This is a genomic window from Psychrobacter pacificensis, assembly GCF_900101915.1.
Lineage (GTDB): Bacteria > Pseudomonadota > Gammaproteobacteria > Pseudomonadales > Moraxellaceae > Psychrobacter > Psychrobacter pacificensis.
The window spans coordinates 1-57,671 of sequence record NZ_FNAL01000018.1; the positions used below are offsets into that span (position 1 = coordinate 1).

At 44.5% G+C, this 57,671-nt stretch carries 50 protein-coding genes and 1 pseudogene (1 of these 51 running past the window's edge); 23 read left to right on the plus strand and 28 right to left on the minus strand.

The genetic code is table 11. From position 1 onward, the window contains the following. The coding region (locus BLR43_RS10210; protein WP_057694202.1) for an IS30 family transposase at positions 1-315 on the plus strand (315 nt) is incomplete at its 5' end. A gap of 378 nt (positions 316-693) precedes the next feature. Here BLR43_RS10210 and BLR43_RS10215 read toward each other — a convergent pair. The 3 genes from BLR43_RS10215 to lipB form a co-directional block, all read right to left on the minus strand. Beyond that, positions 694-1,161: a hypothetical protein gene (locus tag BLR43_RS10215; RefSeq protein WP_071001370.1), complete on the minus strand. Its 468-nt coding sequence runs from the start codon at positions 1,159-1,161 to the stop codon at positions 694-696. 178 nt (positions 1,162-1,339) lie between these two features. Continuing rightward, a complete protein-coding gene (locus BLR43_RS10220) occupies positions 1,340-1,870 on the minus strand; it encodes an inorganic diphosphatase (protein WP_058024967.1) in 531 nt (176 codons plus the stop codon). A gap of 193 nt (positions 1,871-2,063) precedes the next feature. Continuing rightward, entirely contained in the window at positions 2,064-2,921 is an 858-nt protein-coding gene (gene lipB / locus BLR43_RS10225) for a lipoyl(octanoyl) transferase LipB (RefSeq protein WP_071001371.1), read from the minus strand. 395 nt (positions 2,922-3,316) lie between these two features. Here lipB and BLR43_RS10230 point away from each other — a divergent pair, with 395 nt between their 5' ends. The 5 genes from BLR43_RS10230 (at position 3,317) to pncB (ending at position 11,614) form a co-directional block, all read left to right on the plus strand. After that, positions 3,317-4,801: a coniferyl aldehyde dehydrogenase gene (locus BLR43_RS10230; protein WP_071001372.1), complete on the plus strand. Its 1,485-nt coding sequence runs from the start codon at positions 3,317-3,319 to the stop codon at positions 4,799-4,801. A gap of 345 nt (positions 4,802-5,146) precedes the next feature. Continuing rightward, a complete protein-coding gene (locus tag BLR43_RS10235; protein ID WP_083328793.1) occupies positions 5,147-7,075 on the plus strand; it encodes a glycine betaine ABC transporter substrate-binding protein in 1,929 nt (642 codons plus the stop codon). 63 nt (positions 7,076-7,138) lie between these two features. Continuing rightward, positions 7,139-8,032, plus strand: coding sequence for an ATP-binding cassette domain-containing protein (locus tag BLR43_RS10240; RefSeq protein ID WP_071001373.1), 894 nt, complete (start codon positions 7,139-7,141; stop codon positions 8,030-8,032). Positions 8,033-8,346: 314 nt separating this feature from the next. Continuing rightward, the gene (gene msrAB / locus BLR43_RS10245) at positions 8,347-10,092 is read left to right on the plus strand and encodes a bifunctional peptide-methionine (S)-S-oxide reductase MsrA/peptide-methionine (R)-S-oxide reductase MsrB (protein WP_379542890.1); all 1,746 of its coding nucleotides are present in this window, start codon (positions 8,347-8,349) and stop codon (positions 10,090-10,092) included. A gap of 295 nt (positions 10,093-10,387) precedes the next feature. Next, complete coding sequence (gene pncB / locus BLR43_RS10250) at positions 10,388-11,614, plus strand: nicotinate phosphoribosyltransferase (protein WP_071001375.1); 1,227 nt, start codon at positions 10,388-10,390, stop codon at positions 11,612-11,614. 1 nt (position 11,615) lies between these two features. Here the strand turns inward: pncB and xseB are convergent, their stop codons facing one another. Together xseB and xseA are read right to left on the minus strand one after the other, a co-directional pair. Beyond that, positions 11,616-11,861, minus strand: coding sequence for an exodeoxyribonuclease VII small subunit (gene xseB, locus BLR43_RS10255; RefSeq protein ID WP_071001376.1), 246 nt, complete (start codon positions 11,859-11,861; stop codon positions 11,616-11,618). A 58-nt stretch (positions 11,862-11,919) separates the two neighbouring features. Further along, entirely contained in the window at positions 11,920-13,452 is a 1,533-nt protein-coding gene (gene xseA / locus BLR43_RS10260) for an exodeoxyribonuclease VII large subunit (protein ID WP_071003576.1), read from the minus strand. Positions 13,453-13,496: 44 nt separating this feature from the next. Here xseA and BLR43_RS13635 point away from each other — a divergent pair, with 44 nt between their 5' ends. After that, positions 13,497-13,661 carry a hypothetical protein gene (locus BLR43_RS13635; RefSeq protein WP_156770944.1) on the plus strand — a complete coding sequence of 55 codons (165 nt, stop codon included), beginning with the start codon at positions 13,497-13,499 and terminating at the stop codon, positions 13,659-13,661. An 18-nt stretch (positions 13,662-13,679) separates the two neighbouring features. On the opposite strand, the gene BLR43_RS10265 is transcribed toward BLR43_RS13635, so the two are convergent. After that, positions 13,680-14,048, minus strand: a complete 369-nt coding sequence (locus BLR43_RS10265) for a hypothetical protein (protein WP_071001377.1) — start codon at positions 14,046-14,048, stop codon at positions 13,680-13,682. A gap of 290 nt (positions 14,049-14,338) precedes the next feature. Here BLR43_RS10265 and BLR43_RS10270 point away from each other — a divergent pair, with 290 nt between their 5' ends. The 11 genes from BLR43_RS10270 (at position 14,339) to purF (ending at position 25,203) form a co-directional block, all read left to right on the plus strand. Then, complete coding sequence (locus tag BLR43_RS10270) at positions 14,339-14,989, plus strand: alpha/beta hydrolase (RefSeq protein ID WP_071001378.1); 651 nt, start codon at positions 14,339-14,341, stop codon at positions 14,987-14,989. Positions 14,990-15,079: 90 nt separating this feature from the next. Further along, positions 15,080-16,180 carry a cell division protein ZapE gene (gene zapE, locus BLR43_RS10275; RefSeq protein ID WP_071001379.1) on the plus strand — a complete coding sequence of 367 codons (1,101 nt, stop codon included), beginning with the start codon at positions 15,080-15,082 and terminating at the stop codon, positions 16,178-16,180. Positions 16,181-16,314: 134 nt separating this feature from the next. Beyond that, positions 16,315-16,974, plus strand: a complete 660-nt coding sequence (locus BLR43_RS10280; protein ID WP_071001380.1) for a nitroreductase family protein — start codon at positions 16,315-16,317, stop codon at positions 16,972-16,974. Between the two features lie 122 nt (positions 16,975-17,096). Beyond that, positions 17,097-18,413 (plus strand): NAD(P)H-dependent glycerol-3-phosphate dehydrogenase, encoded by a 1,317-nt coding sequence (locus BLR43_RS10285; RefSeq protein WP_071001381.1) that lies wholly within the window; start codon positions 17,097-17,099, stop codon positions 18,411-18,413. 60 nt (positions 18,414-18,473) lie between these two features. Continuing rightward, positions 18,474-18,932, plus strand: a complete 459-nt coding sequence (locus tag BLR43_RS10290) for a SixA phosphatase family protein (RefSeq protein WP_058024979.1) — start codon at positions 18,474-18,476, stop codon at positions 18,930-18,932. Positions 18,933-19,092: 160 nt separating this feature from the next. Further along, on the plus strand, positions 19,093-20,388 hold the full coding sequence (gene gspL / locus BLR43_RS10295) for a type II secretion system protein GspL (RefSeq protein ID WP_071001382.1): 1,296 nt from the start codon (positions 19,093-19,095) through the stop codon (positions 20,386-20,388). A 33-nt stretch (positions 20,389-20,421) separates the two neighbouring features. Beyond that, positions 20,422-20,991, plus strand: coding sequence for a type II secretion system protein GspM (gene gspM / locus BLR43_RS10300; RefSeq protein WP_071001383.1), 570 nt, complete (start codon positions 20,422-20,424; stop codon positions 20,989-20,991). A 281-nt stretch (positions 20,992-21,272) separates the two neighbouring features. Further along, positions 21,273-21,674: a DUF4870 family protein gene (locus BLR43_RS10305; protein ID WP_093070974.1), complete on the plus strand. Its 402-nt coding sequence runs from the start codon at positions 21,273-21,275 to the stop codon at positions 21,672-21,674. 224 nt (positions 21,675-21,898) lie between these two features. After that, a complete protein-coding gene (locus tag BLR43_RS10310; RefSeq protein WP_058024983.1) occupies positions 21,899-22,933 on the plus strand; it encodes a quinone-dependent dihydroorotate dehydrogenase in 1,035 nt (344 codons plus the stop codon). A 30-nt stretch (positions 22,934-22,963) separates the two neighbouring features. Further along, positions 22,964-23,461, plus strand: a complete 498-nt coding sequence (locus BLR43_RS10315; protein WP_093070934.1) for a CvpA family protein — start codon at positions 22,964-22,966, stop codon at positions 23,459-23,461. A gap of 206 nt (positions 23,462-23,667) precedes the next feature. After that, positions 23,668-25,203: an amidophosphoribosyltransferase gene (gene purF, locus BLR43_RS10320; RefSeq protein WP_093070936.1), complete on the plus strand. Its 1,536-nt coding sequence runs from the start codon at positions 23,668-23,670 to the stop codon at positions 25,201-25,203. Positions 25,204-25,325: 122 nt separating this feature from the next. Here purF and BLR43_RS10325 read toward each other — a convergent pair whose 3' ends face one another. The 6 genes from BLR43_RS10325 to yajC form a co-directional block, all read right to left on the minus strand. Then, positions 25,326-25,685: an AzlD domain-containing protein gene (locus BLR43_RS10325; RefSeq protein ID WP_093070939.1), complete on the minus strand. Its 360-nt coding sequence runs from the start codon at positions 25,683-25,685 to the stop codon at positions 25,326-25,328. Next, on the minus strand, positions 25,675-26,406 hold the full coding sequence (locus BLR43_RS10330) for an AzlC family ABC transporter permease (RefSeq protein ID WP_093070941.1): 732 nt from the start codon (positions 26,404-26,406) through the stop codon (positions 25,675-25,677). The genes BLR43_RS10325 and BLR43_RS10330 overlap by 11 nt, the downstream gene beginning before the upstream one ends. A gap of 111 nt (positions 26,407-26,517) precedes the next feature. After that, positions 26,518-27,927 carry an MATE family efflux transporter gene (locus BLR43_RS10335; protein WP_093070944.1) on the minus strand — a complete coding sequence of 470 codons (1,410 nt, stop codon included), beginning with the start codon at positions 27,925-27,927 and terminating at the stop codon, positions 26,518-26,520. Between the two features lie 234 nt (positions 27,928-28,161). Continuing rightward, positions 28,162-29,424 carry a protein translocase subunit SecF gene (gene secF / locus BLR43_RS10340; RefSeq protein ID WP_071001388.1) on the minus strand — a complete coding sequence of 421 codons (1,263 nt, stop codon included), beginning with the start codon at positions 29,422-29,424 and terminating at the stop codon, positions 28,162-28,164. A gap of 9 nt (positions 29,425-29,433) precedes the next feature. Continuing rightward, a complete protein-coding gene (gene secD, locus BLR43_RS10345) occupies positions 29,434-31,311 on the minus strand; it encodes a protein translocase subunit SecD (RefSeq protein WP_093070946.1) in 1,878 nt (625 codons plus the stop codon). 407 nt (positions 31,312-31,718) lie between these two features. Beyond that, positions 31,719-32,048: a preprotein translocase subunit YajC gene (yajC, locus tag BLR43_RS10350; RefSeq protein ID WP_071001390.1), complete on the minus strand. Its 330-nt coding sequence runs from the start codon at positions 32,046-32,048 to the stop codon at positions 31,719-31,721. Positions 32,049-32,547: 499 nt separating this feature from the next. Here yajC and BLR43_RS10355 point away from each other — a divergent pair, with 499 nt between their 5' ends. The 3 genes from BLR43_RS10355 (at position 32,548) to BLR43_RS10365 (ending at position 37,802) form a co-directional block, all read left to right on the plus strand. Continuing rightward, positions 32,548-33,843: a CNNM domain-containing protein gene (locus BLR43_RS10355; protein ID WP_083328794.1), complete on the plus strand. Its 1,296-nt coding sequence runs from the start codon at positions 32,548-32,550 to the stop codon at positions 33,841-33,843. Between the two features lie 274 nt (positions 33,844-34,117). Further along, positions 34,118-34,612 (plus strand): nuclear transport factor 2 family protein, encoded by a 495-nt coding sequence (locus BLR43_RS10360; protein WP_071001391.1) that lies wholly within the window; start codon positions 34,118-34,120, stop codon positions 34,610-34,612. 145 nt (positions 34,613-34,757) lie between these two features. Further along, the gene (locus BLR43_RS10365; RefSeq protein WP_071001392.1) at positions 34,758-37,802 is read left to right on the plus strand and encodes a LysM peptidoglycan-binding domain-containing protein; all 3,045 of its coding nucleotides are present in this window, start codon (positions 34,758-34,760) and stop codon (positions 37,800-37,802) included. Here the strand turns inward: BLR43_RS10365 and BLR43_RS10370 are convergent, their stop codons facing one another. Both BLR43_RS10370 and BLR43_RS10375 read right to left on the minus strand, forming a co-directional pair. Further along, the gene (locus BLR43_RS10370) at positions 37,803-39,008 is read right to left on the minus strand and encodes a transglycosylase SLT domain-containing protein (protein ID WP_093070949.1); all 1,206 of its coding nucleotides are present in this window, start codon (positions 39,006-39,008) and stop codon (positions 37,803-37,805) included. A gap of 1,008 nt (positions 39,009-40,016) precedes the next feature. Next, positions 40,017-40,853, minus strand: coding sequence for a Nif3-like dinuclear metal center hexameric protein (locus BLR43_RS10375; RefSeq protein WP_093070951.1), 837 nt, complete (start codon positions 40,851-40,853; stop codon positions 40,017-40,019). A 368-nt stretch (positions 40,854-41,221) separates the two neighbouring features. Here BLR43_RS10375 and BLR43_RS10380 point away from each other — a divergent pair, with 368 nt between their 5' ends. Further along, positions 41,222-42,553, plus strand: a complete 1,332-nt coding sequence (locus BLR43_RS10380) for a S1C family serine protease (RefSeq protein WP_093070954.1) — start codon at positions 41,222-41,224, stop codon at positions 42,551-42,553. Between the two features lie 126 nt (positions 42,554-42,679). On the opposite strand, the gene yfaE is transcribed toward BLR43_RS10380, so the two are convergent. From yfaE to BLR43_RS10430, 11 genes are all read right to left on the minus strand, one after another. Next, complete coding sequence (gene yfaE / locus BLR43_RS10385; protein WP_071001396.1) at positions 42,680-42,949, minus strand: class I ribonucleotide reductase maintenance protein YfaE; 270 nt, start codon at positions 42,947-42,949, stop codon at positions 42,680-42,682. Positions 42,950-43,085: 136 nt separating this feature from the next. Next, the gene (gene nrdB / locus BLR43_RS10390) at positions 43,086-44,219 is read right to left on the minus strand and encodes a class Ia ribonucleoside-diphosphate reductase subunit beta (RefSeq protein ID WP_071001397.1); all 1,134 of its coding nucleotides are present in this window, start codon (positions 44,217-44,219) and stop codon (positions 43,086-43,088) included. Positions 44,220-44,305: 86 nt separating this feature from the next. Next, positions 44,306-44,677, minus strand: a complete 372-nt coding sequence (locus tag BLR43_RS10395; protein ID WP_071001398.1) for a hypothetical protein — start codon at positions 44,675-44,677, stop codon at positions 44,306-44,308. Between the two features lie 36 nt (positions 44,678-44,713). Further along, the gene (locus BLR43_RS10400; protein ID WP_071001399.1) at positions 44,714-45,001 is read right to left on the minus strand and encodes a type II toxin-antitoxin system RelE family toxin; all 288 of its coding nucleotides are present in this window, start codon (positions 44,999-45,001) and stop codon (positions 44,714-44,716) included. Further along, on the minus strand, positions 44,991-45,242 hold the full coding sequence (locus tag BLR43_RS10405) for a type II toxin-antitoxin system Phd/YefM family antitoxin (RefSeq protein ID WP_071001400.1): 252 nt from the start codon (positions 45,240-45,242) through the stop codon (positions 44,991-44,993). Before BLR43_RS10405 ends, BLR43_RS10400 begins: the two co-directional genes overlap by 11 nt. Before the next feature lie 84 nt (positions 45,243-45,326). Further along, a complete protein-coding gene (locus BLR43_RS13925) occupies positions 45,327-45,452 on the minus strand; it encodes a hypothetical protein (protein ID WP_265088263.1) in 126 nt (41 codons plus the stop codon). A gap of 191 nt (positions 45,453-45,643) precedes the next feature. Beyond that, entirely contained in the window at positions 45,644-46,531 is an 888-nt protein-coding gene (locus BLR43_RS10410) for a hypothetical protein (RefSeq protein ID WP_093070956.1), read from the minus strand. 528 nt (positions 46,532-47,059) lie between these two features. Further along, a complete protein-coding gene (locus BLR43_RS13640) occupies positions 47,060-47,236 on the minus strand; it encodes a hypothetical protein (protein WP_167669410.1) in 177 nt (58 codons plus the stop codon). Positions 47,237-47,368: 132 nt separating this feature from the next. Then, complete coding sequence (gene nrdA / locus BLR43_RS10420; protein ID WP_071001402.1) at positions 47,369-49,645, minus strand: class 1a ribonucleoside-diphosphate reductase subunit alpha; 2,277 nt, start codon at positions 49,643-49,645, stop codon at positions 47,369-47,371. Between the two features lie 499 nt (positions 49,646-50,144). Further along, the gene (locus BLR43_RS10425; protein ID WP_058024867.1) at positions 50,145-50,435 is read right to left on the minus strand and encodes a YbeD family protein; all 291 of its coding nucleotides are present in this window, start codon (positions 50,433-50,435) and stop codon (positions 50,145-50,147) included. Positions 50,436-50,711: 276 nt separating this feature from the next. Further along, the gene (locus BLR43_RS10430) at positions 50,712-51,638 is read right to left on the minus strand and encodes a bestrophin family protein (protein ID WP_093070964.1); all 927 of its coding nucleotides are present in this window, start codon (positions 51,636-51,638) and stop codon (positions 50,712-50,714) included. A gap of 175 nt (positions 51,639-51,813) precedes the next feature. Between BLR43_RS10430 and BLR43_RS10435 the strand changes: the two are divergent. After that, positions 51,814-52,065 (plus strand): annotated as a pseudogene (locus BLR43_RS10435) (STAS domain-containing protein); the annotation flags it as partial. A 68-nt stretch (positions 52,066-52,133) separates the two neighbouring features. On the opposite strand, the gene rpoD reads toward BLR43_RS10435, so the two are convergent. The 3 genes from rpoD to BLR43_RS10450 all read right to left on the minus strand — a co-directional run. After that, positions 52,134-54,059 carry an RNA polymerase sigma factor RpoD gene (rpoD, locus tag BLR43_RS10440; RefSeq protein WP_071001404.1) on the minus strand — a complete coding sequence of 642 codons (1,926 nt, stop codon included), beginning with the start codon at positions 54,057-54,059 and terminating at the stop codon, positions 52,134-52,136. Positions 54,060-54,588: 529 nt separating this feature from the next. Then, a complete protein-coding gene (locus BLR43_RS10445; RefSeq protein ID WP_093070968.1) occupies positions 54,589-56,814 on the minus strand; it encodes a DNA primase in 2,226 nt (741 codons plus the stop codon). A gap of 139 nt (positions 56,815-56,953) precedes the next feature. Further along, positions 56,954-57,671, minus strand: the 3' portion of a protein-coding gene (locus BLR43_RS10450; protein ID WP_093070971.1) for an outer membrane protein assembly factor BamD. The gene runs 464 nt beyond the window's last position; the window shows 718 of its 1,182 coding nt (coding positions 465-1,182); its start codon lies beyond the right edge, outside the window; it ends in the stop codon at positions 56,954-56,956.

Sequence of the window (57,671 nt, forward strand, 5' to 3'; positions counted from 1 at the left end):
ATGATAGAACTCTTAGCGCCAGTGAGGTTGCAGGTTAAGACCATTACCTCTGACAATGGTAAAGAGTTTGCTCAGCATAAGAAGGTGAAACAAAAGCTCTTTAGCCCTTTCTTCTTTGCCGATGCTTATGCGTCATGGCAGCGAGGAACCAACGAGAATACCAATGGCCTTATCAGAGAGTACTTGCCTAAGGGTTGTGACTTTAGACAAGTCTCTGATAATGAAATACAGGACATTGAGAACAAACTAAACAACAGACCAAGAAAACGATTAGGGTTTAAAACGCCTATGCAGGCGTTCTATAATATTAATTAGCGTTGCACTTGGTGTGTTAATCTAAGAGTGAAAAAAACTGCAAAAAACCCATAAAAATAAGCATAATTAAATGGCGATAAATCGTTTAATAGATTAACCATAGTTTTATGAGAAATATAATGATGCTCTTCTGTCATTTTTTATGTTCACCTTAATTTTTTTAGGCTATACCCCAACGGAACCAACTATCTCACCCTTCAAACCTATTAATAGACTACTTAAAACAGACTGGTATAATGGAACCACTTATAACAGACTAGCGAAACCAGCAGGCCTTGTTAGGCTTTTCTATTGTCCAGCCCGTGAGTAATAATACTCGCAGGCTACAGTATCAGCGATAAACGGTTCTATAAAAAGTATCGCGATCCAGTACGTTACTTAACCAAACACTCGCCACAATATCCAAAATATACCTATCATCAAGACAGCGATAACGAGTAATCGTTTTAGCCAATAAGGGAGTAAAGGTTTTTTATAACCCAAGTCATTGAGTTGACTGTCGACACCCGCTTGTAAGCTTTTAAACCCTTGCCCTGGCTGAGTAGATTTAACACGGTTTTTTACTAATGGACCAGGCTCATCTTCGATCTCTTGCTCTCTATCGAAACTAATGGCCTGATTGGGGATACCTTGTTTGCTGGCGATGGTATTGAGCTTTTGCTGTTGTTTTACTTTGAGTGCAGTCTCATAGGCATCAATCCTAGTTTTGGCTTCATCCATACTGATGTTTTCGTCTGCCGCCAACGTTTTGATGGCCATTACCAAGTTGTTTTTTTCGACCATCATGATGACGTCTTTTGGCAACTTGGTATTGACCGGCTTTTTGCTAGGGTCGGGGTTAAACATGGCTGTCCTTATTACGGCGTATGCGTGTGAATGAGTAGTCGCGTTTATTATAACCATTTTACATACAGAGTATTCAAGTTACACACAGAGTATTCAAACAAAAAAATACCGCGATCACATTGCGATCGCGGTATTTTGGTATTTATCTATGATTAGCATTTATGCCAATTTTAATAAATTATAGGTCTTTCCAGCGTTGGATAGATTCTTTGATGACTTCTTTGGCTTCGCTCACATCACCCCAAGACTCAACCACAGTAGTGCCCGCTTTTTTCAGGTCTTTATAGTGGCTGAAATGGAACTCTAGTTGGTTGATTAACTGCTTTGGCAGATCTTCTAGGCTGTTGTAAGCATTACCTGTGTCACGGTCGTCAGCAGGTACGACAACGATTTTGTCATCGACTTCGCCATCATCAACAAACTTCATGACACCGATGACTTTTGCTTTTAGGAAAATGCCAGTCGGTAGCGGCTGCTCAGTCAAAATCAATGCATCTAGCTCATCACCATCTTCGTCAAGCGTTTGTGGGATGAAACCATAGTTACATGGCTTAGCAAAAATCTGTGGGTCAATACGATCAAGCTCAAATACTGCCAATTCGCGATTCCACTCAATTTTATGACTGCTACCAGTTGGGATCTCTACTACTACGTTGATGATACCGCCGTCTACGTCGCCTGCGTCCAAAATTTTATTAAAATCTGCCATGAAATACTCCAATTTGCTTTTGTTTTAGAGGTTTGAATGATTGATTTAGCTAGGGATACTGCAAAATTTTTACCGCACCCGATTTGTACTGGGTGCGATTATAACAAGTTTGGTCCAAATTTTCTCTTAATGCTTAAGTCTAAGCGTGCAAGATATTATGCAAAAAAAGATTATGCAAAAATGGACTCAAAACTCACTTTGGCGCTATTGCTCGTAGTTCAATCAGTCCAGCATGACGCTTGGCGATATTGTCGATAAGTTTTTGAGTAACTATCTTGTAGTTTAATGTGTCGCTGATTTGTTGAGTCGTTTGTGTTTCTGACTCTTTTTGCTCTGAATCTGTCTGCATGGCCACAAAATCAGACAAGCGCAACATCTGCATCCCCGCATAACCGCAAGGATTGATAGCATTAAATGCTGACAAATCACAGTCTAAGTTAATTGCGATACCATGATAGCTAAAACCATGCTTAATCTTAAAGCCCAATGACGCTATTTTCCCAAGCATAATCTTGTCATCCAAAGAGTCGCTACTGGCTGGCATGCCATCTGCATCATCCGCCATATTCGTTACAGGTGACTCCGCATACAGATATACACCAGGCGCATCACGGCGAGCATGGGCGCTGATATGCTCACTGCTAGCAGATGGTGAGTGACGCAGACAATCATTTACCACATCCTCTATCGCCTGCTCAGCATGGGAGACCAGATGGCGTACACTCCAGCCCAAACTGTTTAAGTCAAACAACCAGTAAAGTACCAGCTGTCCGTGACCATGCCAAGTTACCTGACCACCGCGGTCGGTCTTGATGATAGGCGTGTCGGTGCGCTGCAAGATGTGTTCTTCTTTGCCTGCTTGTCCAAGCGTATAAACATCGTTGTGATCAACGATCCATAACTCATCAGGCGTGCGCAGTCCTTGCTGTTTTTTTAGATCGATACGTTCGAGAGTACGTGACAGCATGGCATCGAGAGTGGGAACATAATCGGCTGCTGACAGAGATTTACTGATCAGCATGTCATTGAGCGGTTGTGTGTCGTTTTGCATGAGCGTGTCTGTCTTATGATTGTCCAGTGTAAAGGCGGAGGATGCCGATGGCTAGTGTAGCAGTTTTGGCAGGTATCGCTCAAAGATTATATGCTATCACGCAGTCTAAAAGACAGTTAAATAATAAGGGTGAAAAGTCATGAAGGATTCATAAAAATATTTATATATCATTGAGTTAGCTGATAGGTAGACAACACTAGTACAGACGCACTAGTCAACCAAAGAAGCTGTTCATTGCGCAGTCAATGCGCTACATTAAAGTTTGATAAGCAAAACCGAATAAAATGTACGGTCAGGGCATATAACGGATGCGCGCGTCTGACTAACAAAGTAACACCATAATTCAATAAACATAGTGAGCATGTGACATCATATGAGCACGACAAGGAAGATAAATGACAGATAGCAACCAACACGCCCATGAGCAGGCACCAACCGATGCAGGTTTTTCGCTGCAGCGTATGCCTGAAGCACTGAGTACCGCAAAAACCATCGATGAGATGAAAGCGCAATTTGCGCGCTTACAAATGCTAAGCCGTAAGCAGCCGATCAATGATTGGGGTACTCGTGAGACCCAGCTAGATAATTTAGAAGTGATGCTGAGCGACAATCAAGAAAGCTTTGCAAAAGCAATCAGCGCAGACTTTGGGTATCGTAGCCAATCAGAGACTCAGTTTGCCGAGCTGTTCCCGAGCTTCACAGGTATCAGTCATGCCAAAAAACACGGCAAAAAGTGGATGAAAACGTATCGTGCGCCTATTTCACCCCTATATATGCCCGCTCACAATGAGATTCAGCCGCAGCCATTGGGGGTGGTCGGTATCATGGTGCCTTGGAATTATCCGCTGTTTTTGGCGATTGGTCCGATGATTGATGCGCTTGTCGCAGGCAACCGGGTCATGGTCAAAATGAGCGAAGCTGCGCCGCAGTTTGCTCAGACATTTGCTGATGCCATTTCTCGTTATTTTTCGCCCGATATGATTTGTGTGGTGCTGGGTGAGGTGGATATTGCGGCCGCCTTTAGCGAATTACCATTTGACCATCTACTCTATACTGGGTCTACTGCGGTCGGCAAAAAAGTCATGGCGGCTGCGGCACCTAACTTGACCCCAGTGACGCTTGAGCTTGGTGGTAAGTCACCAGTGATTGTATTGGATGATGCCAATCTAGAGTCGGTGGTCAACCGTGTCATGATGGGTAAAACACTAAATGCAGGTCAGACGTGTATTGCCCCAGATTATGTATTGATTCAGCGTCAATATCATGACCAGTTTATCCATTTAGCAAAAGAGTGGATGGCCAAGCACTATCCCAATATCGAAAACAATCCAGACTATTCACGCATTATCAATGGTGAGCAGTTTAAACGGGTCAAGGGTTACCTAGACGCGCTAACAGGTGTTGAGATACACGCACTTACTGCAGTTGAGCCCAATATCGAAACGCGCTTGATGCCACCTGTGATTGTGAGCGAGCCTGCGCCTGATAGCGATCTGATGCAAAATGAGATTTTTGCTCCGATTTTGCCGCTGATGCATTATGAGACATTGGATGATGCGATTTCTTTCGTCAACGCGCGTCCACGTCCATTAGCGCTATATGTCTTTAGTGACAACTATAGCAGCATCGAAAACGTGCGTAACAATACCGTCTCTGGGGGTCTATGTATCAATGAAGTGATCATGCATGTCGCCCAGCATGACTTGCCATTTGGTGGGGTTGGTGATTCTGGTACAGGTGCTTACCATGGCAAAGCAGGTTTTGAGCGTTTGAGCCATATGAAACCAGTTTTTGTACAAACTAAGCTTAATGGTCTCAATTTCTTATTGCCGCCTTATGGTGGACTGTTTAAAAAGGCGATGGCATTGTTTTTGAAATAATTGCTCTATGGGAGTTATTCAAAAATTGATTTTGAACTCTCTTCATTCGATACCTATATCTATAGCATCTATCAAAATAGGTGCTATTTTTTTGTCAAAAAATCAAAGGTTAGCATTGGGAAAAGGTTTATTAATGATAGTGTTATATCTGCATGGCATAAGGTTTAACCATCTCAGCAATCGAAAAATAAGCATTTGTTATTACTCCTATAAGTCGCTACACTTTGTAGTAAGTCTAAACAACAGTGAATGATTCATAGATGTTGTGAGTCAATATGGCATCGTGATGCTCTGTGGTTGTGATACTTCTTTCATGTCAGTACAAAACAATAAATAGGACAGAACATGCGCCAATGGATTGCATTAAGTTTACTGTGTATGAGCGCGTTGTTGCTGCCTTTATCAGCATCCGCAGCTTGTGAGTCACCGATCAAGTTTGGCGCACTGACGTGGGAGAGCGGACAGTTTACTTCTGGGGTGCTTAAATATATTGCTGAAGAGGGTTACGGTTGTACGGTAGAAGAAATGCCAGGAGCAGGACCTGCGCTTGAGACCGCATTGTCTCAAAACGATATTCAGATCATCGGTGAGCAGTGGATTGGACGCTCACCAATCATGGAAAATGCCATCGAGCAGAACAAAGTGGCTGTCATTGGCGATACACTCAAAGGTGGCGCAACCCAAGGGTGGTATGTCCCAAAATATGTATTAGAAGAAAACCCAGGGCTACGTCGTTATCAAGACTTGCCCAAATATGCTGATCTATTCAAAGACCCTGAAGATCCGAGCAAATCTCGCTTTATGAATTGTCCTTCTGGATGGACCTGTGAGATTTTTAATACGCGCCTTCTAAAAAATACGGGGCTTGATAGTATTTTTAATAATGCTCATCCCGGTACGGGCGCTGCGCTCGATGCTGAAATCGCCTCTGCTTTTGAGCAGCATAAGCCACTATTGTTTTACTACTGGCAGCCTACGGGCCTAATGGCAAAGTATGACTTTGCTGCTTTAGAGTTCCCAGATCACAAAGATGCCTGCTGGCAAGACCTATTACTCGCTGACGGCACGTCTGATTGCGTATCAGGCTTTCCCGTATCGCCTCTTGGTATTGCAGCATCGACCCCATTTATCGACACCAATCCTGAGCTGGCAGAGGTCTTCAAAAAGATACAGTTTACGCCTGATGAGCTGAACGGCGCTATCTTGGAGATGAGTGAGAGTAAGCGTAGTGGCGATGAGCAGGCGTTGGTGTTTTTGCGTGATAACCCAGACGTTTGGCGCGGTTGGTTGTCTGAGGAAGCTGCTACCAATCTTGCGACTAAGCTAGGTGTCAGTTTGGACGGTACCACCTCGATTGATGATACTGCTTCTACTATGGATCAGTCGGTATTATCATCCAGTTTTCCATCATGGTCACTTGAGACCCCGCTCAACAATGCCTTATCAAGCGTCGTCCAAAACTACGGAGACGTATTTCGCACTATTAGCACGGTGACACTTACGTACTTGCTCTTACCTATTGAGCGATTATTAACGATTATTCCGCCTTGGCTGATTATCGCCTTAGTGGCTGTATTGGCGTGGTTTGGTGTACGCAAGATTTGGTTTGCGTTGGCATGCGGCGCGGGGCTATTTTTGATTGGTGCTTTTGGGTTATGGGGCGCGCTGATTGATACCTTAGCGTTACTCATCGTGTCAGTATTGGTCACGGTGGTGATTGGTATTCCTATCGGTATTGCCATGTCGGGTAGCAAGCTGCTGCGCAAGATTGTGACGCCAGTACTCGATGTGATGCAGACGATGCCAAGCTTTGTGTATCTCATACCGGTACTGATGCTGTTTGGTATTGGTAAAGTGCCTGCACTTTTTGCAACGGTTATTTACGCGCTGCCACCACTGATTCGCCTGACAACGTTGGGTGTTACCCAAGTGAATCATGAAATGGTCGAGGCAGGACGCTCTTTTGGTAGTACGCATTTGCAGCTACTCATTTGGATCAAGCTGCCACAAGCACTGCCCAGTATTATGGCAGGTATTAATCAGGCGGTCATGATGTCACTTGCGATGGTGGTGCTGGCGTCGATGATTGGTGCCCCAGGCCTTGGTGAAGATGTATTGCAATCTATCCAAACGCTTAATATCGGGCAAGGCTTACAAGCGGGTATGGCGATCGTTATCGTTGCCATTATCATTGACCGCATTACTCAAGCCTTTGGTCAAGGAAAGCGTGCTCGTCAAAAAACGATCAAAGCAGGCAGGCGTCCGATTGGGTAGAAACTTGTCCAATAGTCAATGAGTAAAGCCAGCATAAAAATCAAGCAAATAGCGAGAGTCACGATGAATCATATCCAGCTAAAAAATATCAGTAAAATCTATAATGCCAATAGCACGCAAGCCCAGTCTGCAATGGCGTTACTGGCTGAGGGTATGGATAGCGTTGCAGTTAAAGAACAAACTGGCTACTCGGTGGGGCTCTACGATATCAACTTGAATATCAAGGCAGGCGAGCTACATTGCATCATGGGGTTGTCAGGCTCTGGCAAGTCGACCTTGATACGTCATCTCAATCGATTGATTGATCCAACCAGCGGGGAGATATGGGTTAACACGACGGTCAATACCAAAACGCATGCCAAGGATAATACTCAGGCAAACACTGCGCCAGTAGACGAAAGCTCATCTAACGCTATCAATATTTTAGAACTTAATGATAAACAATTGCAGCACTACCGCCAGCAAACGGTCAGCATGGTTTTTCAGCATTTCGGCTTAGTTCCGCACATGACTGTGATTCAAAACGTCGCTTATGGTCTGCGTGTCCGTAAAATGAGTGTGAGCGAGCGTCATGAGATCGCGCGTTATTGGCTCAATGAAGTAGGGCTGACCAACCTAGAGCACAGCTACCCTGATGAGTTATCTGGCGGTATGCAGCAGCGAGTTGGGCTGGCTCGTGCGCTAGCAACGGACAATCCCATCTTATTGATGGATGAGGCATTCTCTGCGCTTGATCCGCTTATTCGCGCGCAGTTGCAAGATCAATTATTAGAACTACAAGAGCGCCTGAACAAAACCATCGTTTTTATCACCCATGATATCGATGAGGCTATTAAAGTTGGTCAGCGCATCAGTATTTTAAATGGCGGACGCTTAGTACAGACAGGAACACCAAGCGACTTAAGACACAATCCTGCTGATGATTATGTCGAGCAGTTTATGCGTGCCAAAGCTTAATTGGGATTGATGAGGGTGTCAGATACTTCTCTATCAGCACTCTTACTATCCTGTTAAATAAGTGTAGCTATCAACAGCTTACTATTAAAGTAGGCTCCAGTAGCGTTGTATACTATTAAGATGAACTAATGCGTCTCAACCATCAGAATCACTGTCTCTCCACCATTTTTCAAAGTCTTATCTCTTTAACTTGAGTTCCCTCATAATAGAATTTTGAGCTATTTATCGCTCATGGTTGCCAAAACTCGCACCATTCGTAACAAGGACATGTCATGTCATATAAAAACAATCAAAAAAATAGTAATCATGAAGAAATTAAGAAACCTCGCTCACCAAGCTGGCTAAAAAATGTTAGCGCCTTTAGCATGACAACAGTGCTAAGTGCAGGCATATTAGTCGCCTGTGGCCAGATGAGTAATGCAGAAAGCAGCGCAAGCAGTAGTACCAAATCAGGTAGTCAAAATACTGGTGTCACAAGCTCTCGTGACATGTTGCCTTCCGACATGCTCAAACAAATGCAAGCATTGCCGCAGCTAACGAGCGGCTTAGGCGACACAGGTGCGGCAGTGATTGATCCTAATAAGCCAACCTTGGTAAAATTTTGGGCGAGTTGGTGCCCGTTATGCTTGGGAACGTTAAAGGAGACTGAGACATGGCGCACTGATCCTAAATTTTCAGGGCTGAATGTCATGACTGTCGCCAGTCCTGGTCACCTGAATGAAAAAGCGGATGGTGAGTTTAGTACTTGGTATGCAGGCGTACAAGCGGACCACCCAAACTTGCCTGTCTTGACTGACCCTTCAGGTGAACTTATCAATAAGCTTGGTGTACAAGTTTATCCAAGCTGGGCTATCCTTGATAAAAATGGCAATCTAGTACACTTGGTAAAAGGTAATATATCAGTAGAGCAAGCCTACGCACTTGCCGAAAATGCAGATAATGGCTTCGCTGAGCTCAAAGCAGGTAACGCTAAACCTGCCAATGCACAAGCATCAGATAACAATAAAATCGAAACCATCAAGCAAAAAGATGGCGTGTACTACAATGAGACCGGCAAACCAATCAACACCCGCTCAATCTACCTTGCAGGGGGCTGTTTTTGGGGTGTTGAAGCTTATATGGAGCGCGTTGATGGCGTCATCGATGCCGTATCAGGTTACGCCAATGGCGATACAGCCAATCCAAGCTATGAGCAAGTCATTCGTGGCTCAGGTCATGCAGAAACCGTAAAAGTTACCTATGATGCCGACAAAACAGACCTCGATACCATCTTAAAATACTATTTCCGAGTGGTTGATCCAACGAGTCTGAACAAGCAAGGCAATGATCGCGGTGTGCAGTATCGCTCAGGTGTGTATTACACTGACAAAGAAGACAAAGCGGTGATTGATGCTGCGCTCAAGCGTGTACAAAGCAAATATGAGCAAAAAGTCGTGGTCGAAAATGAACCCTTAGATAATTTTTATTTGGCTGAGATGTATCATCAGGATTATCTGGCAAAAAATCCAAATGGCTATTGTCATATTGATTTGAGTCTTGCTGATGATAAGCCTGAAGGGGCAGCTCGCACCAAGCTTGCGCCAGTTGAGACTATTGCTGAGACGTTAGATCCCAAGCGCTATGCTAAATTTGACAAAGATGCGCTAAAGAATACCTTGACCAAAGCGCAATACAATATCACGCAAGAGGCTGGGACGGAGCGTGCTTTTAGTCATGAATATGACGATTTATTTGCACCAGGGATTTATGTCGACGTGGTGAGCGGTGAGCCGCTGTTTTTGTCGACTGATAAATACCAGTCAGGGTGCGGCTGGCCCAGCTTTACCAAGCCTATTGATATGCAAGTGATTACTCAGCATCAAGATACGGCATTCAATATGGTACGTACTGAGGTGCGCTCGCGCGTAGCAGATTCACATTTAGGTCATGTATTTTCTGATGGTCCAAAAGACCGTGGCGGGCTGCGTTATTGTATCAATGGCGGGGCGCTACAGTTCATCCCAGTCGATGTGATGCCGCAATCGGGCTATGCACCATTGGTAAAACTGGTGAAATCATAGTCGTTTTATTGCCACCTTTGAATAAATAAAAAAGACGTTAAGTTCACTCTTAGCGTCTTTTTTGTACCATGTACTGTTAGATATTCGATGATCATTTTCGCTAGTTGTACGAATTTTGCTGCAATCTCATGCGAACTCTGACATCAATACCAAACTTCGTTATACTGGATGGTTTATGGATGACGCATACTTTATGGGCGTCTATTATCCAGATGTTATTTATTATTCAGACATAAGGTCGCTTGGTTGATTCGGTGACACTTGTTTCTCATTTCTGCACTTTTAAGGCCATAGCATGACTGCTACTTATTCACCTATTATTACCTCACTGCTTGATAATGATTTGTACAAATTTACGATGTTGCAAGCCATGTTGCATCAATTTCCGCAGACGCATGGGGTCTACCGTTTTCGCTGCCGCAATCATAAAGACACCGCTTATCCACTCGCCAATATCAAAAAAGATCTAGAGCAGCAACTAGACAGTCTGTGTGAACTGCGCTTTTTGCCAGATGAGCTGGACTACCTACGTGGTTTGCGCTTTATGCGCTCAGACTTTGTTGATTATCTAGAATTATTTAAGTTAAAACGCCGGTTTATTACCGTCAGTATCGATGAAAAAGGTCGTTTGTCTATCGACATCGAAGGGCCGATGATTCAGGCAATGTTCTTTGAAGTATTTGTGCTGGCTATCGTCAATGAGCTTTATTTTAATGCGTTATCTGACGATAGTGTGATTGTAGAAGGACAGCGCCGCCTTGATGAAAAAGTGGCATTGCTGCATCAATATGCGGCAGAGCAGAAAAAAGAAGATCGTAATACGCCGCCGTTTATCGTCGCTGATTTTGGAACGCGTCGACGCTTTAGCAAACGCTGGCAGGCGCATGTGGTAGAGACACTATACAAGGCTGCGCCAAAAATCGTAGGCGGTACTTCTAATGTATATCTGGCAAAGCAGCTTGGCATGACGCCGATAGGCACGATGGCACATGAGTTTATGCAGGCATTTCAGGCATTGGATGTACGTCTGCGCGATTCACAAAAGGCAGCGCTTGAAGCATGGGTGCATGAATATCGCGGTGATTTGGGTATTGCATTGACAGACGTGGTTGGTATGGATGCGTTCTTGCGCGACTTTGATTTGTATTTTGCCAAGCTCTTTGATGGGCTGCGTCACGATAGTGGCGACCCTTACATCTGGGGTGATAAGGCAGTGGCACATTATGAAAAATTAAAAATAGATCCAAAGACAAAGATTTTGACTTTCAGTGATGGGCTGGATTTAGAAAAGGCTTGGGAGCTGCATCAATACTTCAAAGATCGTATTAGAACCAGCTTTGGCATTGGCACCAATTTGACCAATGACATGGGCATCACACCGATTAATATCGTGCTCAAATTAGTAGAGTGCAATGGTCAGCCAGTGGCCAAGCTGTCTGATAGCCCAGGCAAGACCATGATCAATAATGACACGTATCTTGCCTATCTACGCCAAGTCTTTGAAGTTGATGAGCCTGAATAAACTAACTGTCCGTGCTGCTAGTAGATTTTTCTTCGGCGAAGGCCGCATCCAATGCTTGCTGTACCGCGTTAATACGGGTTTCGCAAACGCGATAAGCCGCAATAGACTCTTCAACCGTGGTCATCAGATTATCAATATCAGGCTCGTCTTGTTGCTGTAATTCGGCCGCATTGGTTTTTAAAATATCGTAAGCCGCCTTAAAGGTTTTTGGGGCGGCTTTTTTGCGTCTGCGAGTAGGGGTGGTCATAAAATTTCCTAATTGTTAAAGGTAAGTAGATAAGTAGTTGTTAGATATTATTATATGATTAAATGGGCATGTCTGAGGTTTCAGTCGCTTTCTTGTCGATATTGACATCGATAATCTGCGCTTTTGCATTGCCATCTTTTAAAATGATATTGACGGTTTGCTCAGGAGACAGTTGGGTGCTGGTCGTGAGCGTTTGGTTGTTTTTGGCATCCGTGAGCATGGCATAGCCTTGTTTGAGCACGCGAGACGGGCGATGTAATAGCACAATATCACGTAGATGTTCGCTATCACGCTGTGATTGTATGACTTGCTGCTGCACGTTTTGCATAATCGATTCTTGATGAGTTTTGCTATTGGTCGCGGCTTTCGTCAGTTGTTGACGTGCCGAGGTTTGCGTTTGTGTATATCGCTCAGCCGTCAGTCTAGCGGCTTGCTTTACTTGACGCTGTGCGCTTTGTTGAATGCTGCGCCACGCATAATCATTGTCTTTTCGCAGAGCGGTGAGTTGCCCAATAGTTTGCGACTGTATTTGGCTCAACTGGCGTGTGCTTTGTTGTTCCGCCGTATTGAGTTGGCGCTGAGCGGCTTGTTTGATTTGCGCTTGATATTGTAGCGTCTGAGTGACGAGCTGGGCTAAATGACTATGGATAGCGGCAATCACTTTTGAGGGCGTATCAAAGCTGGTGTGCGCCACTTCATCTAAGATGACTTTGTCACGCTCATGACCGATACCCACCCAGACAGGCACAGGCTGCTCAGCCACCAACGCTGCCAGCTCATAATCATTAAGATAAGCCAAATCACCAACCGCACCGCCGCCGCGAATAATCACCAATAAATCAGGCAAACGCTGATAAATTTCATAAAACTGCTGCTGAGCACTAACGATGGCTTGGCGTATCTCAGCGGGTGCATGATTGCCTTGAAAAGTCGCATTATGGTAGTGGAAATGACAAGCACCTGTACTGGCTAAGCGATCCGCATCTGCTTGAAAGTCACCCAATCCAGCCGCCTTTTCAGGCGCGATGACCAGCACATGCTCGATATCAAAAGGGGTAGGCAGCTGCTGATTGAGGTGTAATAGCCCTTCGCCTGTTAAGCGATCAACCATTTCTGCATACTGCCGTGCCAAGTCGCCTAGGGTATAGCTGGGATCGATATCCTCAATCGTGATTGAAAAACCGTACTGGGGATGGAATCCTGCCGATACTTTAAGGAGTACGGTCAAGTCACGCTCAAGCGGCATACCCGTTGCGCGCTCAAACTTGGCTAATACACGAGCCGCTTTAAAGCGCCAAAGGTTGCCGCGGCAGCTGGCGACCACTTTGCCATCATCGTCTTTTTCTGCCAATTCAAAATAATAGTGACCACCCTTGCTCGACAGATTACGGATTTCAGCTTTGACCCATACCCGGTGGTCAAAGGTCTGTTTGATGACCATTTCAACCGCGGATAAGTAATCACTCAGGCGTAGGACCGTATCCTCTAAATGGTCTTCTTGCTCAGCGAGCTCGGCCTCTAGAGTGGCCAAATCTTTGGCAGGTGCGAGTACTTTGGCCTGTTTGATATTTGAAAGGTTAGGTTTGCGCATGATATAAGACCAAAGATAATGAAAATATAAAGACTGATGAAGATATGCTGAATACGATAGCGGATAGTTTAACCCAAAAGGGCGCGCACAAAAAGCAAAGCCAACAAGCTTTGATTGATATATCATCCATATCGCGGCTTGTTGGCTATTCCATCAATCACAGTATGTCAGGTGATGCTAGAGAAACGCAAATGGCGTCGCTCATTTAGAGAGTTGCTGATAGAGAGTTACTGGCAACGAAAATTGATCTTGTATTCATAATCATCATTGCGTGACAAATCTGGCGTGCCCGTGCCAAAGATTGAGCCGACCACGGAACCCACTTGCCCAACCATACGGCCAGTACGTTCATTTAAGATACCATTATATTTGACATTGTCATCAACAATAATGACTTGTTTGCTTCGACAGGTTTTTTGCGCACTATCAATTGCATTTTGCTGCGCTTTGACTTTGGTATCAGCGATTCCTGTGGTTTCATAAATAGAGTTGGCACGTTGAATCACTGGTGATGATGGCGTGCTTTGACAAGCGCTTAAAACGAGCGCACTGGCCAATATTGCACCTAAACTGGCAGTTTTGTTAAAGGTATTCATAAATAATTCCTAATGTATATAAACAGAACGTCTTAGCGATAGGCAAAGCTTCATGAATGTAGCGCATCTAGATATTACCTGTCTAGACGCTTATTGTGTGCGGTATTACAGCAGTATTACCTATCCAATTTATGACAAAAAAAGCGTGCTTAAATAAATCATATACTCAGCTGCTGGGCATCAACTTTGGCCTAACATAAAACAAGTCGCACCCGTACACAGCAAATCACTTGAAATAAAAATCATATCTAGGATAATTGAGCCATTCATTTTTATTAATAAGTAATACTATGCAATTGATTCCTGCTCCTGCTGGTGTGCTCGAGGTCGACGCACTATGGCAAAATGACAATCCTAACGACCCAAATACAGATACCGTTGCGCTGCTGTGTCATCCCAATCCGTTGTTCGATGGGACAATGAACAATAAAGTGGTCACGACTATGTACCGCTTTGCCCGTGACAATGGTATGCATGTGGTGCGCTTTAATTTTCGCGGTGTTGGCCAATCGACAGGCGAGCATGATTATGCGGAAGGTGAAGTGGTCGATGCAATGACCGTGCTACAATGGATTGCTGAACAAACCAATGCCCGAAAGCTATGGCTGGGCGGTTTTTCTTTTGGTGGTTATGTCACTGCCCGCGTGGCTGAGCAAGTACTTGAAGCCGCGCATATATGGGGATTGGGTGATTTTGACGTGTCAAAAATCGCGCTTATCGCACCCTCAGTTGAAAAAAATGACAGTACTGATATCAATTTACCCGCTGATAAAACCTTTGAGATTTATGGCAATGCGGATGAAGTAATCGCGCCTGAAAATATGCAGGCATTTGCAGATCGTTTAGGAATTGCAGTAAGCGTTGTCGATGGTGCTGGTCACTTTTTTCACGGTCGATTATCAGAGCTCAAAAAGTTATTAGAAACGCATAGTAATACGTAGTTTTAACCTTAACCGCTAATTTATGTTTTAGGGTAGCACTTAGCCACTCCAATATTTTGATATTTATTTAATCCAACGATGAGTCGTATTATGAGTTTATCTCCATTGCAACGTTACGAGAAAGCCGTCAGTACCGATGAGTTTACTCGGGATGAGCAGCAATTTCAGGCCATGAGCTATCTTGATGAGATCTACCATCAGCTCATCAATAGCGCACCGCAAAAGAAAGGGTTCTTTGGGTTTTTAAAATCTAAGCCTGCCGCGCCAACTGGATTATATATGTGGGGCGGTGTCGGTCGCGGCAAGACGTGGATGATGGATATGTTTTATGATTCATTGACCATTGAGCGCAAAATGCGTCTGCATTTCCATCATTTTATGCAGCGTGTTCATCAGGAGTTGAATAAGCTTCAAGGCGAAAGTGATCCACTCGAAAAAGTCGCCGATATTATTTATAAAGAAGCGGTCGTTATCTGTTTTGATGAGTTTTTTGTGTCTAACGTCTCTGATGCGATGATTTTGGGTGATTTGTTTACGATGCTGTTTAATCGCGGTATCACTTTGGTGGCTACCTCAAACATCGAGCCTTCTGGTTTATACAAAGATGGTTTGCACCGCGACCGTTTTCTACCCGCCATTGCAGAGGTTGAGAGCCATACGACTGTGATGAATATCGACTCCGGTGTTGATTATCGTCTGCGCGTGCTTCAGCAAGCAGAGTTGTACGAATCACCAATGACCAAAGCCAACCATCACTGGCTCGCCAACCGCTTTGCCAGCTTGTCTAATAATCAAAAAATCAGCAATGACCCGATTATTATCAATGGCCGCGAGATCCCAATCAACGCGCGTACCGAAGATATCTTGTTTTGCGATTTTCGACATCTGTGCATGGCACCGCGCTCGGCATCTGATTTTATTGAACTTGCAAAACAATTCAGCACGGTATTAGTTGATTCAGTACCCGCTTTAGATGATGATTTGCGTGATCCAACGCGCCGTTTTATTTATCTGGTCGATGAGTTTTATGATCGCCGTGTAAAACTGTTGGTACGCGCAGAGCAATCGATTTTGGACTTGTATCAAGGGGAAAAGCTAGCGTTTGAGATTGAGCGTACCCGCTCACGCTTGCTTGAGATGCAATCAGAAGATTATCTACGCATGGATCACCGCGTCGAAGATGCTGCGTAGTGGATGTTTTTTAAAACAGCATTGCTACAGCTTAAATATTTTTTCGCATTCGGTGCTTAGTATTTTCAATGACAAGTATCAGATTTAAAAGTAGTTCGTAAAAAGAAATAAATAATAATAAGTAAGGACAGGCAATGACGACAACAGATGAAAATAACCAAGCGCCACAGGACAATAAACTGCCCGTTAAAAATGTAGCCACAAATGATGTCTCAGCTAGCAGTGAAGAGCTGATTGGTTGGATTAATTCAAGACGCAGCATGGGCAATTTGGATACACCAGCGCCAACACGGGATCAAATCGAGTCTGCTATTGGGTGTGCAGCGACAGCGCCCGATCACAAAAAACTGCGTCCATGGCGCTTTATTGTGACCCAAGGAGAGGCACGTCACGAGTTAGGTAATGCTTTGGTAGCCGCAGCAAAAGAAAAAGCGCTCAAAGATGGCGAAGAGCTGTCTGAGAAAACCATCAAAAAAACCCATACCATGCCGCTCCGAGCACCTGTTATCATAACGGTCGTGACGCAAATGCAAGAGCATAAAAAAGTGCCACCTTTTGAGCAAATGCTCAGTGCAGGTGCTGCTGTGCAAAATTTGATACTGGCACTCAAAGCTCAGGGATTTAGTACAGTTTGGCGTACTGGGTTGTTATGTAATGAGCCTGCGGTAAAAGCTTATTTTGATGTGGGTCCAGATGATTATGTGACCGCTTTTGTTTATACTGGCACTAGTCCAAAAGATGAATCCAAACGCAAACCTATTGATATCGAGCCGTTAGTACGCTTCGAGTCGTAATTTGACTCGGTGTTGTCTCTTGGTAAAATTATTACCTCAAAAAGACCGCGAGCCCGAGTATCGGAGATATCTGGGAACAGTAGCTCCTATGAGAATAAGTCAGTCAACATGGATAAAAGAACATGACAAGTCCTAACGATAGCAATAAAAATAACAACAGCGCTAACAATGAGGCGGGCAACAATACGTCTGAAAAACAAAATGGTATGTTGGCAAGTATCTTAGAGCGTGCAAGTAAGTCAGGCATCGGTCGTAAAAAATCAACGCGCAGTCCAGTTGAGTCAGCAGTCGCAAAAGACATGGCAGATATTCACAGCAACCCTACCAAGCTGCGTTTGGCGTTTTTAGGTGGTGGTAGCTTTGGTACGGCAATGGCAAACTTGGCTGCGCGTAATGGCTGCGATGCTACGCTGTGGGTACGTAATAAACGTACGGTAAAAGCGATGGCAAAAACTCAAACCAATAAAAAATATCTGCCTGGCTACAAGCTTGATGACCGTTTGAAATACAGTCATGATTTGGCGGCTACCGTCAAAGACAAAGATATTATCTTTATCGCCGTGCCGGGATTGGCTTTTCGCGAAACGGTAAAAAACATTGCGCCTTTGATCAGTGGGCAGTCTATCGTATCGTTGACCAAAGGAATGGAGAAAGATACCTTTGCCATGATGAGCGACATTATTAAAGAAGTGTTGCCTGAAGTGAATTTCGGTGTTATGTCAGGGCCAAACCTTGCCATAGAAATCATGAAAAACATGCCGTCTGCCACGGTGATTGCAAGTGAGTCTGAGCCATTGCGTCATGCGGTACAAGCAGCTTTGCACAGTGCTTTTTTTAGGGTGTTTGCAAGTGACGATGTACGCGGTGTCGAGCTTGGCGGCGCGCTCAAAAACATCTATGCCATCGCCATGGGTATGGCAGCTGCTTATGAAGTGGGTGAAAATACCAAAGCAATGATCCTTACTCGTGCCTTGGCAGAAATGAGTCGTTTCGGTGTTGAAGAGGGGGCCAATCCGCTAACCTTTTTAGGTTTGTCAGGAGTGGGGGATTTATATGCCACTTGTAGCTCAGAGTTAAGCCGCAACTATCGTATTGGTAATATGCTCGGTCGCGGCATGAGTATTGATGCTGCCGTCAAAAAACTGGGTCAAACTGCTGAAGGGGTCAATACGATTCAGCAAGTCCACGAAAAAGCCACTAAAGCGGGCATCTATATGCCTATCACCCATGCGCTCTATGCGGTCATTTATGAAGATAAAGCAGCATTAGGCGTGGCACTACATTTGATGGAAGCGGGATTCCGTAGTGATGTTGAGTTTGTGATGGCGCATGATCATAGCAATGCTGCGCTTACCGCTCATATGAAAAACTCAAGTAACAGCGCTAAAGACAATACCAAAGACGACGCCAAAAGTAAAAATAGCGATGCTGATAAGTAAGATATTTTATTAAAAGGTACTATTGAGAGACAGTGCTAACTCCGCGCACCAAGGAAGGTTATGAAAATTATATTAGTACGTCATGGTCAAGCCGAAGATGAGACGCGTCCGGATAGTGCGCGTCAGCTGACTGACTTTGGTCAACAGCAAGCGGCACAGACGGCAGAGTATGTGACCACACACTATCATCCAGATTGTTTTATCGTCAGTCCTTATGATAGGGCGCAGCAGACGCTGGCTGCATTCCAGTCACGAATGCCCAACGTACTTTCAACAGTACAAGATAATATCACGCCCTCTGATGATGCCCGTGAGGCTTTAATTGATATTGCGAATATTGATGCAGAATGTCTGGTCGTTGTTTGTCATATGTCAATCGTTGCTTATATCGCAGGCTTGTTGACTGGTGATTATCCTGAGTCATTCTCTTTGGCAGAAGCCAGAGTGTTTGAAATGGAGTTTGTTATGACTGGGATGGCCACTGAAGTGGATCGTTTTGTACCTGACCAACCATACTAGGCTGACTTAGCCATTTCTTAGATAGGGTGAATTCAGAGTGAGGCAATCATGCCAATTAAGCGACTGGCTCAGCAGATAAAATGACTCAATCCTTTCTAAATAGTAGCACTGCTTCATCACAGTACTTTTATAACCGCAGCAATAATCGAGGACACGTTTAGTGTTACATGTTTGGTTACGAGCGCAGCATAGTCCGCTAGCTGTCTGGCGCGAAGATGTACATCAATGGCAGACGGTTGATGGTTGGCAACAGTTACAAACTATCTATGGTCATCATAAATCGAATGGCCAAAAGGCAATTTGTTTATATTTCCCCTCAAGTCATGTATTGCAAGTAGAAACAGCGCTTAATAATGCTCAGCTCAAGCAGCTGGGTAATAGTGGTAAGCAGTATTTGTTTGAAGAAACCTCCCTAACGCCAGTTGAGCAATTGGTTATTCGTCAGTTGAGCCATACTGATACGACGCAGCTGTACGCATTGGCACAAAGCGATATTGAGGCATGGCAGCAAAGTGCTCAACTCGTGGGTATGAATATAGTGGCACTACTGCCAGATTTCCTATTACTGCTGCCGCCAGAAGAAGGTGCAGGTCAGCAAGTGACATTATATCAAGACGAGCAGACTCTGCTATTGCGCCAATCATTGCGCCAAGGTATGGCTGTCAGCTATTTGCCGTTGATCTTTGAGCGCTTTCCGCATTTAAGCGAAGTGATGTTGCTGACTTCTATTGAAGCCAATAGCCTTGCTACCAGTGATTCAGCCACTAATGAAATGGATAGTATGGGTATCAATGATATCCCAGCAACATCAGCGACTACCAGTTCTATGGCGCAAACTAAAGCGCTGATCGCTGATCACCAGCTGTTATTAACGAGCTTGCCCACGACACCAGCGCCCATTGACAACCCAGAACGTCATGCGCTGAACTTCTTTATCAAATCAACCGACTCACAGTTATCACCGTATTTACGGGTAGCAATGATGGTTGCGTTATCGGCCTTAGTGCTACAGATGGCAACCGATGGGGTGCAGTGGTACCAGTATAATGAGGCAACAGCTGCCACCAAGACTGAAATAGCAGCGCAATATCAATCTTGGTTCACTGATGAGCCCCTCAGCACTCGAACCAAGCTCCAAGTACAATTACAGCCAAAACTGCTTAGCGACAGCCAGGCACCTGCATCACACATGGCAGCGCTGTCAAAGATATCACCCTTAATCAAACAATCTTCACTGCGTGCGCAGACGCTAGTGATGCAGCCATCTGCACTCAGTTTTACGCTCATTGCACCTGATCGTGGCAGTTTGGATCAATTCACGAGCACGCTAATAGCGCAAGGTTTGAATGCCAAGCTTGCGCAAGTGAGTAGTAATGATCAAGGTCAATTTAGTGCTCAGGTCACTGTGGATGTGGTGGAAAACAGCGATACGGCGAACACTCCGGCAGCATCATAATTCATCAGTGTATTGGTAAGAAAAGGTCAAAACATGAAACAATTACAGCGCCGTACCAAACGCAGTGCAGCTGTCTCTGCAACCAATACTAAGGCGCACGCATTCTCTGAGCGTATGAGCAGTTACCAAAATATGCTATCAACGCGCTGGCAAGCATTACCACCACGCGATCAGCTAGCGTTAGCTATATTATCCGTATTTTTGTTGGTGTTTATCGGCGGTTATGGTGGTTATAGCATTCATCAAGCGGCAAAAGAGAGCGAAAATGATTATCAGGAACAAGTGGCTGATTATTTTTGGTTGCGGGCGCAAGCAGGTAATATCGATAGTAATGCATTAAGTGCTGGCAATAACGCTAATGGAGAGGCTGACATGCCGCCTGCCAATCGAATTAGTGCGCTGCTAAATACCACAGGAATTACAGATGCTCAGGTCGTTGCGGCTGGTGATTCGGTGCAGTTAAGCTTTATCCACCCCAGTCAAGCTGTCGTAAGTACCGCTCTTGGCAAGTTAGAGCAGCAAGGTTGGCAGTTCACGCAGTTATCCATGCAGCAAGACCTAACGAATAAATCTATCCAAGTGCAAGCCACTGTCACTTTATAACTCGATACTGTTTAGTGGCAGGTATGGTCTTAATAGTAGAATATGAGTAACAGAACATGATATGTTCCAATCCAATTTATTAGTAACTCGTTTTTCAAATGGCATTTTGAGTTAGATGTCATTGAAAAGCCTTTTATCTGTCACCATTAAATGTTTATTAGCCACTGCTAACGATAGATATTTAGCGTAAAGCACTTTCTTCATAACGATACTGATGAGCATAGTTTTCAGCAGACAAGATTACTGACCAGCAAGGACAACGCAAACCAATGAGTGACAGTATGAGCAACGATAAGCGCCGTTCTTTAACCATTTACAATCACATCACTTATTTCTTATATGTGATTAGCTATTTTACCGCTGGTCTGCTGTGGATCGTGCCGATTGTGATGAATTATGCCAAGCGTCACGATGCTGATGGTACATGGTTATCCACGCATTTTGATTGGCAAATCAAAACGTTTTGGTACAGTATCGTTTGGTTTATTATTGGTATTGTCATCACAGTTTTTGCTTTAGGTGGTTTTGGTGTGAGTATGCTAGCTGATAGTGGCAATATTGCTATTGGTTCGACGTTACTGGCTGGCTTTGGTCTGTTGATTGTGACATTCACCTTTATCTGGCATTTATATCGAATTATACGTGGTTGGATTGCACTCACTGACGGTCGCCCAGTACCTTGATATAATATACTAGTTGTCTTTCGCTGTTGATTCAGCTGAGCTTAAAAGACAGTGAATTATTATGGCTATTTAATAAATGCTTATATGCGCTGACGGCGGGTTAAATGTGGAAATTTACCGTGTGAAACTTTGCGCTTGTTTCTGTTAAGCTGATATAATCGCTCCGCCTGATTTCATTCATATTCTTTATCCACTATTTCTTTCGAGCAGGGTTTGCCATCACTATGTCTTATGCCTTACTTCGTCCTTTTTTGTTTAATATGGATCCCGAACACGCCCATGAGATGACGCTATCTTTATTGGATAAAGCACATAAAGCGCGTGTTTTAGGTTTGGCGTATGGTCAGTCGATGCAGCCTACTGACTGTATGGGATTACAGTTCTCTAATCCAGTGGGTCTTGCTGCAGGCTTGGACAAAAACGGTGACTACATTGACGCGCTAGCTGAGCTGGGTTTTGGTTTTATAGAAGTAGGTACGGTCACGCCAAGACCGCAAGCGGGTAACGATAGGCCAAGACTGTTTAGAATCAAGCAAGCAGACGCCATCATCAACCGTATGGGTTTTAATAATGAAGGCGTTGATTATCTGATTGACAATGTCAAACGCTGCAAATACAAAGGCAATATCGGTATCAACATTGGTAAAAATGCCGACACGCCGGTAGAGCAAGCCGCAGACGATTATGTGTATTGCTTAGAGCGTGTCTATCCGCATGCCTCATATATTACGGTCAATATCTCATCGCCAAACACCAAAAACTTACGTGACTTGCAAAGTGGTGAGGCTCTGACCCAGCTGATGGATACGATTAAAAACCGTCACAGTCAGCTGGCGACTGAATATGGGTTTTATGTGCCATTGGTGCTCAAGGTTGCGCCTGATCTAGAGCCACTGCAAGTTGACTATATCTCACAGCAATTATTAGACTTTGAAATTGACGGTTTGATTGCAACCAATACGACACTGAGCCGTGTGGGTGTCGAAGACCTACGTGATGGTGATCAAATGGGCGGCTTGTCAGGTCGTCCGGTGAGCCACATTAGTACCCAGATTTTACAACAGTTCTCTGATCAGCTAGATGGTAAAGTTGCTTTGATAGGTGTGGGCGGTATCGATAGCGGTGCCAAAGCCGTCAAAAAAATCGAAGCAGGTGCAGACATGGTACAGCTCTATACAGGACTGATCTACAGAGGTCCTGGCTTAGTACAATCCTGTATTCAAGCAATCGGTGGCTATTATGATGCCATGGAAAGCTAGTCAAGTGAATAAAATGGTGAGGCGCAAGATATGAGCGTTCTAGATATTGTGATTGCTATTGTTGTCTTGATTGGTTTGTGGCGCGGCTTTCAAGTTGGCCTGATCAAAACTGCGGTTGGCTTAGTAGGCTGGTTTATCGCTCTTATCGCTGCGACTCGGCTCGCAGGATCGGTGTCGCCTCAATTATCTGGTATCGTGCAAAGCCCAGTGCTACAAATGGCGATGGCCTTTTTGCTGGTGGTGATTGTGATATTGGCAGTTATGCACTTGGTGACTTTTGTATTCTCAGGTGTGCTCAAGACACTGCGTCTGGGCGTAGTCGATAAAATGGCGGGCGGGGTGCTTGGTGCTGCCAAAAATGTACTCATGGTATTGGTTGTGTTAAGTGTGACTGCGCCACTACTAGTACAAATGCCGCAATGGCAAACCTCAGTCCTTGCCCCTGAGCTGCTACCTTATGCACCTATGGGGAAAGCATTGGTATCAGATGTGTTGGGCATGGCTTGGGATCAAGTCAATCAGTCGTAATTTTCTATTGTTCTAATTCTTTTTATACTTCTAAACGTTTACATGTGTCACTGATCATCGAAAACAGATGATCAAAAATTATCATGAAGTTTCTTGCAAAATCATCAGGTTAGCGGTGGACGACAGTGCGTGATTTTAGCCACATACTGTCAGCAGTTTTGCCGTTATTGTCGTACTAATGTATGAGTTAAATAGGATATAGCTATATGTGTGGAGTCATTGGAGTTGCAGCTCATGAGCCAGTCAATCAGATACTTTATGACGGTTTAACGATGCTACAGCATCGCGGGCAAGATGCAGCAGGTATTGTTACTTTGCAAGATGGTCGACTTTACCTACGTAAAGAAAACGGTATGGTACGTGACGTATTTATGAATCGTCACATGATGAAGCTGGTCGGTAAGTTTGGTATCGGTCACGTTCGTTACCCAACTGCTGGTACTTCTAGTAGCGCTGAAGCCCAGCCATTTTATGTTAACTCACCTTATGGTATCACGCTTGCGCATAATGGCAACTTGACCAATGCTGAGAGTTTGGCAAAGTCTTTGTATATCGAAGATCGTCGCCACCTCAATACCGATTCAGATTCTGAAGTGCTGCTGAACGTACTCGCACATGAGATGCAAAATCTAGGTAAGACGCATCCAACAGCCGATGACATCTTTGAAGCGGTAAAAGCCGTTTATAGACGCTGTGAAGGGGCTTATGGCGTTGTGGCCTTGATTACTGGTCATGGATTACTAGCGTTCCGCGATCCAAACGGTATTCGTCCGCTTATCTTTGGTAAGCGCATGGCAGAAAACGGCGGCACCGAATATATGGTCGCCTCTGAATCAGTCGCATTGACAGGTTCTGGCTTCACTATCGTTCGTGATGTAAAACCAGGCGAAGCTATTTTTATTGATTTGAACCATAAGCTACATACGTATCAATGCGTAGCGCCAAAAGAATATACGCCTTGTATCTTTGAATATGTGTACTTTGCCCGTCCAGATTCTATTATGGATAATATCTCAGTTTATAAATCACGCCTACGTATGGGTGAAAAATTGGCTGACAAAATCCTTGCAGAGTGGGGCGAAGATCATGACATTGACGTGGTCATCCCGATTCCAGATACTTCACGTACCTCAGCGATGGAGCTGGCGCTAAAAATGAACGTCAAGTACCGTGAAGGGTTTATGAAAAACCGCTATATCGGTCGTACGTTTATCATGCCAGGTCAACAGCAGCGCAAAAAGTCCGTTCGTCAAAAGCTAAGCGCGGTGCCGTTAGAGTTTAAAGGCAAAAACGTACTATTGGTTGATGATTCAATCGTTCGTGGTACGACGTGTCATGAGATCATTCAAATGGCGCGTGATGCAGGTGCTAATAAAGTGTTTTTTGCGAGTGCCGCGCCACCAGTCAAGTTTCCAAACGTATACGGCATTGACATGCCAGTGCGTACCGAGCTGATTGCCTCAGGCAATAGTGTTGAGGAAGTACGTGAGATCATTGGTGCTGACCGTCTGATCTTCCAAGACCTAGATGATTTGATCGATGCCGTCAAAGATACCAAGCACAGCAGAGTCGAAGGGTTTGATTGTGCTGTATTTAATGGCTGCTACATTACTGGCCAGATCAATGAAGCGTATCTTGACCATCTGCAAGAGCAGCGTAATGATACGGCCAAGACTGGTAAAAAAGGCGTGCAGATAGTGGCTGATACCCCAGTCGATATGATGGGTGTTGAAGAGCTTTAAGCCAGATAGCAATAAATATATTGCTTGAAAATAAAAAGCTGGATTCTATTAAGAGTCCAGCTTTTTTTTTCCAAAAATACCAGTAAAATCAATACTGAATGTTGGTATAAGGTTAGCTGCTGTTAAGTCAAAAAGTTGGTAAATATCCAGACAAAACCATTGATCGCGGCAATACCAACGACCATGCTAACCAAGAGCTGGCGGCTAATATGGTAAATAAAGAGTACCAGTACAAGTGCGCAAACCTGTGCCATTAACAGATGTAGCTCAGGATCACTCAAGGCAATATCCACTGGCAAGTTCTGATATGACAGACTGGTTAAGATAAGTAGCACCATCACTGACAACGGTAAGCTCTCATTCAGTCGATGTAGCCAAGGCGTATCTAAAACTTTTCTAGGGATTAATGCTGGTAACGCACGAGTGATGAACGTCACTGCCGCCATCGCAAGCGTCGCAAAAATAAGATAACTACTGGTCATAAGATTCTCCTATTTCATGACGCTGCATCCAAAATCCACGTACCAAAATCATCAACATACAGATAGTGATAGCCACCAACAATAACCAATCGCTAGTGAATAAAGACGCGACAATCAAGCCAATGACAGCGATGCCAATGGGGAAATAACGTTTAATACTTTGAAATTGCTCATAAGCCAAAATTGCAAACAGACAAACCAAGGCAAAATCCAAATGTGGAATTAAGTCACTAAGCGTACTTCCAATTATCACGCCGATGGCACTCGCGAGCACCCACCAGCTTTGGTTAAATAAGCTAATAGGGAGTATGAGTGCTTGTCGTGCCTCGTTTGGCAAACTGGTCATGACTGAAAAGGTCTCGTCAGTCAGGGCAAATAAGCAATACGTTTTTGCCAGTTTATGTTTTGGTAGATATTGCAATAGTGGTATACCATAAAACACGTGGCGTAAATTAATGGCGGCGATATTGGTCGCGATATTACCGATCGGCAGACCAGCGCTTAGCATTGGCAAACAAGCATATTGAGCCGCTCCAGCATAGAGCACAATGCTGAGCATAACCGTTGCCCATACAGGAATACCAGCAACTTGTGCAAGTACACCAAAGGCAATACCAGCAGGCAGATATCCCATGGCAACGGGCAAGCTTTTTTTGAAGCCCTCAGTCCAATCGTGAGTGCGTTCTTTTTGATGACTGAGTTCGTTTGAATGAGTGGTCACATGGCATCCTAAATTTTCTTACACTGTTTTTATAAACGGATTGTTTTACACTTAAAAATAAACACTGTATTGCGTCAAAACGGTATGTGATGGCTGTACAATAAAAAGTGTTTAAGCCTCTGGCTGTAGCTTCTCATAACTACCTGATTGATGAGCACGGTACAAAAATCCGCCTAAGATAATTAGCCTCAATAGCAGTAAGCACCATACACTCAGCCAAATACCGGTCATATCCCATTGCTGATAAAGCAGCCAGCTCAACGGAAAGAAAATAGCAGCTAGTATCAGTGCAGCATTACGAATCACATTGCCTGCTGTCAAACCAAAAAATATACCATCTAACCAGTAGGCTCCAACACCCACGAGGGGTAACAATACGGCATATAGGTGGTACTTATAGGCGAGGGCAAACACCGATTCAATATTGGTCATAAAATCTAGATAACTTGGCATTGCAAGCCACCAGATAGCGCTCAGCAGGATTGCTAGGCTATAACTGACAATGCCCGTGCGTTTTATGATCATCAAAAAACGTGGCCAGTCACGCCGACCAGCAGCTTGCCCACTTAACGTCTCAGCAGAGACAGCAACGCCATCAAGTGCAAAAGCTGAGATGCTCAATACCTGTAGTAAAATGGCATTGGCGGCCAATATCACATCGCCACTTTGAGCCGATAGCCGAGTAATCCAAGCAAAACTGAGCGTTAAGATAAGAGTACGGACAAAAATATCTTTATTTAAAGAAAATAGCCTAAGCATTTTATTTTTTGTAAAATGCTGCTTATCTGCTCTGAGTAAAGCTGTCCATGATACCTTTAAGTGATGGCGGCTTAGTGATAACGCTAGTAACACACCTAACCAAAACGCAATGGTCGTACCCAATGCCACACCAACCAAGCCCATATTCATAATGAACACAAAAAATAAAGTCAGCACGATATTGATCAGAGCAATAAATCCCTGCTGATACAGCATATATCGTGTCTTGCCTTGCCCTGCAAACCAACCTATAAAGGCAAAGTTCATCAGCTCAGCGATCACTCCCCAAAATCGCACATCCAAATAGATTTTTGCAGCGCGACCACTTTCAGGATTGGCTGATAACACTTGTAACCCAACATCGATCAGCCACGGTTTGGCCAGTAGCAAAACTGCGCCGATTAAGAAGGCTAATAACAACGCGCGCTGTAAAATAGACAGTAACGGTGACGCTGTTGTCGCAGTGCGCCCATTGTTATCAGTATGATTGGCCAGTTGTCCTAAAGCTTGCGCGGATAAACCAGAGGAGGCGTATTGTAAAAAGTTAAAGCTAACGAGCAACAAGGACAACAGCTGTATTGCCAAACCCATGCCAGCCAGTTTGGCCGTCTCATTCATATTACCGACAATCGCTGTGTCGATCACACTTTGCAATGGCATGGCGAGATTGGCCAATAGGACAGGTAGGGCAATGGCAATGATACGCTTATAGCTGGTATCGATAGGCGGCATGACGTTGGATGCTGAGGTATTGGCTGGCATTGGTGGCTCGTTTATACTGAGGCGATAAAGAGGGCAATATATTATTTGGTTTTGGCAAAGCAGCAGTGCAACGCATTTGATAAGTGAGGCAAAATTGCTATAAAGACAAAAGCACCTAGACTCATTATTCATAAGTCAGGTGCTCTTGTCGAAACATTATTACTATTTCATCAGCGATAATACAAAGGCTAACCGTACGCTACATAAGTGTACTATGTCCTCTAATATACCTTACTAGACGTTGTCTTGCTCAAACATTTTTGGATCATTGAAGGTGACAATCTCTTCTTCAAACTCTGGCTTCACTTTTACGATAAAATCATCGCGTGATAGACCCATGCGTAATGGAATCGAGCTTGCAATATAGGTCGATGAGTAAGTACCTGCAAGTAGACCAATAAATAGCGCGACTGAGAACCAGTATAGCCCTTCACCGCCTAGGAACAACATGGCCAATACGACCAATAGGACTGTTGAGATGGTCATGATGGTACGGCGTAGGGTTTCGGTCAAAGACAAGTCAATCGTCTGCTCTGGGGTAATACCACGGACACGGCGGAAGTTTTCGCGGATACGGTCATAAACCACAATCGTATCGTTCAATGAATAACCAATCAACGCTAATACAGCAGCTAATACCGTTAAGTCAAAAGGGAAGCCAAATAGCGCAAATACACCAATGGTCACCACTGCATCATGAAATAGTGACAGCACAGCACCAAGCGACAATTTGAACTGGAATCGTAGCGCTACATAGCCCAGCATACAAACCAATGCCAACACCAATGCCATAACGGAGTTTAGATAAACCTCATTACCCACTTGGCTACCAATGATATTGACGTTACTGATAGTAGCGGTATTGTTAGGCAATGCTAATGCTTGAGTTAGGTCAGTATTCAGCCCATCCACATTATCAGACTGGGGCGGTAGTCGTACCAGTAGCTCTTCACGTGTACCGAGATATTGAACGACAGCATCATCAAAACCATTGTCTGCCAGTGCTTGTACAACAGCAACTTGCTCAACAGGCTGCTCATAACGCACGTCTGCTGAGACACCGCCCGTAAAATCAAGACCCAAGTTCAGACCGTTGACGGCAATAGCAATGATACTACCGATCACCATAAATAAAGATAGCAGCGCCATTGGCTTTTCTATCTTCATAAAGGGAATGATGCGCTGATTACCAACGGCTTTGATACCGCCCTCAGCCATGGCTGCGGCATCATCAGCCGCGTCACTTGCTGCTAGGTTAGGATCAACAGCAGTAGAGAGGGCTTGATTGTCTGTACCAGCTTGGCCTTTACCACCACGGCGGCCACTACTTTTGCCAGATTTGGTGGTAGTTGGGTTATTGGTTTTGGTATTGCTACCTTTGCCATCACGGCGTGGTTTTTTGCGGCGGCGGGTACTTGCAGTAGTCGCATCACCGTTCGAGCCATTTCGATCAGGATTATTCTGCTGTTCTAAAGGGTTATTATTTTCGATCGCCATAATGTTCTCCTAACCGATGCTCAGACTTTTGATGGATTTACGCTTACCATAAGCAATTTGTACCAGTGCACGCGTCACCAAAATAGCGGTAAACAGTGAGCTGACAATACCAATAGCTAGCGTAACCGCAAAGCCTTTAATCGGACCCGTACCAATCGCAAATAGGATAAACGCGACCAATAAGGTTGTGATGTTGGCATCAAAAATACTACTAAATGCCCGATCAAAACCTGCCACGATGGCAGATTTTGGCCGTACCCCATTGGCAATCTCTTCTCGTATCCGCTCAAAGATCAGTACGTTGGCATCAACCGCCATACCAATGGTCAAGACGATACCAGCAATACCAGGTAGCGTCAGTGACGAACCCAAAATTGACATAATCGCAATAATAATAATAACGTTCACCGCCAATGCCACGTTGGCAATCACACCAAATAGGCGATAGAAGATAATCATAAATACGAAGACTAATAAATAGCCGACCTGCGTAGAGAATAAGCCTTTATCAATGTTCTCTTGACCCAGCGATGGGCCAATGGTGCGTTCTTCTACAAAGTACATTGGTGCGGCAAGTGCACCTGAGCGCAGTAGTAGCGCAAGCTCAGCGGCCTCAGCTGTGCTATCAAGACCAGTAATACGGAATGATGAACCCAGTACTGCTTGAATATTGGCACGGTTAATGACCTTGGTTTCAGCATAAGGCGTACGTACTTCAGTTGTCTCACCAGTCGCTGGATCTTCTTCGTAAGTGATTCTTTGCTTGTTTTCAATGAACAATACAGCCATCTGCTTGCCGACAGCGGTGCGAGTGGCGTTTTGCATGAGCTTACCACCAGCACTGTCTAGCGTGATGCTCACTTCTGGCGAGCCGTTTTCGTCGACGCCTGTCTGTGCATTGGTCACTTTATCGCCCGTGACGATCGCTTGGCGATCTAGCAACACTGGTGGACCATCGAGTGTCTCAAATGGGAATGCTTCAGTACCTGCTGGAGGAATACCGCCTGTGTAGGTATCAGCGTCTTCTGCCACCATACGGAACTCAAGGTTGGCAGTACGTCCAAGGACACGTTTTGCTTCAGCAGTGTCTTGTACGCCTGGCAGCTCGACCACGATACGGCTAGAGCCTTGAGATTGTACCAATGCTTCAGTCACACCCAGCTCGGCAATACGGTTACGTAGCGTTGTTAAGTTTTGATTGACCGCGTAACTATTGATTTCGTCAAGCGTTGCGTCGTTATATGACAATACCAATGCAGGACCTTGGTTATCAATTGAAGATTGCAAGTTGAAGGTATTGCTCATCGAGCCTTGCAAAATGTTTTGCGCACGATTACGGGTATCTGTATCAGCAAAATGTAGTACAACGCCGCGGTCTTCGGTTTTTATACCTTTAATCGCCACTCGCTCAGCACGTAACTCGCGTCGCATATCACGACTGGCGCTGTTCAAGCGCTGTTCAAGCGCCTTGTCCATATCGACTTCTAGTACAAAACGTACACCACCGCGTAAATCAAGGCCAAGTTTCATCGGTCTGGCACCGATATCACGCAGCCACTGCGGGGTCGTTTGTGCTAAGTTGAGAGCGACCACATAGTCCTCACCCAAGTTTTGACGTAGTACTTCTTGCGCTTTTAGCTGATCGACTGGGTTGTTGAGACGTACCAGTGCACTGTTGCCCTCAAACGTACCATTATGATTCTCTAGACCTGCCTCTTCGAGTAAGCTTTGAGACTGGGTCAAGATACCTTCAGACAGTTGAGTCCCTGCTGCTGCGCTCGTAATCTGCACGGCAGGTTCGTCAGGGTATAAGTTAGGAGCAGCATATAGACCGGCAATGATGAGCACGACGGCAATAAGTAAGTATTTCCAAGCGGGATATTGCATAATCACTTCTTTAAGTTGATAAACGACTGGCGACGTGAGCCACAAGTTAGCAGATGGGAAGTTAGCGACAGCAATGGCTGACTGCTATATTTAGCAGGCTCCATTATTCATCAGGCTCCATTGCGATCATCCGCGGTGATAGTAAAACATAAAACAGTAAAGCAAATAATACAGACGTATCTTTATCGAGTCACCAAGAATATCATTGGTGAAACAGGCAAAGTCAATATATCTACAGGCTAGGCTAGCTTATATAACAGCCGTACCTTACTACCTTAATAGCGACTACCTTAATAGCGAAAAATGACCGTAAATGATATACGGTCATTATTTGGTCATTGCACCCAGTGGTGATACGACCATTAAATTACTACCGATAAAGCTCAGTAATAATTAAACGTTTTCGATTAAACGCTTTCGATTGTGCCAGCAGGCAATACTGAAATAACAGAAGCACGTTGCACTTTGACATCCGTGTTGTTATTTAAGCTCACAACTGCATAATCGCCTTCTATCGCTTTGATACGACCCATCAAACCACCAGCAAAGATGATTTCGTTGCCAACCGTCAATGCATTCACCATGGCACGGTGCTCTTTGGTACGCTTAGACTGCGGGCGAATGACCAAAAAGTAAAAAATGGCAAAAAAAGCAACAGGAAGTAAAATCTGACCGAATAGCGATCCAGCACCAGCGGCTTCTGGTGCAGCATGGGCAGCTTGAATAAATAAGCTCATAATGTCTCTCAGTGGTTCATAGATAATAATAAAATTAGACGCATAGTAACAAAAAATCCCAGACTTGGTAACTGTTAATCATAGGCTGAGCGTGTTTTTGTTGATGTAATGGCAGAGAATAAGCCGCCGGATAGCAGGATAATATTTTTGCTATATCAAATATATGATGCCAAAATGATCAATATCATATGCCATTGAGCCAAATAATATTGAGGCAATACCAAACAATAAAAGTCACCAAAAAATAAAAACTTAAAAATAGTGACTTATTGTGAAAAGATATCATCAATGCTACTATCAAATGGCAATGACTGCATGCATTTAGTATGCTATTTATCGAAGCACTATTTTAGCTTTGAGACGGTGTCTAAATCAGCATTGAGCCGTTATGACTATTGATCAGTAGATATCTGATATCACCTCGATAATGTATATGATTGGCTCGTTATATCATCTTCCTTTTTCTCTTTTTAGGTTACCCAACTTGTTCACCACTTTTATGTTTGTACCTCGTTTATGTCGTCCGCGTGCTCATCGTGAAGACGCATCTGCAGAGCCTCCCCCGAGAATGACGACTAGTTCTCGATTTGGTTATACCTTCTTTGCCGTGCTTTGTGCGTTGGCGCTGATGTTGCCGCATTCTGTGTGGGCGGCGGGCGCTGCATCGCCAACCGCCGTGGCAGCCGCACCAACTGCCCTAAACGTGGGACTATTGATATTTTTTGTTGTCCTCGCTATTGGTGTCTCTTTTGCCTGCTCGTTGGCTGAGTCTGTTTTGCTGAGCATGACGCCATCGTTTATTGCAGATGTACAAGAAACCAATCCCAAAAAAGCGGATATGCTAAAGAGCCTAAAGGTCGACAATATCGATCAATCACTGGCAGCTATCTTGACCTTGAATACCGTTGCTCACACGTTGGGTTCTATCGGAGCGGGTGCCCAAGCCACCATTGTATTTGGTAGCGCATGGTTTGGATTGTTCTCAGCCATTATGACACTGGCTATTTTGTTCCTGTCTGAGATTATTCCAAAAACACTAGGCACTGTCTATTGGCGTCAGCTAAGTGGTATGGTGGCGTACTTTGTCCGCGGTATCATTATGATTTTATACCCACTTATTTGGGTATCAGAGCGTTTGACGAAGTTATTAGTACGCGGTAAAGAACCGCAAACGTTCAGCCGTCGTGAGTTTGCAGCCCTTGCTAGCATCGGTGAAGAATCGGGTCAAATCGATCCACTAGAGTCGCGCATCATTCGCAATCTACTAGCATTCGGCGCGATCAAAGTTGAAGACATCATGACGCCGCGCTCAGTGATGCTCGCATTTGAAGAAAACAAAACAGTGGCTGAGTTATTGGTTGATCGTCCAAAGCTCACGTTTTCTCGATTGCCCATTTATGATGGTGATCTAGATAACATTACTGGTTTTGTTTTAAAAACTGACATGCTATTGGCAAAAGTCAACCATGCCACGCACAAGCCTTTGACGCAGTTCAAAAGAGACATCACGTTTGTATTCTCTAAAATGAAACTGTTTGATCTGTTGGAGCTTATGCTAAAAAATCGTATTCATATCGCAATTACCGTTGGCGAATATGGTGAAGTCAAAGGGTTGGTCACATTAGAAGATGTCTTTGAGACATTGTTAGGTCTTGAGATTGTCGATGAAATAGATCGCGTGGAAGATATGCAGGCATTGGCTCGACAAATGATGGACAGACGCGTAGAGCGTTTGGGTATGAAACTCAGTGATGATGAGCAGTATGAAGATAGCAATAGCGAAAACAAATTTTAGCGTTATCGATTGAGTGCTATTGCTATTATCACGACTAAAGTTGTTGAAATCAGAGGATATAATAACCTTCGATTCAAAGAACGGCTTTTGTGAGCATCCTGTGCTTTTATATTCGCAATAATTACACAGGGTGTCACATGCCTGTGAGAATTCAATGATAGGCTCGGCATATGATATGAGTATACTTACTATATAAGTACATCAACAACACAAATGATAAAAGAGCGTTGATCGTCACTACGGCGCAAACGAAAAAATATCGCTAAGGATTATCATGAAAAAATTATTGGGAAGTAGGCTTTTGGCTTTATTGGTAAAGGGCGCCAGCGTCACTGCGATATTAGCAGTCGCCAGCACCATTAGTATCAATGCGCAAGCCGCTACGATGACCGAAGCGTTAGTGCAAAACTACGCAGCAGCGATGAAGTCATCCGCAAATAGCAAGAGCATTAATCAGGTCGCGCGTCTGGTATCTGACGATGCCTTGATTTCATTATCTAGAAAAGGTAAATCTACCAGCTTAGACAAAGATGCGTATCTAAAGCTGCTGCAAAACAGCTGGAATGATACGTCCAATTATCGCTACGATATCTCTGTAGATAACATTGTTATTACAGGAGATCAGGCAAAAGCCAATGTAACGACAAATGAGAGCTGGACGAAAGACGGTCAGCAAACATCATTTGTTACGACATCTCGTGTAACGCTGACGGTATCTACTGGTAACGCTGTATTATTACGTGCAGTATCACAAGTAGCTATTAACTAGATACTGGTCAATACAATCTATTAGATACTAATAAAAATGATTATTAGTGTCTTTTATATTAGGCTGGTCTTTACTTTACGTTGCATACTATACTATCTCTCAACTTTGTCTTATCACTTTCTGTCGTTAGGAAACTTCCAATATCATGTCTACTGTGCTATCAAAATCTCGCTCGTTTGTTGCGTTACCATTGACGCTTGCGGTATCAACTTTACTTATCAGTGCGTGTAGCAACACCTCAACAGTAAAAAACAAAGGTGCAACCAATAGCTCAGCTATTATTACTAAGCGTCCTGCTAATCAAGGGGCGACTACGAGCAGTGCAGATTACTCAACTGCGTTTTTGGATGCAGAGAGCTTGGATGAATTGGCAGATCTATTAGAAGCCACTGACATGACGATGGTGGAGGGCAACCAGCTTGCTATTCAGCAGTATGGTGATCTATGGAATCGTTTGCGTGCCGGCTACCGTATGAACGGTGGTAAGCCGATTTATAATCAGCGTATCGAAGGGCAAAAGAGTTGGTTTACCAGCAGACAAGACTATCTAAACCGTTTGACGGCGCGTGCCAGTCGCTACATTTACCATACGGTACGAGAGGCTGAGCGCCGCAACATTCCAACAGAGCTGGCGTTGTTACCAGTTATCGAAAGCTCGTACGATCCAAGTGGTACCAGTAGTGCAGCAGCGGCAGGCCTATGGCAGTTTATCCCAAGTACAGGTCGTATCTATGGTCTGAATCAGAGCAGCACCTATGATGGTCGCCGTGACGTTATCGAATCAACGCGCGCCGCTTATGACTTTTTGACCGCGCTACACAATCAGTTTGGTAGCTGGGAGCTGGCGCTAGCCGCCTACAACGCAGGACCTGGTCGTATCCAAAAAGCGATTGATGCCAATGCCGCACGTGGGCTACCAACAGACTACTGGTCACTACAACTACCAACTGAAACCATGAATTATGTGCCGCGCTTTTTGGCAGTAGCCGAAATCGTGGCCAAGCCTGAACAGTATGGCGTATATCTACCAGCTATCGCTAACCGTCAGCATTTCCGTAGTGTGCCGGTCAACTACGGTGTGAGCTTGTCTGAAGTATCACAGCTTACAGGCGTGAGTTATGATGAGTTAGAGCGACTCAACACGGCATTGACTTCAGGTCGTGTGGATTCCTCTGGTCCACAGCGCGTTATCATTCCTAACGATGTTAGCTTGAACGCTGATGCCAAACTGAGTCTATTGCGTGGTAATGGCACAAGCAATGTATTGGCTTTTAGCAATACAAGCACCCCAACTACAACGACACCAAGCTACAATAGCAAGCCATACACTTCATCGTCATTACCATCCAGCAGTAGCGCATTGGCTGATTATGCTGCCAGCGCAAGCGTACCTCAGCAAATAACGAGCTATATCTCACCGTCCGCTCAAACGACTAGCAGCTCTGTCTATAGCGGTAATGCCTCAGTACGTACTGAGCCGCCAATAACCAATGCAGAGACCAAAAAGATTAATGCTGAGCTCAAGAGCAGCAACAGTCTACCGACTACCTCAGCTCAGATTACTCAGAATAATACGATTGTCCAAGAGCCACCGCTTAGCAAAGAAGAGCGCGACTTCATTGCCCACCAAATCCGTAGCAATACCTCTGAGACCAACGTTATTAACGCGGATGGTAATATCAACCTGTCAGCCGTACAGACGCAGCAGTCTATCTTAGAAGCAAGCGGTGAAGAGAAAAAGCTGAGCTTTGCTAAAACGTCAGTTAGTAAACCAAAACCACAAGGCACGCGTACCACTTATACGGTCAAACGTGGCGATACGCTATCGAATATCGCAAGCCGTGCAGGGGTAAATTGGCGTGATATCGCAGAATGGAACCAAATAGATGCCAGTGCCAACTTACTATCTGGCAGCACATTGTATCTATACAATGCCAAAACTATCGAGCCGCTAAGCGCTGCCAGTAACCCAGCCGCCAATCAGCCTGAAAGCTATGTTGTACAAGGTGGCGACACGCTTATTGGTACGGCCAACCGTTTTGGTTTATCGGTCACACAGCTTGCCAGCTACAATAACCTCAGTAGCCGTGCTGATCTGCTCAGAGGACAAAAGCTCTGGCTAGTACCTGGTAAGGTAAAAGCGCCCGCCACAACACCTGCGGCACCATCTACCAGACCAAGTAAATCAAGCACTGCGACTAAGAACTATAAAGTAAAACCGGGTGACGGTCTGATTGTATTAGCGCGTCAATTTAACGTATCGACAGACACGTTAGCTAGCCTGAACGGTATCAATAGCACAAGCTCACTTTATGTGGGTCAAACACTAAAAGTACCTGCTAGTGTTAATTTCGATGCAGCAAGCACCACAAGCTCTAGTAGTGCTAGTAATACAAGATCAGTAGCGACCACTAGTTATAAAGTAAAATCAGGTGATACCTTGATCGGTATTGCAAATAGCTTGGGTGTTAGTGCAGCAGAGATCGCTGCTGTAAACAGTAACTTTGATGCAAGAGCGCGCCTGCAACGTGGGCAAACGATTAAAGTACCGGTTTCAAAAGAGTTAGTTGATCGCCAACTGAATGATAAAGCCGTCAGCTATAAAGTAAAATCTGGTGATACGCTAACAGGTGTCGCCAAACGCTATAATATCGGCTTGAGCGATTTAGCTTCAGCAAATAACCTGAGCACGACGTCTAACTTGATATTAGGTCGTACTATTACTATTCCTGCGGGCGGTAGCGTGGCAAGCTCTTCGGCTTCTACAAGCTCTTCGGCTTCTAATAGTAGTCAAAGCAACAGTAATCAAAGCAGTAGCAGTCAGAGTAGTAGCAGCGGTAAAAAGCTAGGAAATACTGAAAATTACAAAGTCAAATCTGGCGATGGCTTGATTGCCTTAGCTCGTCAGTTTGGTATCTCTGTAGAGGATTTGGCTGCGACCAATGACTTGGCGACGAATGCCCAGCTACAGCGTGGACAAACCCTAAAAGTGCCAAAAGCGACGGTGAGCTACACGGTTGGCTCAGGCGATAGCTTGATTGGTTTAGCTCGTAAATATGGTGTATCAACCCAAGAATTGGCTGAGATGAATAATATCGCTGCTGATACTATGTTACAACGTGGTCAGCGTCTGACGGTACCCAATCGTTTAGGTATCTTAAGATATCTGATATCTAATGGAGTCTATTAACTAGACAGTTTGAGTTTTGATAGACTCAAGATAACTTCTGATGTTGCTAACATAGTGCATTGCTTGGCCATAACGGCTGTTTGATGCTTTGTTGTCCGCCAAGTACGCATAAACGTTCGCCCAGCTCTTGTCGTCAATGCCTTGGGCGCGTAATTTACGCTGAATGCTTTTCACCGCATTTGGACCCATGTTGTAAGCAGCAAGGGCAAACCAGACGCGATCAGTCTTGGGTACATCCGCGAACTCTGCTTTCATTTGCTCTAGATAACGAGCACCGCCGCCGATACTTTGATAAGGATCAACGCGATCTGACACGCCCATAGCCTTTGCAGTGTTATTGGTCAGCATCATAAGGCCGCGTACGCCAGTCGGAGATACCGCATTGGCATCAAGATGTGACTCTTGATAACCCATAGCAACCAACAATTCCCAATCATGATTGTAATTGCGCGCTTGCTCTTCAAACGAAGACTGATAATCAGGCAGTTTTTCTGTCAGTGTTTTTTGGAAATGATCCTGACTATAAGCGTCTTTTAGCAAATTCTGATTGTAGAACGCCGCTAGTTTCTGTGTGTTTTTTAGCTTGATGCTATCGCACAAGAAGTAACTGGCTTTTTTGGACAGTGGATCATTAGGTGAGCTGAACGTCCAACTGACTTTTGGATGCAGACCGTTTTTAGTCAAGCTTGAGTCGTAGCCACAGCTGACATTAACAGATGATAGATTGAGCTGGCTTTTTAGTTTGGTACTAGCCGTGGTCAACGCCATATCAGCGTCACCTGATCTCAAGGCTTTGAGTGCAGCCTCTTCATTGGCATAGGCTTTTAGATTGATATCCACACCGAGCTCGTCTGCATAGGTGCGCACGAGATCAAAACCAAAGCCATGTTGGAAGCCATCAGTGGCAAAATAAGTACTATCACCTGGGACAGCGGCAATGGTCAAAGTGTTTTGCAGCATGACATTGGCATAGGCTGATACCTTTGTATTCATTGTCGTTAGGCTCTGTGCAGGCAAAGAGAGCAGAGCGATACTGGATACTTGTGCCAGCTTCTTGGTTCTGGCAAAACGACCCGACGCAGTAGGGGTAGATGAAACGATGTTACTTTTGGTGTTAAGTAGGCGTTTAGATGGACGTAGTAAATGAGAAATACGACGTTTGGCACCTTGCGCAGATCCTTTGACACGATAAGTAATACGTTGCATGGATGTCTCCTGATTTTAGCCATCCTTCTTACCGCAAAAACGCGTAAAAATACATGCACATCATTTGGCATGTATCAATACAGCATTTTAGACGACATCATACTTTTGAATAAAATAAGTATCAGTCATCCTGCTTAATTATAGCGCCACTAGCATGCTCTCTCTAAGAGTTAGCGATGTGGATTTTGGGTTAGCCAATGATCATTACCTGATTTTGCGCGCCATTTTGAGGGTTTAAAACCGGCTTATCAAAATTTGGACGCACGACTACGCGAAGGATGTAAATCAGATGATTCCTTCATCGATAACGCAATATGGCTAATGGCCAAACAACTATATATCAAACATAGGTAAGGTCATGAGTAAGTTATTGAGACAACGACATTAAACAAAGCGGTGAGGTAATGATTGGCCATTGAGACCAATATATTCATCTGCTTTGGTAATGCTAACTTTAATAACTAACAACACCTTGAGTAATTAGTAGTAAGGTGGCTAGCTGCTAAAGTTAATTGTCCAGCAATGAGGGCAAGCAGCTCAACCATATTTGATAGCTTATAAAAATATGCTATCAAAAAGGTGGTGCACAACTGTCATCGCGACACTAAAAATAAAAACACGGTATAAATCAAATATCGAGTGTATAAATCGTGTTTTAACTGGCGACGTTCCAAAATTTCATTGCTCATAGAGCATAATAAAGTTTCAGATAACCGCCAGCATCATTTTAGCGCCATAACCGGAAGCTGTAATAATGGGAAGTTTCATGACAAAACGTTCTTTCTTACAGGTAGTAATATGCGGATATCGCTTGCATTATTCAAGTAGAGTTAAGAAAAAAGCGATAAAACTTAACAATTGCGATATAAACGGTTAAATGTCGCTATATTATGGGCGTAATATTCACAAACCCATTAATGAGTTTTGCGATAATGGCTATAACAACGCCTATATTCTTTATTAATCGTCTCGAGTTCTGCCCTAATGATGGCCACTATATTGGCTATCTTATGCTGGATTTTTAATATCAACAAAGGTTACTGGCAGTCCATATTCTTGGGCGACTATCTCTCCTAACGCTTGAATACCACCGCGCTCTGTTGCGTGATGACCACAAGCAAAGTAATCGATACCCAGCTCACGAGCGATATGCGTGGTACGCTCAGAGATTTCACCAGAGATATAGGCGTCACAGCCCATTATGGCAGCCTGTTCGATCATATCTTGGGCGCCGCCTGTACAAATACCGACACGTTTGATCACTCTCTCGCTATTGGCAGTCGTTTTCGCATTATTATCAGAGTGATGTTCATAATTAGACGAAATATGTAGTGGGGTACGACCGAGCGCTTGGGTAATCTTTGCGATCAGGCTATCAGCACTCTGCGGTGTGCAAGTGGCGATATTACCAACAGGGTGTGATTCGTTGGGGTAGAGCGCGCCAGTAATGGTCATATCTAGTACGTCTGCCAGTTTGGCATTGTTACCAATCACGGGGTGTGCATCGAGCGGTAAATGATAGCCAATCATAGAGATGCCATGTTGCATCAATTTACGGATACGTCGGCCTTTCAGACCTGTGATAGGCGCAGGTTCACCTTTCCAAAAGTAGCCATGATGAACCATAATCGCATTGGCATTGTCAGTGATAGCCGCATCAATCAGCGCCTCGCACGCCGTCACCCCTGTGACGATACGTTGTATTGGACGACCGCCATCTACTTGTAGGCCATTTGGCGCGTAGTCTTTGAACGCACTAGCAGATAGATACTCATCACAAAATTGCGTCAATGATTGTGCGCTGATGCTGTTGGTCGAAGGTTCAGTAGTCGTGTTTTGGCTCATTAGGTTTCCTTATTGTTATTGCCTTGCAGTAATGCAGTATTATTCAAATATAGTGCTTCAAAAAAGTTGTTTGAAGACAAAGACTCATAAAAGATAAATAATTGATCATTATCTATCGCAAATATTTGATAGCGATGATTTTAACATGGCACTGTAAAAGAGTAGACAAGATGGATAACTGAAATGGTACACGATACGTTACTATTTCACGGCATTGCGGTTATAATTTATACATGTGAGTCTGCCTAGCTCTGGCTATTAATTGCCTAATCAAGCAATTATCTAATCAAGCCATGATGGTTGAATAATCGCAGTCTTCTCACCTTATTTCTTACTGTCCGTCTGCATTAAATTTATAGAGGTTCTATATGTCGTCATCCCAGAACACCAGTAACACCCGTAACAAGGTTTCTTTATTAAAATGGTTACCTTGGGTCTTATTGCTGCTGGTGTTAGTAGCGTTTATCTGGTTGTTCACGAGTATGAAGTCATCATCGGAGGCCACGTGGGAGCCGCCGAGAACCCCGCCAGCCGAGCAGCAAGCGTCAGAGCCAGTTGCGGATACACCAGCGCCCATCTCTTCTTATCATAATGCAGTTGCGCGCGCGTCGCAGTCGGTCGTCAATATCTACACCACACAAACGATGACAGAGCATCCTTATATGGATGATCCCGTATTGCGCCGGTTTTTTGAATATCATGGTGGCCCATCACAAGAGCAGGGCAATACCAATCTAGGCTCTGGTGTGATCGTATCAGAGGACGGTTATATCGTGACCAATGCCCATGTCATCGAAAAAGCGGATGAGATCACGGTTGCGTTCAATGATGGACGCAAGAGCCGCGCCAAAATCATCGGTACAGACCCTGATAGTGATCTAGCAGTGATTAAGGTTGAGATGACAGGATTGACGCCGCTTGGTTTTCGCGAAGATCCTATTCGCGTGGGGGATCTGGCTTTGGCAATTGGTAATCCATTTGGGGTCGGTCAGACCGTGACGCAAGGGATTATCTCAGCGACTGGGCGTACTGGACTGGGCGTCAATAAGTTCGAAGACTTCATCCAGACGGATGCGGCGATCAATCCAGGTAACTCAGGTGGCGCGCTGGTCGATGCTCGTGGTGAGCTAGTCGGTATCAATACGGTGATATTCTCGCGCTCTGGCGGCTCGATGGGTATTGGCTTTGCGATTCCTACATCATTGGTCGAGCAAGTAATGAACGCGCTGATCAAAGACGGCCGCGTCAGTCGTGGTTGGCTCGGTATCGAAATCCAGTCACAGCTACGTGACCCAACGCAGCTTGAGACCTCAACGGGCGTGGAAGTGCTAAACGTCATTGCAGGTAGTCCTGCTGCCAAAAGTGGTTTGCGTGTTGGCGATATCATCCTAACCATCGATGGTGTCGAGATGACCGATGCCAATACCTTGATCCAATATGTCGCTCGTAAGCCGCCGAACACTGAGTTGGATGCTCAGATACTACGCCGCGGCAAAAATGCTCAAGTCAAAATAATGCTAGAGGAGCGTCCAGTGCAAGAGCCAATCGAGCGTCCTGTCGTACTACAGGGTGAGAGTATGGATGGGATGGGTGGCAGTATCCAAGGTGATCAGCAAGCACCGATGATGTCAGAGGCAGAGCGTGATCGCATGCGCGAAGAGCTAATGAAACTGTTTGAGCAAGACTCTGTAGCACAATAAAGTGTGTTGCTAAATTACACAAAAAAGCGCGCTCCTTTGGATAAGGAGCGCGCTTTTTTATTGAGTTAAATTTTATCAAAGCATAAAAGCTAATGTTCAGGCCAGTCTTTAGTCCCTACTATTTTGCTAAGGCTTTTCAATCAGCTCATGGTTGATATAGATTACACCCCGCACACGGCAACAGCAGGGCAGGATTTCATCCTCTTCAATCATGGCAAGCGGGTTAAATGGATAATCGACCGTATGCGAGCTAGCAATACGCTTGACTCGGCAGCTACCACAATAGCCCTCGCGGCATTGATAGTTGACATCGTGTCCGGTGCGTAATAGTCCATCTAGTAGACTTTCGTCATCATGTAGATAGAACTGCTTTTTACTGGTCATTACCCAAGTCATCGCTCATCCTATTGGGATATCTGTGCTATTACTATCCCTACTATTAACCGATAAAATGATTACAGATCAACCCTTTATAATTTAAAACCTTTATAGCTCAAAGCTCTTACAACTCAGCTCTTATAATTCGGAGCCTTTATAGTTCAAAGTCGTCAAAATCACTGTCTGATAAATCAGAGTCAATCTGACCAACCAAGTACGAGCTAATCTCGGTCTCTTGTGGGGCGACCTGCACATTGTCAGACGACAACCACGTGTTGATCCACGGGATTGGGTTTGATTTTGAGTTCGGGAACGCCGCTGGCAAGCCGACGGTTTCCATACGTAAGTTGGTGATGTATTCGATATATTGGCACAGAATATCTTCGTTGAGACCGATCATCGAGCCATCTTTGAACAGATAGCCTGCCCATTCTTTTTCTTGCTCGGCAGCCTTGCGGAAGATCTCAATACTTTCATCAAAACACTCTGCGGCAATCTCGACCATCTCAGGATCGTCACGACCATTACGCATGAGATTTAGCATGTGCTGCGTACCGGTCAAATGCAACGCTTCGTCACGAGCGATCAGTTTGATGATTTTGGCATTGCCTTCCATCAATTTGCGCTCAGCAAAGGCAAACGAGCAGGCAAACGACACATAAAAACGAATGGCCTCTAGGACGTTGACCGCCATGATGCATAGATACATTTGCTTTTTCAGCGATCGTAAATCAACGGTCACTTCCTCACCATTTATATTATGCGTACCTGGACCGTATAAGCTATATAGCTGCGAGTTGCGATACAGCTCATCATAGTACTGAGCGATATCAGAGGCGCGGCCTAAGATGTGCTCGTTTTGCATAATGTCATCAAAGATAATATTTGGGTCATTGACGATATTACGAATGATATGGGTATAGCTGCGCGAGTGAATCGTCTCGCTAAACGACCATGTCTCAATCCACGTCTCAAGCTCAGGGATAGACACTAGCGGCAGTAGCACCACGTTTGGACTACGACCTTGGATAGAGTCGAGTAGGGTCTGATACTTGAGGTTGCTCAAAAATATATGCTGCTCATGCGAGGACAGATTGCTAAAATCGATACGGTCGCGTGACACATCGACTTCTTCTGGACGCCAAAAGAATGACAACTGCTTTTCAATCAATTGCTCAAAGATGGGGTGCTTTTGTTGGTCATAGCGCGCCACGTTGACGGGCTGACCAAAGAACATCGGCTCTGTTAGCGCATTGTTTGGCGTTTGCGAAAAAATCGAGTAAGTCATGGGACTGCCTTTATCATTGATACGGTTATGAAATTATATAAATTGGATATGATTATATTATAAATTTTGGTCAATGGCTTTTTGGGTTAAAGGTTCTCTAGCGATATCTGTGAGGGCTCTTTGCCATCGTTCATATAGGCTTTGAATATTTCGCTCAGTTCACTATCATCGAGTGCTTCTAATTCATCCAGTGCGCTTTTACGTAGGGTACTCACATCAGACGCTTCTGCTGCTGTTTTTACGTCTTTTTTAGCCGCGCGCGATGCTGGTTTTTTGGCTGCTTTTGCCACGCTTTTTTTGGCGACGGCTGCCTTTGGCGCTTCATCCATCTCTAACTGCTGACGCACCGCTGCAATATCAACCTCGACTTGTACGATATGCGAGCCACCATCGTTTAGGTCTGAAAATACGTTTGGGATAAACAAACCACCGTCTTTGATGATTGCGGTATAGTGCACATGACCTCCGTCGTTTTAGTTATTTCTAAGTTTTCGTTAGGGTTGACGCGTCGCCAGACTGTCATATACCTTGTTGTTTTCTCTTTTACCGACTGCCAATACATAAACCACCACCACGTCATCTTTAACGGTATATACCAAACGATACCCTATGGTGCGTAATTTAATTTTATAAGTATCTGTATGTCCAGAAAGTTTCGACGCAGGCACATGAGGGTTGGATAGTCGCTGCTGTAATTTTTTCTTAAACTGCTGTTGGATGCTTGGCGCTATCTTTTTCCATTCTTTTAACGCTAACGGGTGAAACTCAAGACTATAAGTCATCGAGCGTAACCTTGATAGGCGCTTGCCCATCATTCATCCGTGCGTTTACGGTTTGGCTGAGTGCCATATCGTCCATCGCTTCCATCATACGCTCGTACATGTCTGTGGAAACCAAGTAAGCCACGGGTTTGTTGTGGTTTAAAATCGCAATCGACTCACCATCTGACTGTTTGATCAAGGCAGAAGGGTTGTTTTTTAGCTCTGAAATACTGGCTGTTTGTGTCGCAAATATCGGTTGCATGCCCCATTCTCCATTAAAATTATGCTCTAAATATAGGGCTAATTTTAGCACGAAAATTAGGTCTTACTTGTTACTGTGTTAAATTTAAATATTAAGGTAGCCAATCCCGCCTACCGCTTGTATCTGCTTAGCCGCTGGCGTGCAGTCTATCGTGTCTGACCGCATTCCTGTTGCCTCGATACTACGTCCAGTCAGAGACTGCAACGCCATCGTCGTCAGCAGGATATCGCTATAGTCGGGGCTAAACGACCTTGTTAGGGCGTCTTTCTTTTTTCTTAGCGACCTTGCTATTTGAGTATATTTTGTAGGGTGCGCCTCGCTCACCTTTAAACACAATTTTTATATCATCGGTGCGCTGGGCGCACCCTACAACTAAGAAAGATTCGCTTGACCTAGGCTTATTAGCTTTCAAAACAACAATTTAAAAATCTTTTTAACTTTCTATGCCTTTTACTACTTATCAAAGGCGTAAATTGTCTCATATTATCTGCACTAAATAACTTAAAGCCATCCGCAATAATACTATGTGCTTCACGAACACTATCGTTTAATTTTTCATTCTCTTTGATCATTTTGCTAAGTTCTTTGAGAGTTGTCTTGTCCTCATCAAAATCATTCAAACGATTAAGAGTTATTTTATTGTTTAGAATGATGGCTTTAATTTTGATTCTATCAGTAAGATAGTTTAGACCTTTTAAATCACCTAAGTTGTCAGACATATAGAAAGGATTTTGAACGTCTTTTCCTGTTCTAACCTCTTCAAGCTCAATCTCCGATTCTGTAGCTCTACGCTGTATTGCAATAATGGAGCTCTTACTATATTTCATTTGTTCTAGCTTGTCGTATAGCCCATCAAGACCTTCGGACTTTATAGCTCTATAAACTCTCTCAATCTTCTTCCAATCAGCTTCTATTTCATTTAACTTTCTATAATTTTCAGCAATATTCAATTTAGCTAACTTTATATTCTCGATTTTGTTTGCGTAATCAATCTCTTTGCTAAGTTTATTGCTCAAAGACGTAAAGTTTTCTCCAAAATACTTCTTGCCACAGTCGTTTCCTAAATTAGTCAACCTACCAGATTCAGTTTCAACAATACATCCAATATTATGAGGTGTGCGACAATTTGATAAACCGCATCTACCCTTGTTTGGAAGTTCATACTTATTAATAACTTGCTTTAATTTTTCCTTCTTAGGATCTAATGAGTCAGTATATCCACTCATTTTATAAATATCATCCCAAGTATTAATTCTCAAAAAATGCTTTTTGCCCACTGAAATATTCAAATTCTTATCCCTCTTAGCAACTCATACTTAATAGTGCTAAGGTGTCGAAGCACCCTAACACTAAACCATGAAGGTCAGACCAAACACCTATGCTATTTTTCTAGCATAAGTATGTTTAGCGTTTAAGTTTATGTATCCGTTAAGACCATTTCCTGTTCTAGCTAGTCTTATCATATTGTTGACATGATAAGTGCCAGTTTTGGAATAGTTATATAGATACATACCACCTTTCGTAAAACGCACAATTATAGAGTCATCACCGACCTCGAATGCGCTTACGCCAGAGTCGCCATGTATATCACGATAAACTTCCATACTCATTACTCCTGAGTAGAAATATTTGTGACTACCTTTTCACGGTTTTTTTGGACAAGTGGTAAGTTTTAAATTAGAATGTCTGCTCTGAAAAAGGAAATTCATTCTATTGGCCTATCACTTGTGGACGTCGGTAGTCTCAACTTCCTGATACTAAATATTGACGTATTTAGCATCTCCAATGGCATAGTTGATTACTCTTCTATGCCATTTTTATCTTCTACTATCTACCTCCTGTGCTACCCCTTTATAACTACCTTTCATACCACTCATAAATCGACCTGTAGCAGCGTCTCTCTTAAGCGAATGCTTAGGGTTACTAGGATGCTTCATTTGAGTTCGAGCTTTTACCGAACCTCTGCGAGTACTACGGCCTGTGTTCTTAGCCATAATTAAATTACCTCTCTATTAATTAGCTTTAGTGGTTTTATGCTATCTATATTTTAGTTGCACCTCCTTTTACTAGACCAAATTATCTATTAGGCTCTCTAAATTAGATCAGAGAGCCTAATGGCCAAATTTTTAAATCTTACAAGCACCGCCAGCACAATCATCTTCCATATCCGCTTGGGCATCGTTCGCACCATCACGAGTGTTATGGTAGTACAACGTCTTCACACCCATTTTATAAGCGTTTAGCAAGTCTTTTAGCAATATCTTCATCGGTACACGGCCACCAGCATAACGAACGGGGTCATAGTTGGTGTTGGCAGAGATACTTTGATCGACGAATTTTTGCATGATAGCGACCAGCTTTAGGTAACCGTCATTGTTTGGCATTTGCCATAGTAGCTCGTACTGATCTTTTAGGGTAGCAATCTCAGGCACGACTTGCTTTAAGATGCCATCTTTTGACGCTTTGATAGAGACCAGACCACGTGGTGGCTCGATACCGTTGGTCGCGTTGGCGATCTGACTTGAGGTCTCAGACGGCATCAAGGCGGTTAGGGTAGAGTTGCGTAGACCGTGTTCCGTGATATCCCTACGTAGCGTTTCCCAATCGAGATGTAGCGGCTCTTGGCAGATTGTATCCAAGTCGGCTTTGTACGTATCAATCGGCAAGATACCTTGTGAGTACGTGGTCTCATTGAACGCAGGGCACGCGCCTTGCTCTTTTGCCAATTTGTTTGAGGCTTTTAAGAGATAGAACTGCAATGCTTCAAACGTCTGATGGGTCAGACCAAGTGCGCTGTCGTCAGAGTAGCGTGCGCCATTCTTAGCCAAGTAGTAAGCGTAGTTAATCACGCCCACACCAAGCGTACGTCGGCGCATACTGCCATTTTCAGCAGCTTTGACCGGATAGTCTTGATAGTCGAGTAGGGCATCAAGGGCACGGACGATTAGCTCGGCTGGCTCTTCGATGTCGCTGACGCTCTCGACTTTACCCAAGTTGACCGCTGATAGCGTACAAAGGGCGATTTCGCCTTCTTCGTCATTGATGTTATCCAGTGGTTTGGTCGGTAGCGCGATTTCCATACATAGGTTTGACTGGCGAATCGGGGCAACCGTCGCATCAAATGGGCTATGGGTGTTGCAATGATCGACGTTTTGGATATAGATACGACCCGTACTGGCGCGCTCTTGCATCATTAGGCTGAACAAATCAGCAGCTGGGATTTGACGGCTACGGATGTTAGGATCATTTTCGTATTTGGTGTATAGCGCTTCGAATTTGTCTTGGTCTTCAAAGAACGCATCATATAGGCCTGGCGTGTCACTTGGTGAAAATAGCGAGATGTCTTGACCTTTGATGAGGCGCGTGTACATCGTTTTGTTTAATTGTACGCCGTAGTCCATATGACGGACACGGTTGTCTTCGACGCCGCGGTTGTTTTTGAGTACCAGTAATGACTCAACTTCCAAATGCCATAATGGGTAAAATAGGGTCGCAGCACCGCCACGGACGCCCCCTTGTGAGCAGCATTTCACCGCTGTTTGGAACAGTTTGTAGAATGGGATACAGCCAGTATGCTGCGCTTCACCGCCACGGATCGGGCTACCAAGGGCACGGATACGGCCAGCGTTGATGCCGATACCAGCGCGCTGTGACACGTAGCGTACGATGGCGCTGGTGGTCGCGTTGATTGAGTCTAGGCTGTCACCACATTCGATCAGTACGCACGAGCTAAACTGACGCGATGGCGTACGCACACCTGACATGATCGGTGTCGGTAGTGAGATTTTGAATTCTGAGGTCGCATCATAAAAGCGTTTGACGTAGCTTAAGCGCTCAGCTTTGTCGTAATTGGCAAATAGACACATGCCCACGAGCATATATAAGAACTGCGGGCTTTCGTACACGGTCTTCGTGACACGGTCTTGTACTAGGTATTTCCCTGCCATTTGCTCGACAGCAGCATAGGCAAGGTTCATATCACGCCAATGATCCAGATATTCTTCTAACTCGTCAAATTCAGCACGGCTATAGTCCGCTAGGATATGCTTATCATATTTGCCCGCGTCGGTGAGCGTTTTGACATGGTCATACAGGTGCGGCGGCTCAAACTGGTTATACGCAATCTTACGTAGATGGAAGATCGCCAAGCGCGCGGCGAGATATTGATAATCAGGCGTGGTCTCAGAGATAAGGTCGGCAGCAGATTTGATGATGGTTTCGTGAATATCACGGGTTTTGATGCCTTCATAAAACTGGATGTGCGACTTTAGCTCAACTTGCGACACAGAGACGTTGTCCAATCCATCCGCCGCCCACGCTATTACCTTATGAATTTTGTCTAAATTAATAGGCTCTAAACGTCCATCACGCTTGGTTACTTGGATTTTATCAATATGTGTCATGTTGGCCTCTATTTTGATTGCTTATAGTGATGCTGCGCGCCAAAGGAGCGGCAGACATTCTTTATGACGCGATTGTAGTCGATGGTAGCAGTAGTTTTTTGGCAACAAGCAGCCACTACCCATAGTGATAGCAAAAATCACTGAGTACTACATATAGCGTGTTTGTTAATCGGTAGGCACAATATAGCGGGAAAATTTTGAAAATACTATATTGATTTTAGGATAAAACTATGTTGCTACAAGGTTGTAGGCAGTCCAAATTTTGGCAAAGGACGATGGGATAAGGGTTAGACGCAAATGCGGTCGATCATAAATTTTTTGTAAAAATAGTGCGGCCGTTTGCTTTTTATTTTCTCAGTGATTGTCGCCTGATAACCATCATCATGGCGGCAATAATGCGGGCGCAGATTGTACATCAAACCACAAAAAATCGCCACCCATATGTTATTACTAGCGAGTGACGACTTGGACCAAAAGGCGCTAAACCTGTCTGAACGATTTACAAAACCATGCGAACCGTCTTGGCATTATCAAGCGCGGCATAAAGTGTATTGACTTGATCAGCGGCTGTTAGGTACAGATTGACCCGTGCTGAATGAAAGCGACCCGTTCTAGAAGGTTTCACTTCAATAGAGGCCAAATCAAAATCAGGGAACTGACTACCCAAGATCAGCTTGATTTCATTAAGCAGGCTCTCGTGCTCACCTTCATGACCAATGATGCTGAGTGGGTAGTTCATCGGGAACTCCCAAAGCTCTGGGTTTTGAATGTCTGTTTTTTTGCCTTTCAGAACGCCTTTATTTGGCGTCAAATCAGTGACTTTCACTGATGGCTGATTGCTGGTTGGGTTATTTATATTGTTGTCGACGTTGTCGTTATTATTTTTTGAATCATCACTCATGATATGAGCCTCGCTTTTATAGATAATATTTTTGAATAAATCAGCTGGTTAGAGTAGAGATTTTACCTACAGTACCTTTGTCTGCTATTTATAGTGGCGTGCGGTAGATTATTCAAGTTACGTTTGCCGCTCGTTTATTGTATGGCGCTTCGATGACGGCAATATTTACGGCAAATAACCATCAATAGGCATAATGTCAGTCGGCAGATTGGTTTCTCCCAGCGCTTCTCGCAGATTGATCTCGATCGTGCGTGACAAGGCGGTCAGAGGTAACTGATTAGCCGCCAACCCAAATGGCTCTTCTAGCTCTTCACTCAATGCATCTAACCCAAAAAACGTATAAGCAATCACGGCACAAACCAAGGGCGTTGCCCAACCAAGCGAGGCGACCAAGCCAAAAGGCAGCATGATGCAATACAAGTAGGTCGTACGATGTACCAGCAGCATATAAGCAAAAGGTAGCGGTGTGTTATGAATACGCTCGCAGGCTGCCAAGACAATCGTCATAGAGGTCAGGCGCTCATCCATGTTTTGGGTGACTTGCTCTGAGACCAGTCCTTGACGCCGAATATCGCCGAGATGCTTACCCATGAGGCGCATTATATGGTCAGGGACATTTTTTGCTTGATGCATACGATCATGATGTATGGATGCGACAAAGGGATCTATGTCCGCCCAAGGTGGCGTACCACGAAGCCTGTGGCGTACAGCATGTGCAAAAGCAATGGTCAGATATACCATGGTGCGCTGAGTCTCACGACCATGCTCGTTGTCATCATCTATAAAGGATAGGACTTGGCGCGTTAAGCTGCGAGCATCATATACCAACTGGCCCCATAGCATCCGTGCTTCCCACCAACGCTGATAGCTGGCATTATTTCGAAATCCCAAAAACAACGATAATGCGATTCCCAATAAGGTAAAAGTGGCGATACCATAATAAGGAAAAGAGTCAGGAATCCAGTGTTGAATAATGGTAATGGCTGTACTAAGGATGGTAACCAATAGCAGCTGCGGATATATTTTTGGAATGATTGAACCGCGAAGGGCGAAAAATATCTTAAACGGGTGGGGTGTTTGCCGGACAATCATGTCAGTTTCCTAGCGATGAAATCTGTGAGCGTAGTATTGCAGGTGCCGTATGATTCTAATACAGAATCTAAGTCTGTAAAGCCCAAAAGACTATAAATTTATTCAAACTAAGAAGTAGGGTGGTCACTTAAGCTCGGTAATTGGGATAGCCAAAAAGTTAAATCCTCGCCTATGCTTTTCGTCAGCAGAGCGTATGACTGAATCCTTTGATATTAAAGAGTCTGTCTCTAAAGGAGTGATTGACGTGTCACGAGCACATTTTTGGGATGTGACAGCAATCGCTGCGATTGATAAAGTCATTATCAAATTTCGCCGTGAAGGCACTGAGGTAGAGCTTATTGGTTTGAACGAGGCAAGCCAGACGATGATAGACAATTTCGGTGTGCACGACAAACCAGATGCTGAGCAAAATTTAGGCGCGCATTGATAACATAGATTAACAAACACAAAAAAGCCGAGATAAACTCGGCTTTTTTTATTTAGCTTCATTGAATATTAGTCATTTTCAAGGAAAGAACGTAAATGCTCAGAACGTGAGGGATGACGCAGTTTACGCAACGCTTTTGCCTCGATCTGACGGATACGTTCACGGGTAACATCGAACTGCTTACCAACTTCTTCTAAAGTATGATCCGTTGGCATGTCGATACCAAAACGCATCTTTAATACACGGGCTTCACGCTCAGTCAGGTTGCCGAGTACATCACGAGTGGCTTCTTGTAGTCCAGCAGACGTTGCATCGTCGACAGGGCTTGAGATCGTACCATCTTCGATGAAGTCACCTAAGTGTGAATCTTCATCATCACCGATAGGCGTCTCCATAGAGATAGGCTCTTTGGCAATCTTGAGCACCTTACGGACTTTGACTTCGTCCATCTCTAGACGTTCGCCTAATTCCTCAGGCGTTGGCTCGCGGCCCATTTCTTGTAGCAGCTGACGTGAGACACGGTTGATCTTGTTGATCGTCTCAATCATATGCACAGGGATACGAATGGTACGCGCTTGGTCAGCGATAGAGCGCGTGATTGCCTGACGAATCCACCATGTGGCATACGTTGAGAACTTATAACCACGGCGATATTCAAACTTATCAACCGCTTTCATCAGACCGATATTACCTTCTTGGATCAGATCCAAGAACTGTAGGCCGCGGTTGGTGTATTTTTTGGCAATAGAGATAACCAGACGCAAGTTGGCCTCAACCATTTCTTTTTTCGCGCGGCGAGCTTTTGCTTCACCAACGGCCATACGACGTGCCACGTCTTTCATGTCGTGGATTTTCATATCAAGCTGCTGCTCATAATCACGAATACGGCGCTGAAGTAAAATAACGTCATCGGTGACTTTTTCTAGTGTGCCCGCAAATGCAGGCTTACCTTTGATACGCTCAATGAGCCAATCGACATTGGTTTCATTGCTAGGGAAGGTCTTACGGAACTCTTCACGCGGCATACGACCACGGCGAATCACCAAGCGCATGATTTGACGCTCTTGCTTACGCACGTCGTCGTAGACGTCATGCATGATCGCCATGACTTGGTCTGACAAGCGATTATTGAGCTTTAGCATCATAAAGCGTTCAGCAAGTAACGCGTACGCAGTATCCGCCTGCACGCTACCACGACCATAATCAAGCAGCGCTTGCTTGGCTTTGATAAATAGATGCTCGATCTCTTCTAGACGCAAACGTACTTCTTCTGGATCAAGACCGCTGCTTTCTTCTTCAGCTTCTTCTTCAACGTCGTCTTCGTCTTCATCTTCGTCATCATCAAGTGCGGCTGCCTTGGCATTCACTTTAGCTTTGATGATAGGCGGGTTTTCTTTTTCTTCTTTGATGCGCTCACGCTCTTCTTTTACCGCATCTTTGGCTTCTTGAGCGGCGATTTTATCTTCTTCGGTTTCAGGATCTAAGAAACCAGTGATGACGTCAGATAGCTTTTTTTCGCCATCTTGTACTTTTTGGTATTCATCAAGGACGAACTGTACGGTGCCAGGCCAGTAAGCCATGGCATGCTGTACATCACGAATACCTTCTTCGATACGCTTAGCAATGGAGATCTCACCTTCACGGGTAAGAAGATCAACTGTACCCATCTCACGCATATACATACGGACAGGGTCAGTGGTACGACCAGGCTCGGTTTCAACAGAGGCAAGTACTGCCGCTGCTTCGTCTGCTGCCATGTCATCATCACTTGAATCATCGTTCATCAAGATGTCATCGGCATCAGGGGCAGACTCAAAGATTTTGATACCAACATCGGTTAGCATCTGCACAATATCTTCGATCTGATCGCTTTCGGTAATAGAGTCGGGCAGCTGGTCATTCACCTCAGCATAGGTAAGATACCCTTGCTCTTTGCCCATTTGGATTAAGGTGGCCAGTTGAGATGTGGACTGAGAAACTGACTTATCGTTCATAAATACTCGCTTACTTGCATCGGACATTTTTATATTGTGACTCGCTATCGCTCGCTCTTTGCGTTGATCTTATCAATCGATTGATCAAAATATGGCGTAGAGGTTGTCAATAATATCAAAAATGAGTTGATATGAATAAAGGCTCAAAACACTACAATAACAATGCTAAAAAACAGCTAAAAATTAGAAAAGCTAAAAAGACTTCAATACAGTACCTAAAAAAATATAGTACTTAAAATTTAATACTCAAAATAGTATCTAAAAGCAGATACGTAAAATAATACCTAAAATTTGTGCTTAAAGATGCATGCTCACAATCATTAACCAAGCAGTGCTGTCAATATACAGCGACACAGTTTAACACAGACCATCGTCGTCAAGCACGAGCTAGTGATAGCTACCGACCATTTTTTGCCGTTTATTTGCCGTCAGCTAAATGATTTAGGAGTGACTCATGCTACTGGGCATAATCATTAGTAGTGGGGGCAGTGGCTAGAATTTTAAAGGGGCATGATTTGATAATTAAACATTAAGACTGAACGGTGACCATCTGTGCCGATTGCTCTGCCTGCTGTGCCCGTAGCCAATCGTTCAATAATTGGGTTTGTTTACGGACGATCGCAAGCTTAATATGATCAGGGTTTTTTATCAGCTCTTGTATTTTTTTCTTCATATTGCGCTCAAGCAGCTGACTGACTAGCTCTTCGATCAGGCCATCAAGCCCCAAAATATTGCGTGCGGTTAGCGCTTTATAAAAGCCGCCCCAATTACGGCTCAGCATGTCTTGGGTCGCAGGCTTCACATTTGATAAGATAAAATGCGCTGCTGCGTTGGCATCTTTTGGCAAATAATTAAGACAGCGTTTGATAGTGCTCACGATGTCAAGCAGAGCCGCGTCTTGCAGGTCTTCCCAAGCAAGCGGACGCAGCGTATCGGCTGAAGCCTTTTGTTTGATATGCGCAGGTAGGTGTAAGCCATTAATACCAGACTGTTGCCAAATCGATTCGATAGGGTCATCAATGAGTGCGCGCGGCTGAAACAAAAAGCACAGCTGCAATTGTTGGCTGATGGTCATATCACCATCAAAGTCTAGCAGCGCATCTTTGGCCTCGACATTTTGACTGCGCCTGCCGCCAAGCTTTTGATAAATGTCATTATTGAGCAAATAGCGAAAGCTACTGCCTTTTGGCAAAGCGGTCGTCAATGAGCGTACTTGCGACATGAGCTTGGCTTTGCCTTCAGCCAGACTCATGTCATAGCGCTCACTTAAGTACGCAAAAATATACTGTGATAACGGCATGGCTTGGCTGATTTGCTCACGCATGGCATCGCTGCCATGACTCTTGATAAACGTATCAGGATCATGATTGTTAGGCAGGGTTAAAAACCGCAACTCTTTATCATCAGCAAGCACAGGTAAGGCAACTTCAAGCGTACGCCAAGCGGCTTTTTGTCCGGCACTGTCGCCATCAAAACTCAAAGTCAGCGTTGGATTGAGTGTCAATAGCCGCGATATTTGGCTTTCATTGATTGCCGTACCCATCGAGGCGACCGCGCCATAGATGCCCGCTTGATAGAGAGCAATGACATCCATGTAACCCTCGACCACCAGCCAGTCGTTAGCACGCTGCTGGCGCGACTCATAATAGCCATAGAGTACATGCTGCTTATGAAAGACGGGCGAGTCTGAGGAGTTGATGTATTTTGGCTTGACCTCATCGTCGAGCGCCCGACCACCAAAACCAATGGTGCGACCTTGGTTGTCACGAATAGGAAAAATAACCCGATCACGCAGCAGATCGTAGTCACGGCCAGACTCTGATTGGCGCACGAGCCCTAGTGCCTTAAGTCCTTCAATATCTTGTGGAAACTGATGCTCAAGATGCTGCCAGCCAAATGGCGCATAGCCAAGACCAAAAGTCTCAAAAGTCTCTTCAGTGAGTCCGCGTGACAAAAAGTATTGCTTGGCATGAGGGTGAGTGTGTAGATTATGCTGATAGAACTGCTGAATTTGCTCTAGCAGATCGTACAAATTGCCATCTTGATCAGACGTCTGATCGATACCAATACTATCCATGCCTGCGTCAGTTTCTGTCAGCCACACTGGCGGATAGGCACTATCGTCCGCATGGTTTGAAGAATACGGCTCTGATGGATACGAGTCCATTGAATAAGATGCTGACTCGTAAGCGTCTAGCGGCGGGAAATTATCGTAACCCTGAGCGTCATCATAACTTGACTGGTCTATGTGATTTTGGTCGCTTTGGTCAACATTATTTTGATGACTGGCTTGACGGTTGTTTTGATAGTTATTTCGATAGCTGTCTTGGTTTGTGCCGTCTTGGTTTGCACCGTCTTGATTTACTTTGCTGTGCTCTATCGTTGGGCTAGGTACATTGTGAACTGGCGGCGGTGCAATAGGTGTTGGCGTACGGCGTTGATAGCTGACGTTCTGTTGCTCTTCTTTTGGTACTTCAATGCCTGTTTGTTTAGATAGCTCATTGACTGCTTCGATAAAGGTAAGATTCTCGTAATCACGCAAAAAACTGATGGCATTGCCACCGACGCTACAGCCAAAACAGTGATAGATATTTTTTTGTGGATTGACATAAAAAGAAGGCGATTTTTCACCGTGAAAAGGGCAGCAGCCTTTATATTCACTACCAGCGCGTTTAAGCGTGGTGTGTTTGCCAATGATGCTGATCAGGTCAGCTTGGCTATTGAGTTGTTCAAGAATATGGTTAGGAATGCTCATACAAAAAACAGTTTACCATAGGTCGATTATGTTGGGGCAGAGGTAATGAGGTACTGCTAGAAAAATAAGGCCAACGTAATGTTGACCTTATTATCAATGAATACAGACTGTGTTAGCTAGGCTAAAAGACCTCACATAATCAATTATTATCCATATCACTCACACTGTCGTCATTTAGCGTAGTGCGACGTGTTGGATTGGTATTTAGTGGATCGACGTTGGCTTCTCGTGCAGTCGAGCCAGTGCTTGATTGGCTGGTCACGCGCTCAGCTGACGCTTCAGGCAGACCTAGGCCTACGCTAATACCATTACGTGCAGACGCATTGTTGGCGACTGGAGTGTTGGCAGGCGTTGTGTTTGTCCCTGCTAGTCTCAACTGGGCTGCGTTGCCAATCATTTGGGTTTTGGTCGCGCCATTATATTCGCCCGTTGCCACTGAGTTGTCAGTTGTGCTTGAACGACCAAGCTGTCCAAAGGTAATCTTATTGAGCCAAGAGCGATCACGTTTGGTGCTCAGTTTCACGCTGCCATTACTCGTCAGCATGTTTGGATAGTTGATTTGCAATAGGGTTTTGTACTCATTTGCCAAATCTGTTAGACCAAGTTTTTCGTGGCTATAGGCTAGGACAGCAATGGCATCTGGTACTGACTCACTCAGTGGATAGTACTGGAAGACCCATTTGGCACGGTTGACAGCTGCCACATAAGCTTCACGCTCGATATACCAGTTGGCTGCGCTCATCTCGCTCTCAGCAAACTGATTATAGATAAATGTCATGCGCTGGGCGGCATCTGGTGCATAGGGGCTATTTGGGTATTTGCTAATAAGTTCTTGGAAGTTGGCAAAGGCAATACGT

Bases quoted from the DNA above. Each gene is read 5' to 3' on its own strand.
- rpoD (WP_071001404.1), bottom strand. From the start codon at position 54,059: ATGAACGATAAGTCAGTTTCTCAGTCCACATCTCAACTGGCCACCTTA.
- BLR43_RS10445 (WP_093070968.1), bottom strand. From the start codon at position 56,814: ATGAGCATTCCTAACCATATTCTTGAACAACTCAATAGCCAAGCTGAC.
- BLR43_RS10235 (WP_083328793.1), top strand. From the start codon at position 5,147: ATGCGCCAATGGATTGCATTAAGTTTACTGTGTATGAGCGCGTTGTTG.
- BLR43_RS10265 (WP_071001377.1), bottom strand. From the start codon at position 14,048: ATGAATACCTTTAACAAAACTGCCAGTTTAGGTGCAATATTGGCCAGT.
- BLR43_RS10325 (WP_093070939.1), bottom strand. From the start codon at position 25,685: ATGACCAGTAGTTATCTTATTTTTGCGACGCTTGCGATGGCGGCAGTG.
- BLR43_RS10400 (WP_071001399.1), bottom strand. From the start codon at position 45,001: ATGACTTATAGTCTTGAGTTTCACCCGTTAGCGTTAAAAGAATGGAAA.
- gspM (WP_071001383.1), top strand. From the start codon at position 20,422: ATGAAACAATTACAGCGCCGTACCAAACGCAGTGCAGCTGTCTCTGCA.
- BLR43_RS10240 (WP_071001373.1), top strand. From the start codon at position 7,139: ATGAATCATATCCAGCTAAAAAATATCAGTAAAATCTATAATGCCAAT.
- BLR43_RS10380 (WP_093070954.1), top strand. From the start codon at position 41,222: ATGTCGTCATCCCAGAACACCAGTAACACCCGTAACAAGGTTTCTTTA.
- pncB (WP_071001375.1), top strand. From the start codon at position 10,388: ATGACTGCTACTTATTCACCTATTATTACCTCACTGCTTGATAATGAT.
- BLR43_RS10430 (WP_093070964.1), bottom strand. From the start codon at position 51,638: ATGATTGTCCGGCAAACACCCCACCCGTTTAAGATATTTTTCGCCCTT.
- BLR43_RS10365 (WP_071001392.1), top strand. From the start codon at position 34,758: ATGTCTACTGTGCTATCAAAATCTCGCTCGTTTGTTGCGTTACCATTG.
- BLR43_RS10220 (WP_058024967.1), bottom strand. From the start codon at position 1,870: ATGGCAGATTTTAATAAAATTTTGGACGCAGGCGACGTAGACGGCGGT.
- nrdB (WP_071001397.1), bottom strand. From the start codon at position 44,219: ATGACTTACTCGATTTTTTCGCAAACGCCAAACAATGCGCTAACAGAG.
- BLR43_RS10335 (WP_093070944.1), bottom strand. From the start codon at position 27,927: ATGCCAGCCAATACCTCAGCATCCAACGTCATGCCGCCTATCGATACC.
- BLR43_RS10315 (WP_093070934.1), top strand. From the start codon at position 22,964: ATGAGCGTTCTAGATATTGTGATTGCTATTGTTGTCTTGATTGGTTTG.
- nrdA (WP_071001402.1), bottom strand. From the start codon at position 49,645: ATGACACATATTGATAAAATCCAAGTAACCAAGCGTGATGGACGTTTA.
- lipB (WP_071001371.1), bottom strand. From the start codon at position 2,921: ATGCAAAACGACACACAACCGCTCAATGACATGCTGATCAGTAAATCT.
- BLR43_RS13925 (WP_265088263.1), bottom strand. From the start codon at position 45,452: ATGGCGTTGCAGTCTCTGACTGGACGTAGTATCGAGGCAACAGGAATG.
- BLR43_RS10370 (WP_093070949.1), bottom strand. From the start codon at position 39,008: ATGCAACGTATTACTTATCGTGTCAAAGGATCTGCGCAAGGTGCCAAA.
- BLR43_RS10360 (WP_071001391.1), top strand. From the start codon at position 34,118: ATGAAAAAATTATTGGGAAGTAGGCTTTTGGCTTTATTGGTAAAGGGC.
- BLR43_RS13635 (WP_156770944.1), top strand. From the start codon at position 13,497: ATGCTGAATACGATAGCGGATAGTTTAACCCAAAAGGGCGCGCACAAA.
- BLR43_RS10215 (WP_071001370.1), bottom strand. From the start codon at position 1,161: ATGTTTAACCCCGACCCTAGCAAAAAGCCGGTCAATACCAAGTTGCCA.
- xseB (WP_071001376.1), bottom strand. From the start codon at position 11,861: ATGACCACCCCTACTCGCAGACGCAAAAAAGCCGCCCCAAAAACCTTT.
- BLR43_RS10285 (WP_071001381.1), top strand. From the start codon at position 17,097: ATGACAAGTCCTAACGATAGCAATAAAAATAACAACAGCGCTAACAAT.
- BLR43_RS13640 (WP_167669410.1), bottom strand. From the start codon at position 47,236: ATGGCTAAGAACACAGGCCGTAGTACTCGCAGAGGTTCGGTAAAAGCT.
- BLR43_RS10270 (WP_071001378.1), top strand. From the start codon at position 14,339: ATGCAATTGATTCCTGCTCCTGCTGGTGTGCTCGAGGTCGACGCACTA.
- zapE (WP_071001379.1), top strand. From the start codon at position 15,080: ATGAGTTTATCTCCATTGCAACGTTACGAGAAAGCCGTCAGTACCGAT.
- yajC (WP_071001390.1), bottom strand. From the start codon at position 32,048: ATGAGCTTATTTATTCAAGCTGCCCATGCTGCACCAGAAGCCGCTGGT.
- purF (WP_093070936.1), top strand. From the start codon at position 23,668: ATGTGTGGAGTCATTGGAGTTGCAGCTCATGAGCCAGTCAATCAGATA.
- BLR43_RS10305 (WP_093070974.1), top strand. From the start codon at position 21,273: ATGAGCAACGATAAGCGCCGTTCTTTAACCATTTACAATCACATCACT.
- BLR43_RS10290 (WP_058024979.1), top strand. From the start codon at position 18,474: ATGAAAATTATATTAGTACGTCATGGTCAAGCCGAAGATGAGACGCGT.
- secD (WP_093070946.1), bottom strand. From the start codon at position 31,311: ATGCAATATCCCGCTTGGAAATACTTACTTATTGCCGTCGTGCTCATC.
- BLR43_RS10375 (WP_093070951.1), bottom strand. From the start codon at position 40,853: ATGAGCCAAAACACGACTACTGAACCTTCGACCAACAGCATCAGCGCA.
- secF (WP_071001388.1), bottom strand. From the start codon at position 29,424: ATGGCGATCGAAAATAATAACCCTTTAGAACAGCAGAATAATCCTGAT.
- BLR43_RS10405 (WP_071001400.1), bottom strand. From the start codon at position 45,242: ATGCAACCGATATTTGCGACACAAACAGCCAGTATTTCAGAGCTAAAA.
- BLR43_RS10230 (WP_071001372.1), top strand. From the start codon at position 3,317: ATGACAGATAGCAACCAACACGCCCATGAGCAGGCACCAACCGATGCA.
- yfaE (WP_071001396.1), bottom strand. From the start codon at position 42,949: ATGACTTGGGTAATGACCAGTAAAAAGCAGTTCTATCTACATGATGAC.
- xseA (WP_071003576.1), bottom strand. From the start codon at position 13,452: ATGCGCAAACCTAACCTTTCAAATATCAAACAGGCCAAAGTACTCGCA.
- BLR43_RS10310 (WP_058024983.1), top strand. From the start codon at position 21,899: ATGTCTTATGCCTTACTTCGTCCTTTTTTGTTTAATATGGATCCCGAA.
- BLR43_RS10280 (WP_071001380.1), top strand. From the start codon at position 16,315: ATGACGACAACAGATGAAAATAACCAAGCGCCACAGGACAATAAACTG.
- BLR43_RS10355 (WP_083328794.1), top strand. From the start codon at position 32,548: ATGTTTGTACCTCGTTTATGTCGTCCGCGTGCTCATCGTGAAGACGCA.